Below are 57,671 nucleotides of genomic sequence, written 5' to 3'. Positions count from 1 at the left end.
TACGGCCCCGTGCACCGTAATAGTCAATGATCCTTGACTGTCGGTCAACGACCCTTGACCATTGTGGTGATGTTCCGATGTCCCCACGCACGATCGAGGATTCCCATGCGTTCTGCCCGCGCGCGTCTGACCGGTGCGGCTCTCGTTCCGCTGCTTCTGCTCACCACCGCCTGCCTCGGCGACGACAAGGACGAGGACGCGAAGGCCGGCAATGCGGCGCAGTCGTCTGCTCCGTCGGCTGCCCCCGGCGCGGCCGCGTCGGGCAGCGCGGCCCCCGGCGGCGCCGGTGCGTCGCAGGCTCCGGGGAAGGTGCTCGGTGCGGCCGAGCTCCAGGGACTCCTAGTGACGCAGAAGGAGCTGGGGCCGGGCTGGACCGTCAAGCCGTCGCAGAGCACGGGCTACGGCAGCATCGGGATGAAGGCCGTGCCCGCCGCGGCGAAGTGCCAGCCGCTGCTCGACGTGATGGCCGGGTCGGCCCTCAAGCCCGCCGCGTACGCCGCCGAGGTCCTGGAGTCCGCGGCCGACAAGCACAGTTGGGTCGACCTGACGATCGCCCGCTTCGAGAGTGCGGACGCGATCGCCGCGCAGGTCGACGCGGTGGCCAAGCTCGCGGCCGCGCAGGAATGCCTGGAGTTCGACGCCGTGAACACCAAGAACGAGACGACGTCCTACCGGTTCGTGTTCGCTGTTCCCCAGCCCAAGCTGGCCGACGGCTCGGCCTGGATCACCGTGTTCTGGAGCGACCCGAAGTCGATGAAGGACCCGACCGGCACGGCCAATTCCGCCGAGATCCAGCTCGTCCGGTCCGGTGCCGTGCTCGTCAAGATGGTGGGCCTCTCCGAGAGCCGCGCGTACAGCTCGGACGCCGTGCCCGACGCCCAGGTCAAGACCCAGGTCGACAAGGTCGTCAAGGCCGTCAAGGGCTGATCCGGGGCCCTCGGGGGTCCCCGGAGGAGTCGAGGACGGCCAAGCCGTACAGGGCAGTCGGCGAGCGGCGCGATGGTGCGCCGCACGCCGGCTGCCCTGGTCGTTTCCGGGGCCGCGCCGCCGGGAGCCGGGCCACCGGGGAACGCGTGCGGGGCGCGGATTGAGGGAAGACCATCGGGCGCGGGTTGTGCCGCACGATAACTTCGAGGTGGGGGCCGACAGCCCTCCGATACCCGCAGGCCGGTGGGGGTTTGCCAGGGTGGGGTCCGGTGTTCCGGGGGAGGTCGCGGGTGGTCACAGCGGTGGCCCGGCCGGGCGTCGCAAGCGGGCGCCAAGTGCTCGGGCGGGTCGTGCGGGGGACGCGGACCACACCAGGGCGGCTGGTGGTCGCGGGTGTCGTTCTCGTGGTGCTGGCGCTGCTGTCGGGGGTCTTCGCGTTTCTGGCGGTACGCGAGCGGTCGCAGGCCGCCGAGCGGGTCGCGGAGCGGAGCGAGCCGCTGGGGGCGCGGACCCAGGAGCTGTACCGGGCGCTGGCCGAGGCCGACGCCGCGGCCGCGGCGGGGCTGCTGTCGGGCGGCGTGGAGAAGGACAGCCTGCGGGACCGCTACGAGCAGTCGCTGGACGACGCGCAGCGGCTGCTGACCGCCGCGTCGTCGGCGGGGGCGACCGGGCGCATGGCCGAGCTCATCACGCAACTCTCGGTGCAGATCCCGTTGTACCGGGAGGACGTCTCGCGGGCGAAGTCGGCCTCGCGGCAAGGGTTTCCGCTGGGTGCGTCGTACTTGAGGGCGGCCTCGCGGCAGATGGAGCAGGTGATCCTCAAGGACGCGGCCGATCTGCACGGGCTCGCGGCCGCGAAGCTGCGCGCCGACCACCGGCAGGCGACGGCGGTGCCCGGCACTGCGGTGGTCGCCGGGTTGTGCGCGCTTGCGGCGCTCGGGGTGGCCCAAGTGCTGCTGGCGCGGCGGACCAAGAGGGTGTTCAACCCGGGGCTGCTGCTGGCCTCGGCCGCGGTGGCGGCGTCGCTGGTGTGGGTGAGTACGAGTCTGGCGTCCGCCCGCGACGACCTGGACCGCAGCCGCGACCAGGGCTGGCAGCCCGTGGACTCGTTGTCCGCGGCCCGGTTCTCGGTCCTGCAGGCGCGGGCCGCGGAGAGCCAGATCCTGGTGCAGCACGGCAGCGACGGCGGCCAGTACGAGGCCCGCCTGAACGCCGAGTTCAACGAGCTGGCGACCGCCGACGGCGCGGGCGGGCAGCTCGCTGCCGCGGCGCACGACGCGCGCAACGACCCGGCCACGCAGGCGCAGCTCGCCGAGGCACGCGCCGCGGTCGGCGACTGGCGTATCGCGCACGGGACCGTCATGGCGCTTTACGAGCAGACCGACTTCAAGAGCGCGGTCGCGGTCGTCATCGACGACAAGGGCTCCTCGCAACTCGCCTACAACCGCGCCGAGAACGCGCTCAAGCTGGCTATCGCGAAGGACCAGTCCGACTTCGACAAGGCGGTCCGGGAGGGCCGCGCCGCGATGGACGGGCTGGGCATCGGCGTCCTGGTGCTGGCCATCGTCGCCGCCGCGGGCGTGGTGGACGGCATACGCCGCAGGCTGGGGGAGTACCGGTGAACCCCCCGCGGACCCGAACCCGCCGCGGCCGCAGGAGCCGTGCTGCCCGCGCCGCGCGCGTCCCGCTCGCCGCGGTCGTCGCCGGGGCGCTGCTGGCGGCCGTCGGCTGCAGCGGAAGCGGCAGCGACGGGGGTACGGGACGCCCGGCCGGGGCACCCGGGGCCTCGGCCGCCGCTCAAGCAGGCGTACCGGCAGCCGGTCGGCAGGCCCCGGCACCCGCTGCCGTCGACCCCGCCCGCCCCGCCGCCGACACCTGCGGAAACGCCGAACTCAGCCTGAAGCCCCCGTCCGCCGTGCCCACGAAGGACTCCTGGCCGAAGGCCAGCTGGATGGAGGCCATCGTGCAGCGCGGCCACATCATCGTGGGCGTGGACCAGAGTTCGTACCCGTTCGGCTACCTCGACCCGGTCTCGAACTCCCTCAAGGGCTTCGACATCGACCTGCTGCGCCGCGTCGCCAAAGCGGTGTTCGGGCCCGACTCCGGCGACGAGCGCATCCGGTTCCGGGTGCTCAGGAACGCCGACCGGGTGCCCGCCGTCGAGCGCGGCGAGGTGGACATCGTCGCGATGACGATGACCGTCAACTGCGACCGGCGCGCCCGCGTCGACTTCTCCGACATCTACTTCCTGGCCGGGCAGCGCGCTCTCGTGCAGCTCGACCCCGACCTGCCCGAGCAGGCCAAGCAGGGGCTCCCCGGACTGGCCGGCTTCCGGGTGTGCGCGGTCAACGGCTCCACGTCGCTGGGCCGCATCAAGGACCCCAAGTACAACGCCAAGCCGGTCGAGGGCGAGACCTGGGCCGACTGCCTGGTCAAACTGCAGAAAGGCGAAACGGACGCCATCAGCACCGACGACACCATCCTGGCCGGACTCCAGGCCCAGGACCCCAAGTTCACCGCAGTGGTGGGCGAGCGGATCAGCCGCGAGCCGTACGGCATGGCCATCAGCAAGGAGCACCCCGAGTTCGTGCGGTTCGTCAACGCGGTGCTCGCCGAGACCCGCCGCGACGGCACCTGGCGCAAGCTCTACGACACGCACATCGGCACCGCGCTCGGCACCGGCGACGCGCAGCCGCCCGCGGTGACCGCATGGCGGGACGCGTCATGACCCTCCCCGGCGCGCCCTGGACGCGCGAGGACGCGGACCGTGCCATCGCCCGGCACGAGACCGCCCGGGACGGCATCTCCGCCGGACTCATGGCGCTGGAGGAGCACCCCGGCCGGCGCCTCCTCGAAGGCGCCGCACTGCAGGGCCGCACCCAGGAGCGCTGGGCGGCCTGCCGCACCGACATCGCCCGTCTGTGGGAGCTGTACGCGGCGTACGGGGTGGTCCTGGACGCCGCCCGCGCCCTGCGCGGCCGCCGGTCCCGCCCGACCCGCACCGAACTCGACGAGATCGCCGAACTGCTCACCGGCCTCTCGGTCGAGATGCCGGGCGAGGAGGTGCCGATCGGCAAGCGCAGCCTGCTCGATCCGGTGGCCTCCGTGCGCCGGGTTACCCCGGACACGCTGGTCGCCGAGATGAACAAGGTGTGGCACCGGGCCACCGAGCTGGTCGCCGCCGTCGACGACGTATGGACCGCGGTGCTGCCGCGCCTGGACCGCGTCGAGGCGGCCGCCGCGGACACCGCCGCGCTGGTCGACCGGCTCGGCGGCGCGGACGCCCTCGGCGTGGAGGCCCGCGTGGTCGCCGAGGTCCGCAGCCGGCTGGCCGACGCACGGGCCCAAGTCGCCGCGGACCCGCTGCGGTTCGCGGGCAGCGGACCGGCGCCGGCCCGGATCGGCTCGGTCGACCTGGCGGCGCTGGACCGCGACCTGGGCAGCGTGCACGACGGGCTGCGGCAGCTGCGGCTGCTCCAGGAGCGCTACGAGGAGCGCGCGCAGCGGGTGGCCGGCCTGGTCGACGTGCTCTCCGCCGACGAGGCCGAGGCCCAGCGCAAGCGCGCCCACGTGCTGACCCGCATCGTGCACGGCGTTCCGGACATCCCGCCGCTCGCCGGGCCGCTCCGGTCCCGCATCGGGCAGTTGTCCGAACTGCGCAGACGTGACGCCTGGCCGCAACTTTCCGCCCACCTCGGAGCGTTGGAGAGGGACACGGACTCGGCCGTGCACCGCCTGCGGGCGGCGCGCGCGGAGCTGGACGCGCTGCTGGGCCGACGCGATGAACTGCGCGGTCTGCTGCAGGCGTACCGTGCGATGGCGGGCGGCCGCGGAAGGGGCGAGGACGAGGCTTTGGAGAAGCTGCACCACCGTGCGTACGACGTACTGTGGCGCGCACCCTGCGACCTGGACGCCGCCTCCCGCGTGGTGGGCGAGTACCAGCAGGCAGTGACCGCACCAAGACCGGCGCACCACCGGGCAGTCGGCCCGGGCGACCGGGGCATGATCCATCACGACGGGGCCGAGGGGCCGAAGGGGGAAGGCGGGGACCATGGCGACCTGTAACCGGCCCGGCTGCGGCACCGGGACCATCGACGAGGACGGCTACTGCCTGGACTGCGGGCGCGCGCCGCTCAAGACCGCGGGCGGCGCCCCGCCGAAGGTGCCCGGCCAGGGCGGCCTGCCCGGTCAGCCCGGCGCCGGCAAGTCCGACCCGGGTCGCCCGGCCCACATGGGCGGCGGCTCGGTCCTGGCCAGCGGCCTCAGCGGCGGCTACGGACCGGGCGGCGCGCAGTCCAGCGCCCAGGCGGGTCCCGGGCGTTCGGGCAGTGCCCGCTCGGGGGTGACCTCGTCCGGCCGGACCGGGACCGGGCGTACCTCGGGCCGCTCCTCGCGGCGCGGCGCGGCCTCGTCCGGGCGCCGCCTCGGCGCGGGCATCGTGGAGATCCCCGCGGTTCCGGTGCGCGACCCGGCGACGATACTGATGAAGGACCCGGTCATCCCGGAGGAGAAGCGCTTCTGCCGGGACGAGAACTGCGGCCGTCCGGTCGGCCGCGGCCGCGACGGCAAGCCCGGCATCGCCAACGGCTTCTGCCCGTACGACCGCACGCCCTACTCGTTCGCGCCCAAGCTCGAACCGGGCGACATGGTCGGCCAGTACCGCGTGGTCGGCTGCCTCGCGCGCGGCGGCTTCGGCTGGGTCTATCTGGCCGTCGACACCGTGCTGCACGACAAGTGGGTGGTCCTCAAGGGCCTGCTGGGCAGCGGTGACATCGACGCGCGCGCCGCGGCGGTCGCCGAGCAGCGCATCCTCGCGCACACCCAGCACGCCAACATCGTCACCATCCACAACGTGGTGACCCACCAGGACCGCTACACCGGCGACGCCGAGACGTACATCGTCATGGAGTACGTCGGCGGCATGTCGCTCAAGGACCTCCTGGAGCGCCGCCGCACCGAGTCGGGCGACCGCCGCGCGGTGCTGCCGCTGGAGCAGGTGCTGGCCTACGCGATCGAGATCCTCCCGGCGTTCGGGCACCTGCACAACCGCGGCCTGGTCTACTGCGACTTCAAGCCGGACAACGTCATCCAGACCGACGACCAGCTCAAGCTCATCGACATGGGCGCGGTCCGCGAGCTCGACGACGAGGACGGCGCGATCTACGGCACCGTCGGCTACCAGGCCCCCGAGATCGAACGGGTGGGCCCCAGCCCCGAGTCCGACCTGTTCACCGTCGGGCGGACGATGGCGGTGCTCAGCTTCCCGTTCGCGAACTTCACGCGCGACTGGAAGCACAGCCTGCCGCCCGCCCACGAGGTGCCGCTGTTCCGCGAGTTCGAGTCGTACCACCGGCTCCTGCTGCGGGCCACGCACCCCGACCCCGAGCAGCGCTTCGCATCCGCCGCCGACATGGCCGAGCAGTGCCTGGGCGTGCTGCGCGAGGTCGTCGCGGCCCGCAGCCGCGAGCCCAAGCCGGCGCTGTCCGGCCTGTTCGGCCCCGAGACGCGCGTCGCGCACAGCGACGTCGCGGCCTGGGACGAGCCGGCCGCGCCGGGCGCGGTGGCCACCGCAGCCGGGCTGCCGGTGCCGCGCGTCGACCCGACCGACCCGGCGGCCGGCCTGCTCGCATCGCTGCCCACCAACGACCCCGACGAGCTCCTCGCCGCCCTCACCGCGGCCGACGTCGACTCGGTCGAGGCCACGCTGCGCCTGGCGTACGTGTGCATAGAGCGCGGACAGGTGGTGCGCGCCGAGGCGTTCCTGGACGACGTCGACCCGGACGACTGGCGGCTCCTCTGGTACCGCGGCCTGGCCGCGCTCGCCGAAGGCCGCTCCGCCGAGGCGCTGGTCGCCTTCGACACCGTGCGGTCCATGCTGCCCGGCGAGCGCGCACCGCGCCTCGCGCTCGGCGTGTGCCTGGAGCAGACCGGGCAGCCCGCCGCGGCGGCCCGCGAGTACGAAGGCGTGTGGGACACCGACCGGTCCTACGTCAGCGCCGCGTTCGGGCTCGGCCGCTGCCGCCTCGCGGCCGGCGACCGCCCCGGCGCGGTCGGCACCCTCGAATCGGTGCCGGACACCTCCAGCTACCACGTCGCCGCGCAGACCGCCGCGCTGCGCACCCGGGTCGGCAACCGGCGGCCGGACGAGCACCTGGAGCACGACCTGCTGCAGGCGTCCGCGCACCTGAGCGCGCTGCCGGTGGAGGGCGAGGCGTACGACCGGCTCGCCGCCGAACTCCTCGGCGCGGCATTGGAATGGGTTCGGGCGGGCAGTGCAGGAGCAACCGGCCAGGGCGGCACCGTGCTGGACAGCGCGCTGGAGGAGCGGCCGCTGCGGTTCGCCCTGGAGCGCACGTACCGCTCCCTGGCCCGGCACGTGGACGGTTCGGAAGAGCGGGTGGCCCTGGTGGACAAGGCAAACGAAGTTCGTCCCCGGACGTGGGTGTGATGGGCGTGGGAGTAGGCCGGACGACACCGCACGAGACGGATCCGGGCGCGGGCGCCCGGTCCGGCTCGCCGACCACGGTGGTGCACAGCTGCCCGAGCTGCGGGGTCGCGCCCCAGCCCGGGTACAACTTCTGCGAGGCGTGCGGCTACGACCTGCGCACCGCGCCGCCCCCGCCGGTCGCCGAACGCGCCCCGCGGCGCGGTGAGTTCGCCGCGGCCGTGTGCCGTTCGTGCCGGACCGCGTCGATCGGCGCGGACGGCTGGTGCGAGTCGTGCGGACGCGCCTACAACCCGCGCGACTCGGTCGTCGCCGACCTGCGCATCGCCGCCGGGGTCAGCGACCGGGGGCTGCGGCACCGGCGCAACGAGGACGCGATGGCCGTCGAGATCGTGGACGGCCCGCACGGGCCCAGCGTGGTCGCGGTCGTGTGCGACGGCGTCTCCTCCTCGCCGCGGCCCGACGACGCCTCCGCGACCGCCACCCGGTCCGCCGGGGCCGCGCTCGCCGCCGCGCTGCGCGGCGGTGCGGGCCCCGAGGCGGCCACCCGGGCGGCCGCGGCCGCGGCGGCAAGTGCCGTGGCGCGCCTTGCCGGACCGGGCGAGGCCGACGGCAACGCACCGGCCTGCACGTACGTCTCCGCGGTGGTCACCCCCGACACGGTCACCATCGGCTGGGTCGGCGACAGCCGGGCGTACTGGCTGTCCGTCGACGACCATCCGGTCGGCGACCAGGACACCACCATCCCGGCCCGCAGCGGCGCCGCGCACCCGGCTCCCGAGCCGGACCACGAGCCGGTCCGCATCGCGCTGCCCGGTTCCCCGCTGCCCGCCGCCCCCGAAGGCCTCGCGCCGGACGACACGATGCGGCTGCCCACCCCGTCCGCGCTGCTCACCGAGGACGACTCGTGGGCCGCGCGCATGGTGGCCTGCGGGCAGATGACCGAGGCCCAGGCGTACGCCGACAGCCGGGCGCACGCGATCGTGTCGTGGCTGGGCGCGGATGCGGGCGAGGTCCGCGCGCGCGTCATGACGCTGCGCCCGAACACGCCCGGTGCGGTGCTGCTGTGCAGCGACGGCCTGTGGAACTACGTGCAGGCCGCCCAGACCCTGTCCGCGTTCGCGCTGCCGTACGGCCTGGCCCAGCCGGTCCGCGCGGCGCGCGCGCTCACCGACTACGCGCTCCAGTCCGGGGGCGCCGACAACATCACCGTGGTCCTCGTCCCCTTCCCGCCCGCCGCCCACGCCGGGCCGGAACCCAAGGAGTAGCCGCAATGTCCGCCAACGCAAGCCCGTCCGGGGCGCCGGACTTCGCCGTCGAGGTCTTCCAGAACCAGTACCTGCCGATGGGCGGCCGCGAGGTCCACGCGATCGCCACGGTGACCGCGACCGGGGCCGCGGGCGTGTCCGCGGGTGCCGGGAGCGGGCAGGCCGCCGAGGTGATCCTGGTGGACACCTCCGGCTCGATGGACTTCCCGGCGTCCAAACTGGCCGCCGCCAAGCAGGCCACCAAGGCCGCGATCGACGCGATGCCCAACGGCACGCTCCTCGCGATCGTGTCCGGCACCGGCATGGCCACGATGGTCTACCCGCCCGAAGAGCGCATGGTCGTGCTCGACGAGCACAGCCGCCGCGAGGCCAAGCGCGCGGTCGACAAGCTGCGGGCGCGCGGCGGCACCGCGATAGGCCAGTGGCTGCGCGCCGCGAAGCGCCTGCTCGACCCGTACCCGCACGCCATCCGGCACGCCATCCTGCTCACCGACGGCAAGGACGAGAGCGAGACCGCCGCGGACCTGGCCGCCGCCATCGAGGCGTGCCAGGGCGTGTTCACCTGCGACTGCCGCGGTGTGGGCACCGACTGGGTGGTCGCCGAGCTGCGCCAGGTCGCCTCCGGTCTCCTGGGCAGCCTGGACATCGTGGCCGAACCGGCCAACCTGGTCGCGGACTTCACCGCGATGATCGAGAACGCGATGGGCAAGGCGGTGGCGGACGTCGCGCTGCGGGTGCGCACCCCGGGCAGCGCGCAGGTCAAGTTCGTCAAGCAGGTCCGCCCGACCATCGAGGAGCTGACCCACCGGCGCGCCGACGCCGGGCCGAACATCGGGGACTACCCGACCGGTTCGTGGGGCGCGGAGAGCCGCGACTACCACATCTGCCTGGAGGTCGAGCCGGGCGACCTGTACGACCCGGTGCGGGTCGGCCTGGTCAGCCTCGTGTCGCGCGGTGCGGACGGCACCGAGAACGAGCTGACCCGGATCGGCGTGTTCGCGGAGTGGACGGACAACGAGGACCTGTCCACCAAGATCAGCAAGGAAGTGGCGTTCTACACCGGCCGCGCCGAGATGGCCAACGCCATCCAGGAGGGCCTGGAGAAGCGCCGCGACGGCGAGGAGCACGAGGCGACCGCACTCCTGGGCCGGGCGCTGCGGCTGGCCAACGAGGCGGGCGACGACCACACCGCCAAACTCATCAAGAACGTCGTCGAGGAGGACCCCGTGACCGGCACGCTGAAGCTGCGCCGCAAGGTCTCGGATGCCGACGAGATGACGCTCGACACCGACTCGGTCAAGACGTCCCGGTTGCGGACCTCGTAGCCTGCGTGGTTGACATAGGACCGTCTTCGAACCGCCGGGCCCCGGCGCGCGTCGTCGTCCAGGAAGACAGGAGGCGCTGACATGGCGATATGCCCCCGCGGCCACCACTCGATCGCCGACGACTTCTGCGATGCGTGCGGGCGGCCCATGGGAGCCGCGGCCCCCGGGCCGGCGGCTCCGCCCGAGCTCTGCCCGGTGTGCCGGACGGCCCGCAACGGGGAGGCCCGGTACTGCGAGGCGTGCGGCCGCGCCTTCGACGCCCAGGACGGCGCCCAGGCGTCCGGGCTGGGCGGCTTCGCGAATGCGCCCACGCACGATCCGCGCGGCGGGTACTACCAGCCGGGGCCGCTCGGTGACCCGGGCGACTACGGGCAGCACTCGTCGTACGGGCAGACCACGCACGGCGGGCAGACGACGCACGGCGGGCAGTCGTACGGGCAGGACCCCGCGGTGCACTCGCAGCAGTCCCAGCGGTCGCAGCAGTCCCAGCAATCGCAGCCCTCGCAGCAGTCTCACTCGTCGCAGCAGTCGTACCAGCAGCATCAGCCGTCGCAGCAGCAGGCGTACGGGGGTTACCCGTCGTATGCCGAACCGCAGTACACCGAGCGCCCCTACGGCGAGGACTACGGCCTGGGCGGCCACACCGTGCTCGGCAACGAGCCGATCGAGCCGCCGCCTCCGCCCCCGCCTCCGGTGCAGCCGGTGTCCGTGCAGCAGCAGCGGTACATGTGGACCGTGGTGGTCACCGCCGACGCGGAGTACTTCCAGCGGGTCGTCTCGCAGGGCGGCCCGGACGCGCACGCGATGCGCTTCCCGCCGTACCACGAGTCGTGGGGCGTGCTGCTGCAGGGCGACCGCATGCGGGTCGGCCGCCGCCGGATCGGCGAATCGGGTTCCGGCGTACCGGAGATCGACCTGTCCGGCCCGCCCTCCGACCCGGGCATCTCGCACCTGCACGTGGTGCTGATGAGCCGGCCGGACGGCAGCTGGCAGCTGGTCGACCCCGGTTCGACGAACGGCACCACGATGAACGGCGGCAAGCAGGCCATCGAGGTCAACACGCCGGTGGACCTGATGGACGGCGACCGCGTCCACGTGGGCGCGTGGACCACGCTGGAGATCCGGCTGCGCGCGATGTAGCCGGACCGGAGTGCCCGGACATCGGGCCGATTTCGACGGCACGCACGGGCGGGCACCGCGGGGACACCTGCGGCGCCCGCCCGTGCGCATGCCCGCGCCCGGCCCCGCATCCGGCCCAGGCCTCATCCCGACCCGCGCCGCGGCCCTCGGCCGCCGGTTCCACGGCCGACGGAAATCCGTGCGTGCCCCGGCGCGCCGTCTCCCCTAGAGTGGTCTGGACCAATCGTCGGTCCTGCCCCTGGGGAGACCTATGCGCGCCGCCGTACGCGTGTCCGCGATCGCCGGTGCGGCCGTCCTGTGCGGACTCGCCGCGTTCGGCACCGCGGCGTGGCTCTCCGGTTCCGACAAACCCGAGCACAAGGAGCAGTCGCGCGTGTCCGCCACCACCGGCTTTGCCGGCCTCGTCCCCGCGCCCGTCCGCGCCCAAGCCGCCCCCGGCGTGACGTGGACCCTGACCCCCGACGCCCGCATCGCCACCGCCCCCGGCTCCGCCGCGGCGGCCCGGACCGGCGAGATCCTTGCCGCGCTGCTGCGCCCGGCCACCGGCTACCCGCTGCCCGTCGCCCCCTACGACCCGGCGGCCGCCCCGGCCGGCATCGCGCTGCTGCTCGACGCGGCCGGCGCCGAGGCCGGCGAACTCGGCGCCGAGGGCTACCGCCTGGACGTCACCGCGGCCGGCGTCACGGTCCGGGCCGCTCAGCCCGCGGGCCTCTCGCGCGGCATCCAGACGCTGCGCCAGTTGCTGCCCGCCGAGATCGAGTCGGCGCAGCGCGTCGACGCCGCCTGGACGGTGCCGGGCGGCAGCGTCACCGACCGCCCGCGCTACGAGTACCGCGGCATGTCGCTCGACCTGGCCCGGCACTACTTCACGCCGGCCGAGGCGCGGCGCTTCGTCGACCACCTCGCGCGCTACAAGTACAACGTCCTGCACCTCCACCTGACGGACGACCAGGGCTGGCGTATCGAGATCGACGGCCGCCCCGAGCTCACCGCGATCGGCGCGTCCACCCAGGTCGGCGGCGGCCCGGGCGGGTTCTGGACGCAGGACGACCTGCGCGCGGTGACCGCCTATGCCGCCGAGCGGCACATTACCGTGGTGCCCGAGATCGACATGCCCGGCCACACCAACGCGGCCATCGTCGCCTACCCCGAACTGGGCTGCGACGACCGCAAGTACGAGCCGTACACGGGCATCGAGGTCGGCTTCAGCTCGCTGTGCGTGGAGAGCGAGGCGACCTACGCCTTCCTCGACGAGGTCATCGGCCAGATCGCCGCGCTCACCCCCGGGCCCTACCTGCACATCGGCGGGGACGAGGCACTCACCCTCAGCGCGGAGCGCTACAAGGTCTTCATGGACCGGGCGCAGACCATCGTCGAGAAGCACGGCAAGCGCGTCATGGCCTGGCACCAACTCGCGGGCGCCGCACCGGTCCCCGGGGCCGTCCTCGAGTACTGGAACCAGGGCAAGGAGGATGCCGACATCGTCGCGGCCGCCGCCCGCGCCGGCGCCAAGGTCGTGCTCGCGCCCGCCGACCACACGTACCTCGACATGGCCTACGCGGCCGGCGAGCGCCTCGGCCTCAAGTGGGCCGGGACCGTCGACGTGAAGCAGTCGTACACCTGGGAGCCGGCCACCCACCTCCCGGGCCTGCCCGAGGAGTCGGTGCTCGGCGTCGAGGCCGCGCTGTGGGGCGAGACCCTGACCAGCGTCGCCGACGCCGAATACCTGGTCTTCCCGCGCCTGCTCTCGGTCGCCGAGACCGCCTGGTCGCCGCGCGAAGCCAAGGACTGGCCGTCCTTCGAGGCCCGCATCACCGAGCAGCACCCCCGCTGGGACCGCGCCGGCATCGGCTACGCCAAGCGCTGACCGGCCGCTCGCCTCAGGGGATCGGCGTTCCCGTCGCGGACAACAGCGTGTCGTGCATGAAGAGGACGTCCGCGGCGCTGCCGTCCGTGGGCGCCGCGATGACGGCGAAGTCAGCGGATGTGCGCTCGACATGGGACCACTTCAAGGACGGCCCCAGAAACCGGAGCACTTTGTCGCCCTGGTCGTAGGACACCCAGCGCTCCGGTGCGCGCGGGCTGTCGGTGACTTCGACCTTGTCGAATGTGCAGGGCACGAGCGCGGTTCCGTCCCCGAGCCTGAGCAGCGGCAGGCCCGGGTCGGTGGTCGGCCGGAAGGTCCGAGTCCAGGAGATCTCGCCCAGCGCCCGGGCCCGCTCGGCCTCCCGGGCCGTGATGCCGGTGGTCAGGTCCCCGGCCACGAAACGGTCGCGCGCCTGCGGCCCCTGGATCGAACGGGTGTGGTACGCCGCGTAGTCCGTGCAGGTCTTGGCGGCCGTGACCGCTGCCTGGCCGTCCACCGTGCGGACGAAATCGCCGTCGGCCACCGGCATGTTGGGCAGCTTGGAAGGCGGCTTCTGGTCCGGGTGGTAGGTCACCGTGGGGGAGGCGGTCGGCTTGGGCGTGTACGTGGGGTCGGTGGCCGACTGGCCCGCATCGCCGTTCTTGACGTTGATGGGCGTCTGGAAGACCGCCTTCCACGGCCCGCCCGCGGTCTGCTGCCGGAAGTACATGAGGTCGCGGCCGTGGCTCGTGGCTATCCAGCGCGAGTTGCGGGCCAGAACGGCGAAGTACCGCGGATAGCCCTCCCGGCGCGGGACGAGGAAGTACGGCGTGGACTGCTCGAACGGCAAAGGCTTGTCCCCGCCCAGGCGTTCCATGCGGTACGCGGCGGTCGACGCGGCCAGCAGCGGGCCGTCCTCGATCTCGGCGAGCTTGGCGTCGTCACGCGTCGCGTTCGCCGCGGCCCGGACCTCGCCGTAGTGCTTGAACACCGCAGCTGCTTCCGCCTGCGACAGGGGCGGCAGCGCGGCCGCCGATGGCGAACCGCCGCCACCGCTGCCGCCCGGCGCCGAACCGGTGGCTCCTGCGCCGGCGGCAGGCGTGGCACCCGCCCCGGACCCGTCCGACGGAGAACAACCCGCGGCGGCCAGGACGACGGCGAGTGCGGCAGCGGTGAACGCGGCACGCCCGCGTGTGCGGCGGCCAAGCGGATGGCGAACTGTCAAAGTCTGTACCCCGTTTCCCCCGAAGACGGGCACAGCATAGACAACTTACGGTGCAGTTGGCCGTGTCGACGGTGTCCACGACGCACGAGGGCCCGCCCGCCGATATCTCGGCAGGCGGGCCCTCGCGTCCGGCTCAGTGCTCGACGGCGCATGCTCCGTCAGCGCAACTGTCGTCCGCGGCAACGGACTTGTCCTCGATACCGAGTTCGCCGGCCACCTGCTGGAGCACCTGCAGGAACGTCTCGGTCTCCTGGGCGCCCTGCACCGCCCACTTGCCCTGGAAGACGAACGTCGGGACGGCGGTGACGCCGATCTCGCGGGCCTCGTCGATTTCCTGCTGCACCTCGGCCAGGCCCGCGCCGGAGGCGAGGAACTCGGCGGTGCGGTCCCGGTCCAGGCCCGCCTCGGCGGCCAGCGTTGTGAGCAGCTCGCGGTCGCCGATGTCGGCGCCCTCGCTGAAGTACGCCTTGAGCAGGCGGTCCTTGAGCGCGGCCTGGGTGTCGCGGCCGTACGCGTCGAGCGCGTGCCACAGCAGGCGGTGTCCGGTCAGGGTGTTCGCGGCCAGCGCGTTGTCGAAGTCGAAGGAGATCCCCTCGCCCGCCCCGACCTCGTTCAGCCGCGCGTGCATCACGGGGAGCTGCTCGCGGCCGAACTTCGCGGCCAGCCGGTCGGACAGCGGCCCGGCCTTCTCCGGCGTGGTCGGGTCCAGCTGGTACGGCCGGTAGACGACCTCGACGCGGTCGCCGCCCGGGAACTGCGCGAGCGCCTTCTCGAAGCGGCGCTTGCCCACGTAGCACCAGGGGCACGCGATATCGGAGTACACCTCGACCTGCAGCACTGCGGTCCCTTTCCGGGATGGAACAAGTACGGCCTAGCTCAACCGCCCGTTCGACGGGATTGTTCCGGCGGAAAGGAAGCCGCAGGTCAGAAGCGCGGAACGGCGAGGAACTCGGGTGACATCGGGACCGCGCCGTAACTGTCCGCGGTGCGGCTCTGGAAGCGCCAGCCGTCGCGGGTCTTGACGATCACGTCCTCGTAGACGCCGTAGCCGGTGAAGGACGTGCTCGGCTGCGCGTCGCTGCGGACCGTGCCGACCACGACCGGGGTGCGGGCCTTGACCGTGCCGTTGCCGGCGGCGACCAGGATGGACGGGCCGGGAAGGTGGATGCCGACCGACTTGCCGTCGCCGGGGCGGGACGCGAAGGCCTTCAGGGCGTCGCGGCCCTTGACGACGTGGCGCGGGGCGCCCGGGGCCGCCGAGGTCGGGAAGCTCAGTTGGCCGTCCGCGGTGAACAGGGCGGTCCAGGCGTCCGCGTGGCCGAGGTCGAAGTACTGGCCGTAGCGGGACATCAGGTCGAGGATCTCGGCGCGGTCCTGGACGCCGGGCGCGCGGCCGCGGCTCTCGTGGGCCTCGCTCGCGGTCATGGTGAGGAGCGACGCGGTGACGGCGACGGCGAGCATCGCGACGAGGGTGCGCAGCGGGCGGACTCTGCGGCGGGCGGTGGTCATGGGCGTCCCTTGGGTCCCGGCCGGGGCATGACGCGGCGGCCTGCTGATTAATCAGTTCAATTAATGCAGTGCATGAATACTGGTGATCGGCTGAGGACTCAAGGGCCGCGGCGTAGTTTCGGGGGAGCCCGGGGGAAGAAGTGCGGTCTCGGGCGCAGCCGGAAACCGACAGGAGTGCGTCATGACCGAGTCGTCCCGATCTCCGCGCGGGCATTGGATCTTCGCGGCCTTCTACCGGCGGCTCTGCGACGTCACGGACCGGGCGGGCTTCGCGAAGGTGCGCGCCTCGCTGCTCGCGGACGCGACCGGCGACGTGCTGGAGATAGGCGCCGGCACCGGCGGCAACCTGCCGCACTATGTGCACGCCGATCGGGTCTTCCTCGTCGAGCCGGACCCCGCGATGCGCAAGACCCTGGCGGCCAAGGTGGCCCGGGCCGCGGTGCCCGCCGAGATCGCGTCCGGGAGCGCCGAGCAGACCCCGTACGCCGACGACCGGTTCGACACCGTGGTGGCCACGCTCGTCTTCTGCACCGTGGACGACCTGGACCGGGCCGCCGCCGAGGCGAAGCGCGTCCTGAAGCCGGGCGGGACCCTGCTGTTCGTCGAGCACGTGGGCGCCGGCGAACCCAAGGCGCGGCGTACCCAGGAGCGCGTCGAACCGGCCTGGAAGCGCCTGTTCGGCGGCTGCCACCTCACCCGCGACCCGGTCGCCGCCCTGGAGCGGGCCGGATTCACCGGCATCACCGTGGACCCCCTCCCGGTCGGCCGCGCCTCGGGCCCGGCCCGCCCCATCATCCGCGGCAGCGCCCGCGCCTGACGCCCGCGGCGCAGGCCGGGGAACGCGCAGCGCCGGGGCCCCTTGTGGGGATCCCGGCGCTGGGGTGGGCGGCGGCGCGTCGTCGGTGCCGCTGCCGGCTCAGGCGGCGTTGAACTTCGCCACGGCGTCCGCGATCTGCTCCTCGGTCACCGGGAATCCGGGGAACCGGGCCAGGCGGTCCAGCGGGATCGCGCGGATCATCTGGCCGGAGTGCGGGTCGAACATCATCGCGGCGATGCCCTCGGTGCCGACCAGCGGCCGCAGCCAGTCGCCGGCCTCGGGGTGGGCCAGCCACTCCTCGGCGGACGAGTCCGCGCGCAGCGGCAGCACCACGGCGTCGCCGGTCAGCTCGACCGACGCCTCGGCGCGGATGTCGCGCGAGGACGAGCCGACGCGGATGTCGAACACGCCGCCCTCGACGACCCAGGTGCGGACTGCCTCGTGCCAGAACGCGAAGGCGCGGCGGCCCAGTTCGAGGGTGACGGTCTCGGACTGCCCGGGCTCCAGCGTCACCCGCGCGAAGGCGCGCAGCTCCTGCTCGGGGCGGTGCACCGTGGCCTCCGGGTCGGCGACGTAGACCTGCACGGTCTCGGTGCCGGCCCGGTCGCCGGTGTTGGCGACCGTCACGGTCACCGACACGCGCGGCTCGGCGCCGTCGGCCACCACCGAAGCGGTCAGGTCGCGGTACTCGAACGAGGTGTACGAGAGGCCGTGGCCGAACGGGTATGCCACCGGCAGCTCGCGCGCGTCGTACCAGCGGTAGCCGATGAGCAGGCCCTCGCCGTACCGGACCGTGCCGAACGAGCCCGGGAAGTTCCCGACCGCCGGGTTGTCCGCGAACTTGACCGGGATGGTCTCGGCCAGCCGGCCGGACGGGTTGGCGGTGCCGAGCAGCAGGTCGGCGATCGCCGTGCCGCCCGCCTGGCCGAGCAGCCACGCCTCGAGCAGCGCCTTCGCGCGGTCCTGCCACGGCGAGACCGTGACCACCGAGCCGTTGGCGAGCACCACGACCACGTTCGGGTTGGCGTCCGCGACCGCGTCGAGGAGCGCGACCTGCTGCGCGGGCAGGTTGATGTGGGTGCGGTCGTAGCCCTCGGATTCGTACGACGCGGGCAGGCCGAGGAACACCACGGCGACCTCGGCCGCGGCCGCGGCGGCCACCGCCTCGGCGGCCAGCGCCTCGTCCGCCTCCTCCGACTCGATGACGAAGCCGGGCGCGAAGACGACCTCGCGGCGGCCGTCGAGCGCGGCGTTCAGCGCGTCCAGCGCGCTGTCCAGCTGCGTTGGGTTGACCTGCGAGGAGCCGGCGCCCTGGTAGCGCGGGCTGCGCGCGAACTCGCCGATCACCGCGATGCGGCCGCCCGCGGCCGGGTCGAGCGGCAGGATGCCGCCCTCGTTCTTGAGCAGCACGACGCTTGCGGTCGCGGCCTCGACGGCCAGCTTGTGGTGCGCCGCACGGTCGTACGTCCGCGCCTCGGCCAGGGCCGGCTGCGCCTTGTCGACCAGGGTCAGCACGCGCGTCACGGCGAGGTCGATCTCGGCCTCGGTGATCTTCCCGGCGGCCACCGCGCCGAGGATGAGCGCGGTGCCCATGCCGCCCGACGACGGCATCTCCAGGTCGAGGCCGGCCGGCATCGACTCGGCCCGCCGCGCGGAGCCGCCCCAGTCGGACACGACCAGGCCCTCGAAGCCCCACTCGTCGCGGAGGATCTCGGTGAGCAGCTCGCGGCTCTCGGCCACGTAGGTGCCGTTGACCTTGTTGTACGACGACATCACGGTCCACGGCTGCGACTTGCGCACCACGGTCTCGAACGCCGGCAGGTAGATCTCGCGCATGGTGCGCTCGTCGATCTCGGCGGAGACCGTCATGCGCTCGGTCTCCTGGTTGTTGGCCGCGTAGTGCTTGACCGACGCGCCGATGCCCTGGCTCTGCAGGCCGTTGATCCAGGCCGCGCCCAGCTCGCCGGCCAGCGCCGGGTCCTCCGAGTAGTACTCGAAGTTGCGGCCGCACAGCGGCGAGCGCTTCATGTTGATGCCCGGGCCGAGCAGCACCGAGACGCGCTCGGCGGCGGCCTCCTTGCCGAGCGCCTCGCCGACCCGGGTGAGCAGGTCGACGTCCCAGCTGGAGCCCAGGCCCGCGGCGGGCGGGAAGCAGGTGGCCTCGACGCTGTCCAGCATGCCGAGGTGGTCGCCCTCCTCGGGCTGCTTGCGCACGCCGTGCGGGCCGTCGGACAGCATCACGGACGGTACGCCGAGGCGCTCGACCGGCTGCGTGTTCCAGAAGTCCAGGCCGTCGAGCAGCGCGGCCTTCTCCTCCAGGGTCAGCGCGGCGAGCAGCGCCGGGATGTCCAGCCGCGTGGCGTCGGTGGTCATGCGTCATCTCCCAAGTAACCGAGCAGGGAAGCAGCGGCCGCGCATGGCCGTCGCCGGCCTGTGGTCCGCCCTGTGCGGGCCACTATAAGCACGAATACCTACCGCATGGTAGGTATTCAGGGGTGTGAGATCCTCACCGCGGGCAGGGACGCATCGGACGGGGCCGGCAGGGCGGACAGGGCCGGCCGGGTCGGCAAGGGCCGGCGGGGAAGGGGAGGGCGCGATGGCCGGCGAGGCACGCCGCGGCTACGCAAAGGGCCGCGCGAAGCAGCGCGAGATCATCGGGCATGCCGTCGCACTGTTCGGCGAGGCCGGCTACCGCGGCGCCACGCTGCGTGAGCTCGCGGCCCGCTGCGGCCTGTCGCACCCCGGCCTGATCCACCACTTCCCGACCAAGGAGGCCCTCCTCCTCGCGGTCCTGGAAGCCCGCGACGAGGAGGACGCGCAGCGCGTCCAGGCCGACAACGTGGTCGGCGTCGACCGGCTGCGCCGCATGGTCGAGGTCGCCGAGCGCAACGCCGGCCGCCGCGTCATCGTCGAGATGTTCACCGCGCTGTCCGCCGAGGCCACGTCCGCCGACCACCCCGCGCACGCGTACTTCACCGAGCGCTACGAGATGGCTGTCGGCGCGGCCGCGATCGACTACGAACACGCCCGCGGCGAAGGCGCGTTGCGCCCCGAGGTCGAACCCGCCGCGGCGGCGCGGCAACTCATCGCCCTGATGGACGGCCTCCAGGTGCAGTGGCTCTACAACCCGGCCACCGACATGCCGGGCACCCTGCGCGCCCACGTCGCGGCGCAGCTGACCGTCCCCTTCTGATCCGCATTCCTGCTTTCGGCCGCGAACGCCTTCAAAGTGCGCGCGAGTTCGGGCACCCTGGCGCTCCGTACAGACGGTTGGCGCGCTCGGCGCGGTGGGCAGGAGGACGCGTGGGGACTTCGGACGACAGAGCCGAACCGGACTCGGGGCAGCCCCAGGGCGGACCGGCCCCTACCGATCAGGTCCGTACCGATCCGGCCCGTACCGACCAGGCTCCTCCCGGTGAAGCGCGTACCGGTACGCGCTGGACGCCCGGCAGGCGCGGCACTGCCGCCCTCGCCGCAGGCGTGGCGCTGGGCTTCATCGCCTTCCTGCTCGGAGACTTCGGCGACGACGACTGGGGGCGGACCCCGGACACGGCCGTCACCAGCTGCCCGGAGGGCGCCGTCGTGCGGGCCTCGAATCCCGGCATCGCCGCCGACCAGCCCATGCTGCCGCACCGGCCGGGCCGCATCTTCGCCTGCCTCCACGGCAACGGCAGCGCCGGCATCGATTGGCAGCCCGGCACGGTCAGGACACGCGTCATCAAGGGCAAGGCTGCGGACGACACCGCGCGGCTCATCAACGCGGCGCCGGCCGGGCCGTCGGCGGGCAAGTGCCCCCCGACGGACTACGAATGGCTCTTCTTCAAGAACGCCGCAGGCCACGAGGCCGTCGTCCTGATCAGCCTCTGCGGGGGCGCGTTCGACGGGACCCGCTACGTCAAAATACGCGTGACTCCGGGGGAGGACTACGGCGCCGACGGCGCCGACCCCGCGGCTACCCTGCCCCGCTGACCGGCACCGCCAGCCGCCCGCTGCGCTCGAGCGCGGCCACCGCCGCTGCGCACGCGAGTCCGGTGGCCGCCATGAACGCCCAGGGGAGCCAGAGGAGTCCGGCCCCGTCGGCGGCGTCCCACAGCGCCCCTGTCGCAACCGTGCCGAGTGCGATGCCCAGCCCGCAGACCGTGTTGTAGAGGCCGTAGTGGGTGGCCACCAAGCGGTCCCCGGACAGGCGTACGACGGTGTCCATCTCGAACGGATACGAGAGTGCCGCCCCCACCGCCAGCAGCGCCGTGGTCAGCAGCAGCGCCGTGAGACCTCCCGAGAAGAGCAGCGGCACGAACGCCAGCCCCATCAGCGCCGCCCCTCGCGCCACCGCCTGGCCGGGGCCCCAGCGCTCGCGCGCGTAGCCGGTCAAGCGGGTCTGGCCCAGCACCCCGGCCAGCGCCGAGACCGCGAACAGCCCGGTCGTGGCCGCGTCTCCGCGGTCGCCAAGCGCCCGCCCGGCCTGCAGCGGGAGCGCCAGGTAGACCTGGAAGGACAGCACGTACGTGCCCGTCATCGCGGCCGAGAACGCCAGGAAGCGGCGGTTGCCGAGGACGCTGCGCCAAGCCTCCAGCACCCGCACCGGGGCGCCCTCGGACGGCTGGTCCGGTGGCAGCAGCCGCACCTGAAGCAGCGTGAGCGCACCGAAGACCAGCGCCGCGCACGTCGCCACGGCCTCGAAGTCCGCGGCCAGCAAAGCCAGTCCGATCAGCGGACCGGCCAGCATTCCGGCCTGGTAGAACACGTTGAACAGCGCGAACGCCGCGACCCGCCGCTCCGGCCCGGCCGCGTGCGCGAGCGTCGCCCGCACCGCCGGATTGAACAGCGCCCCCGCGAACCCCGTCGCGGCGGACGCGGCGACCAGGGCCGGCAGCGAACCCGCCACCGCGAGCAGCGCGAACCCGCCGGTCCGCAGCGCGCATCCGGCGATGATCAGCGGCTTGCGCCCGAACCGGTCGGCGAGCGCGCCGCCGAGCAGGAACAGCCCCTGCTGGCTGAGGTTGCGCACCCCCAGCACGAACCCGACCGCCCATCCGGCCAGCCCGAGCGGGCCCGCGAGGTGCGCGGCGAGGTACGGCATCAGCATGTAGAAGCCCGCGTTGATGGTGAACTGATTGACCATCAAGAACCGGAGCGGGACGTCGAACGAGCGCCACGTGGCACGCGCCGACAGCGGATCCGACGGCGCCGCAGCCGGCTTCGGCGGTGCGGGCGGCGTCCGAGGGGCCGGCGACCCGGCAGCTCCGACGCTCATGCCGCCTCCTCGCTCCGCTCGGCGGCCGCATTCGCGAAACGCATCCCCCTATTGATTCGCTCGCTGCGCTCGCTCATGCCGCCACCACCGGCGCCGGGCGGCGGACCCAGCGCGACCAGCGCTCGGCCACGTCGCTGCGCGGATCGCGGACCGGGTCCGGCGCGTCCGGGCCGACTGCGTGTGCGTCGGTCGCCGCGCCCAGTCCCTGCTCGGCGCACCACGCGTCGTCGTACACCGTGCCGCAGTACCTGTGCATGCCGTCCGGGAACACCGCGGCCACCTTCGCCCCCGGCAGTTCGCCCGCGATCCGGCCCGCGACCAGCGCCACCGCACCCACGCTCCAGCCGCCGGACGCCCGGTAGTTCCGGGCCAGCGCCCGGCAGGCCCACACCGCCTCCGGCGGCGCCACCCAGTGCACTTCGTCGAACGCGTCGTGGTCGACGTTGCCCGGATGGATGCTGCTGCCGAGCCCGCGCATCAGCCGCGGCCCGGCCGGCTGCCCGAAGATCGTGGACCGCACCGAGTCCACCCCGACCAGCCGCAGCGCCGGATTCACCGCGCGCAGGCTGCGCGCCGTGCCCGCCGAGTGCCCGCCGGTGCCGACCGCGGCCACCAGCACGTCGATCCGGCCCAGCTGCGCGGTCAGTTCGAGGCCCAGACCGGTGTACGCATCGACGTTGTCCGGGTTGCCGTACTGGTCCGGACACCACGCTCCGGGCTCCGCGGCCAGGATCTCGGCGACGCGGTCGCGCCGGGCGCGCTGCCACCCGCCGACCGGATGCGGGTGTGCGACGATCTCCACCTCGGCGCCGTACGCCCGCAACTGCCCCAGCACGGGCGGCTCCAGACCCGGGTCGGTGACCAGCGTGACGGGGTGCCCGCGGGTCAGCCCGGCGAGCGCCAGGCCGAGGCCGAGCGTGCCGGACGTCGACTCCACGATCCGCGCGCCGGGCGCGAGCGTGTCGCGGGCGCACGCCCGCGCGACCATGTGCAGCGCCGTACGGTCCTTGATGCCGCCCGGGTTGGCGCCTTCGAGCTTGGCCCAGAACGTCCGGCCGACCGGGGCGAGCGGCGCACCGATCTGCAGGACCGGCGTGTTGCCGACCAGTCCCGCGGGAGTGCGCACCGGCGCGGGCGGCCGGGCGCCCGCGCTCATGAGCCGGGGCAGGCCGGGCTGGAACGGGGCAAGGGTGTGGTGGTGCATGGCGAGAACGCCCTTCGAGCAAGTGATCGGAAAGCTGCGGACATGCGGGGAACGGGAACACCCGTCGCGTCCGTCAGGTCCGGCTCACGCACACCAGGGAGAGCAACGACGCTTCCGGGGCCGGCGGTTCACTCGTTCCCGCGCTGCCCCACGGCGGTACGGCTGCAGGCGGCAGCGCAGCCCCGGGCCCCGGGACGGGCGAGGGGAGCCCGCAGGCGACCGGCGGCGGCACGACCACGGAGGGGGAAGAAGGAGCCGCGACCAGGACGCACCCTTCGGGCCCGTCGCAGGGCGCAGCCCCGGGCCCGGCGGGAACGGGTGCCGCGGGTGCGTGGGCAGACCCGGGTTCCGACGGAGCAGCGGGGTTGTTGGTGGCTGCCGCCTGGTCGCCACCCAATCTGGATGCGTGGAGGTCGAGGGTGGTCGAGTCACGCGGGTCGGTCGAGGCGAGCGGCGAGAACTCGGCCTCCGAGAAGGCCGCGCGCTTGCTCGCCGACGCGGAATCCGCCGAAGCCGCCACGGGCCCGGCGGCGTCGGCGGCCGACGCGGCCTGCGGGGGCCGGTTCACCGGCTGCGCCTGCTCGACCTGCTCGACCTGCCTGGCCTCGTCCGCCTGTCCTGACTGCTGCACGTGCGTCGCGAGGACCGGCGCGACCGGGCTCGGCACACCGCGCGTCGCGGTGCTCGCGTGTGCGGCGCACGCCAAACCGTGGGCAAGCGTCAGCAGCGCCACGACCGTGAGTGTCAGCACGAGCAGGGCGCGGCTTCCGTACGGCACTCGGACGAGTGCGATCGCCGCCACGCACCGATGGTAAGCGAGTGATTGCACAGAGTGGCGACCATTGCCCGATCGGGTGAACCGGCCTGTTGCCGCCCGGCCCCGCGATCTCGTGGCGTGAGCCGCCCGTACCGCAGCCCCGCGTAATCTGACGCTGTGCCAGACCCCGACGAACCCGCCGCCCCCGCCTCGACCGGCCCGACCGCCTCGGCCGGCCCCGCCGCCGCGTCCGCGGACCCCGCCCAGCCTGCCGGGCCCGGCGCGGCCGCTCGCCCGGGTGAAGCCGACGGCGTCGACTTCCTCTCGTTCGTCGACTTCGCGGTCCGCCGCGCGGCCGCTCGCACGCCCGGCCTCGACGCGGTGGCGCTGCGGATGATCCTGCTGCTCAACCGGGTGTCGAACGTCGTGACGTACGACCTGGAGTCCGCGGTGCACCGGCCGCAGGGCTGGACCTGGTCCGGCTTCCGGCTGCTCAACGTGCTGTGGCTGGCCGGCCCCACCGAGGGCAAGCGGATCGCCGAGATGTCCGGCATGAGCCGCGCGGCCATCTCCAGCCTGGCCAACACCCTGGAGAAGCAGGGCCTGGTCGCCCGCGAACCGGCCGCGCACGATGGCCGGGCGGTCACGCTGCGGCTGACCGAGCAGGGCGAGGCCGCGGTCGGCGCGGCGTACCGCGAGGAGAACGCCCGCGAGCGCCGCTGGGCCGACGGCCTGACCGAGGCCGAACGCGACCAGCTCATCGGCCTCCTCGGCAAGATCGCCGAACACGCCACGGGCGACTGGGTCCGCCGCCGCGACTAGGAATGCGCACCCACTGGATCCTGGCGCCTCGCGAGACGCGCCCGGCCCCGCTGCCCGCCGCACCGCCTCACAGTGCCGGGTCGAGCGGGTCGGGGCGGGGGGCGTGCGGGTCGGGGCGGAAGCGGAACCACGCCCAGAACGCGAGCGAGCCCGCGAAGAACACGCCGAACACGACGGCCGCGCGCATCAGCATCACGCGTGATCCGCCGTCGGTGGCCCCGGCGGGATCGGTCAGCGCCAGAACGAACAGGAACGCCGCCATCGCATAGGTGAAGGACCATGCCGTACGGCTCCACCCCCACAGCTGTCCACCGTCGAGCCCGCGCAGCGGGAGGAGCCCGAAGACCAGGCCCGTCACACCGGCCACGAACGTCTGGGTGAGGATGTCCTCGGTCAGCAGCAGACCGAAACCGGGGTGCGTCGAGCCGTCGGCCGCGGCACGTACCGGGATCCGGATCGCCCAGGCCGCGCCGGCGAGCAGCGTGAGCACGCCCGCGCCGATGGCGACGGCGCGGCCTTGCTGAGCGATGGTCAGATTCCGTGCGTAGACGGCCGTGAAGCTCAGGATGAGGCCGAACACGTAGCCGGGTGTCAGGCCGGCGAGCCGGGACACCGCGGCGACGACCGCGGCGGCGCCCAGCGCACCCCAGATGACCGACGGCACCGACGGGAGCCGGCTGACCCGCCCCCGGTACGCCTCTGCGCTGCCCCCGTAGGCGACGGCCCCCAGGGGGACGGCGATGGAAAGGGCGAGTCCCAGGGTGAGGGTGGCCCGGTCGAAGCCGGTCCACGGCTCGGCGGCGAGGGCGAACAGCGAGGACAGTACGGCGAATACGACGAACGCGAGGCGCGGGTGGCGGGGGAGGTGCCGGCGGCGGCCGCCCGGATGGACGAAGCGGTATATCCGGTCGCGGTTCCCCTCGACGGTGCGGTTGAACAGTTCCGCTCCCATGCCGATGATCGGCAGCGCCAGGACAGCCGAAGCCGCTGCGGCCGCGACGGGCTCGGGGTCGTCGAACAGGTCGCCCGGCTGGGGCAGTGCGAGGGCCGATGCCGAGCGGCCGGATGCCGGTGCGGCTGTGCCGTCCGGGCCTGGTGCGGTGTTCGGGGCGCCGGTGGCGGAGGCCGCGCCGGTGAGGGTGAACTCGGTGCGTGCGGTGCCGTCGAAGCGCTCCGCCGTGCAGCCGGCGGTCAGCGGCGCGGCTCCGGTCAGGTCCGCGGGGAGCACGAGGTCGCCGGCGAATCCGCCGTCCGGTGCGACCGGGACCCGGCCGATCTCGCGGCCGCCGTGCCGGAGCGACAGTTCCGCGGGACGCCCGGGCAGGGCGTCCGCGCAACCGGTGAAGTAGCGGCCCGCGACGCGGATCCGGTCGCCGGGCGCGGCCCGGGCGGGAGTGACGGTGAGTTCGGCCGGCGACACGGTGAACGTGGTGGTGAGCTCGCCGGGGGAGACCTCGGACGAGCCCGTCGCCCGGTCGCATCCCACGCTGATGGTCCGCGGGCCGCGCATGCCGTCCACGGGGACGGTGATCACCATGGCCCGTTCGACGCCGTCCGGCAGGCCCTCGCCGGGCATCACGATGTCGTCGGCGCCGAAGTCGGCGCCGTCCCAGCGCAGATCGTCACTCCTGCGCAGCGACGCCATGCTGCCGTCGGAGGCGCACTCCGCCGTGACCCAGACGATTGCGGTGGAGCCCGGCGGGCCGGATGCCGGGAGCACGGTCGCGGCGTTCGGGGGCAACGGGCGGTCGGGGGTGGGGACCGGTGCCCGGTCGGTCGGCGAAACCGGTCCGGAGGCCCGCGGGTCGACCTCGGATTCCAGGGGCGCGGTCACGGGGCCGGACCTCGCGCCGTGGCAGAACACCCGGACCTCATTGGCCCACGTCTCGGCGACCTTGTGGTGCAGGGTGAACGCGTGGCCGTTCGCGTCGTTCACCGGGAGCGCCGCCGCGATCAACTCGGTGGTCGGGCCCATATTCCCGCCTCCGGGGTCGAAGGCGAGATGGACGTCGACGGTTCCGCTCGCGCATCCGCGCATGCCGGTGCCGCGGATTTCCAGAACGTCGCCGGCGGCGGGGGACTGCGGGGACACCGATACGCGGGCCGAGGGGTTCAAAATGGACCCGTCGGCCGCGGCGGAGGGCGCCGCGACCGCGGCGAGGACCCCTGCCGCGCCGAGCAGGCACGCCGCGAGCAGCCGTCGGGCCGGTGGACTGTTCGTCGGTGCCATGTGCCGTCCCCGAGTCGGTCGTGTGTCGCGTAGGGCTGCTGTCGATGGAGCTGCGCCGCTCCATGGTGCGGGGGCCGCGAATTCTCCGCCTCGGCGCATTCGCAACATCGAACATTGATCGGATAATTGGGCGCGGCACGCGTCGGCGACATGGCGGGCACGGGAGATGGCTCATGGGGGATGGATCGGGCGGTGCCGACGGCCCGCGCAGCGAGCCGCGGCGTCGGGGCAGACCGCCCAAACAGATCGAAGGGGAGGGGCCGCGGCAGGAGTTCGCCCGTGCGTTGACCGCCTTGCTGGACAGCCGGGGCTTGACGCGCACCGCTCTGGCGCGGCAGCTGAGCTACCGGAGCAGCACGGTTTCGGAGGTGTTCGGCGGGACGAAAATGCCGTCGCGCGCACTGATGTCGGCGATCGCCGTGCACCTGGGGCAGGACCCCGATGCCTGGCTTTCCCGCTGGGCCGCGGTCCTGGACTCCGAGGGATCCTTGCGGGACACCGCATTCGCCGCCGCATTGCCGGGCGTGCCAGGCGTCCCGGGCATGCCCCGGCCGGATCGGGCCGGCCCCCGGTTGCTCGAGCGCGACGCTGAGGTCCGGCAGGTGCAGGCCCTGATACGCGGAGCCGAGACCGGGCGCAGCGGCGTACTGGTCGTCAAAGGCGAACCGGGCATCGGCAAATCCGCCCTGTTGGCCTCCGTGCGGCCGTCCGCGAACATGGTGCGCCTGAGCGTGCGCTGTGCCGAGAACGAAGCGGAATTGGCATTCTCGGCTCTCAGCGCGCTCCTCCGGCCGGTCGTCCATCTCATCCCCGTCCTGCCCGGCCCGCAGCAGCGCGCGCTGCAGATCGCCCTCGCGCTGCGCGACCCGGACCCCGGCGAGCCCTCGCCCAGGCAAATGGCCATCGGCATGGGCATATTGGGGCTGCTCGCGGCCGCAGCGCCGGTCGTCGCGGTGGTGGACGACGCGCACTGGATGGACGAGGCGTCCGCCGCGGCGCTCTCGTTCGCCGCCCGCCGGATCGGCACCGAGGGGGCCGCGGTGCTGGTCGGCGTGCGGTCGCACGAGGCGTGTGCCATGGACCTGCACGGTCATCCGCACGTGGAGTTGACCGGGCTGTCGGCCGGTCCGGCCCGGGAACTGGTCGACCGGGTCCGCCCCGACCGCAATTTCGACGCCACCGCGTGGGCAAGGCTGATGCGGTGGACTGGAGGCAACCCGCTTGCCCTGATCGAATTCTCCCGCTCGGATACGCCGGCGGAGGCGTTGCGCGCGGGCAGCTCTCCGGCGGCCTTGCCCGGGATTCTGGACCGGGCGTACCGGAAGCGTCTGGCGCCGCTCCCCGAGGGCACCCGTCGGGCCTTGCTGGTCTGTGCCGCCAGCTATACCGGCGACATTTCCGAGATCACCGCGGCTGTCGGACCGTCGGCGCAGGCGCATCTGGAGGTCGCCGAGAACGCAGAGCTCATCACCGTCGCGGGCCGGAAGGTGGAATTCGTGCACCCGCTGGTCCGATCGGCCGCCTACCACGACTCCACGCCCTCGGATCGCCGCAACGTCCATATGCTGCTGGCCCGTTCGGCCACGCCGGAAATCGACCCGGACCATCGGGCGTGGCATCGGGCGGAGGCCGCGTTCGGGCCCGACGAGCAGGTGGCGCTCGCGCTCGACGCCGTGGCGGAGCGGGCCCGGCGCCGCGGGGCCCTGGAAGCCGTCCGGCAGGCCTGCCGCCGGGCCGCCGAGCTGACGCCGCAGCCGGAGGACAGAGCCAGGCGGCTCCTGGCCGCGGCGGTCGGTGCCCGGCTCGCCGGGCTCCCGGACGAAGCGCTGCCGTTGCTGTCGCAGGCGCTCGACCTCACCCGCGATCCGCAGCGGGTCGGCGAGATCCAGCAGGTGCACCAGCAGATCCGGCAGATCCGGTCGGAGCCGCGCAGCGTGGTGGCGGAGTTGGCCGGCGCGGCCGCGACCCTGCGCGACGAGGCGCCGCGGGCGGCCGCCGAGCTTCTGGCCACCGCGACCTCGGCGGCGGCCATGGGCGGCCAGGTCGGGCAAGCCGTCGCGATGGCGGAGGAAGGCTACGGCCTCGCGCACGCTGCCACGGGCTCGGGGACGCCCGCGACGATCGTGATGTACGCGTACGCCCTGCTGGCTTCAGGGCGCACCGCGGAAGCCTCGGATCTCCTGTCCCGACGGAACGAGGAACTGCTCGCCGCCGACCCGCTCGCGCACGGGCCGGAGGTCTTCGGCTACGCATGCCTGGCACTGACCTTCCTCGACGAGTACGCCGCCGCGGATCGCCTCGCGACCCTGGCCTTGGCGCGGATCGCCTCGGTCGGCGCCGCGGAGCAGCTGTCCGTCCTGGCCAGCGGCATTGCGGAACTGCGGTTGCGGCAGGGCCGGTGGCGGGCAGCGTACGCAAGTGCGGCACGGTCGGCGGCGCTTGCCGATGCGCTGGGGCAGTCGGCGATCACCGGCTACGCGCTCGCCACTTTGACCCGTATCGAAGCGGCCCGAGGGAGTCGGCGGCGGTGCGAGGAGTACGCGGCGCGAGCCGCGTCGATTCTGGAGCCGGGCGGCTTCCACACCGTCGCCTCCTTCAACCGCCTGGGGCTCGCGCAGTCGGCGCTGGCCCACGGCCGGTATGCGATGGCGGCTGCACAGTTGGAGTCCGTCGGCCGGCGCGTCCACGGATCCGGTATGCGGACGGCGGCGGTGATTCCCTGGCACGGCGACTTCGTGGAGGCCTTGGCGGGCGCGAACCGCCGTGCGGACGCGGCGCGGGCCTGCGATGCGTTCGCGGAACTGGCGGACCCCGCGTCGCCGCCGACCGTGCGCGCCGCGCTGGCACGCTGCCGGGGCCTGCTCGCCGAGGAGTCCCGGGCCGCGCACGACCACTTCTCCGCGGCGCTGCACCTCCAGGTGCAGATCGCGGACCCCTATGGCCTCGCGCGGACCCACTTGGCGGCCGGGGAGCGGTTCCTCCGGGACCGCAAGCGCGCCGACGCCGACCGGCACCTGTCCGCCGCTCGCCGGCTTTTCCGGCAGACAGGTGCCGAGCCGTGGGCCCGCCGCGCCGAGCGCAGGCTCGGCCTTGCCGACACGGGGTCTGCCGACGCCGAGCGGTACGGCACCCTGACCGCGCAGGAGGCGCAGGCGGCTGCGCTCTTTGCCGAAGGGGCCTGCGAGGAGGAGACCGCCGAAGCGCTGTTCGTCTCGGTGCGGACCGCCGAATCCCGCCTCGACGCGGCAGCCGCGAAGCTGGCCCTCCCGTCGCGACGCGATCTCGGCCGCGCCCTGAGGTGATCGAACGGGGTGTGCGGAAAAAGTTTCCGGGAATCTTCGGCGGACATGTCGAAATCCGCGAGCGTGCTTCTACCTACCCGTGAGAGCGCCCGGACGGGCGCCCGCGGATGAAGGAGAGAACCGTGAAGTACATCCTGCTGATGCAGTTCGCCCAGTCGACCGCCGACTTCCCGGCGATCACCACGTGGCAGCCGGAGGAGATCCAGGCGCACATCGGCTTCATGATGGACACGAACCGGAAGCTGGCCGAGTCCGGGGAGCTCGTCGAGGCGAACGGGCTGGCCATGCCGGACACCGCGCGGATCGTGCGCGCGGGGGCGGGCGGCGGTCCTGCGGTGGTGACCGAGGGGCCGTTCGCCGAGACCAAGGAATTCCTGGCAGGGTGGTGGATCGTCGACGTGGAGGACGAGGCGCGTGCGGTCGAGCTGGCCGCGCAGGTGTCCGCGGCCCCTGGCCCCGGTGGTGCCCCGCTCAACATGCCGATCGAGGTGCGGCAGGTCATGTCCGCGCCGACCGAGGACGTGTGACGCCCGTACGCCGGTGAGGAGTTCGTTCTGAGCCACCCGGACCACCCGGACCGCCCCGGCGGTGACCGCTCCGGTGCCCCCGGTGCCCTCGACGACCTGCTGCGCGAACTCGCGCCGCAGGTCGTCGGCGTGCTCACCCGCCGGTACGGGGACTTCGACGCCGCCGAGGACGCCGTCCAGGAAGCCCTGCTCGCGGCCGCGACGCAGTGGCCCGCGGAGGGGCTCCCGCACAACCCCCGCGGCTGGCTGATCCAGGTGGCGTACCGGCGCATGATCGAGCAGGTGCGCGCCGAGCAGGCCCGGCGCAGGCGCGAGGGGCTGGCCGCGCTGCGCGAGCCGGACGACCGGCAGACCGCGCCCGCGGCCGACGCGGACGACCCCGCAGCGCGCGACGACACGTTGATCCTGCTGTTCCTGTGCTGCCATCCGGCCCTGTCGCGGGCCTCCGCGATCGCGCTCACGCTGCGCTCGGTGGGCGGCCTGAGCACCGCGGAGATCGCCGATGCGTTCATGGTGCCCGAGGCCACGATGGGCCAGCGGATCAGCCGCGCCAAGCAGCGCATCAAGGCCGCCGGGACGCGGTTCCGGATGCCCGAGCCGCACGAGCGCGCCGAGCGGCTGCAGGCCGTGCTGCACGTGCTCTATCTGATCTTCAACGAGGGGTACGCGGTCAGCGCGGGCGAGGAGCTGCAGCGCGTCGAGCTGTCCCGCGAGGCGATCCGGCTGGCCCGGGCGCTGTACGAGCGGCTGCCGGACGACGGCGAAGCCGGCGGCCTGCTGGCCCTGATGCTCCTCACCCACGCCCGCAGCGCGGCTCGCACCGGCCCGGCCGGCGAGCTGGTCCCGCTGGCCGAGCAGGACCGCACGCGCTGGGACCACAAGGCGATCGCCGAGGGCGTCGAGCTGATCACCGCGGCGATGCCCAAGGGCCCGGTCGGGCCGTACCGCATCCAGGCCGCGGTGGCCGCGCTGCACGACGAGGCGCGCACGGTCGAGGAGACCGACTGGCCGCAGATCCTCGCGCTCTACCGGGTCCTCGAGGGCCTGTCGGACAACCCGCTGTACGCGCTGAACCGGGCGGTGGCCGAGGCCATGGTGCACGGCCCCGAGGCAGGTCTCGCGGTGGTCGAAGCGCTGGTCGCGGACGGCCGCCTCGCCGGGCACCACCGGCTGTACGTCACCCGCGCCCACCTGCGCGAGATGGCCGGCGACCGGGCGGGTGCCGCCGAGGACTTCCGGACCGCCGCGGTCCGCACCGCGAGCCGCCCGGAGCACCACTACCTGGCCATACGCGCCGGCCGGCTGACGGATTCCTGACCCTGGCCGCCCCGGTCCGCCGGTGCTAGAGTCCGATTAGTAAAAGGTTTTACCGAGTGATCGGGTTGGGCCCTCCCGAGGCCGGGAACGGGAACCAGCGTCGAAGGGCGGTCTCCGCCCGCTCGGCAGTGCGGAAGTCGTCAGCGTGGACGACAAGCCACAGACAAAGGTGTGAGTCATGGCCTACTACCGGCGCCTCGGGTCGGTGCCGCACAAGCGGCACACCCAACACCGCACCCCGGACGGGGGCCTCTACTACGAAGAGCTGATGGGCGAGGAAGGCTTCTCCTCGGATTCCTCGCTCCTCTACCACCGGCACATCCCCTCCGCGATCGTGGGCGCCGAGGCGTGGGAGCTGCCGGACCAGGCGACCACCGCCAACCACCCGCTCAAGCCGCGGCACCTCAAGCTCCACGAGCTTTTCCCCGGCCAGGAGTGGAAGGCCGCCGACGCCGTCACCGGGCGCCGCCTGGTGCTCGGCAACGCCGACGTGCGCATCTCGTACGTCGCAGCCGGCGCGCCCAGCGAGCTGTACCGCAACGCCATAGGCGACGAGTGCGTCTACGTCGAGTCCGGCGAAGGTGTCGTCGAGACCGTCTTCGGCGCGCTGACTGTCGGCCAGGGCGACTACGTGATCCTGCCGCGCGCCACCACGCACCGCTGGGTGCCGACCGGCGATGCCCCGCTGCGCGCGTACTGCATCGAGGCCAACAGCCACATCGCGCCGGCCAAGCGCTACCTCTCCAAGTACGGCCAGCTCCTGGAGCACGCCCCGTTCTGCGAGCGCGACCTGCGCGGCCCGGACGAGGTGCTGACAGCCGAGGGCGAGGACGTCGACGTGCTGGTCAAGCACCGCGGCTCGCAGGGCGGCCCGGTCGGCACGCGCTACACGTACCCGAACCACCCCTTCGACGTGGTCGGCTGGGACGGGTGCCTGTACCCGTACGTCTTCAACATCGCCGACTTCGAACCCATCACCGGGCGCATCCACCAGCCGCCGCCCGCCCACCAGGTCTTCGAGGGTGCGAACTTCGTGATCTGCAACTTCGTGCCGCGCAAAGTGGACTATCACCCGCTGTCGATCCCGGTCCCGTACTACCACTCGAACGTGGACTCCGACGAGGTCATGTTCTACTGCGGAGGCAACTACGAGGCCCGCAAAGGCTCCGGCATCGGCCAGGGCTCGATCTCGCTGCACCCGGGCGGGCACGCGCACGGCCCGCAGCCCGGTGCGTACGAGCGCAGCATCGGTATCGACTTCTTCGACGAACTCGCGGTGATGGTCGACACGTTCCGCCCGCTCGAAATGGGCGAGGGCGGCCTCGCCGCGGAGGACTCCGGGTACGCCTGGACCTGGTCGGGACGGGGGCCGGCCCGATGAGCGCACCCGAGCCCGGGGTCATCCCGCCGCTGTTCGCCGGCCTCGTCGACGACGCGGCCGTCTTCCCGCCCGGCAACCTCCCGCTGCCCGAGGCCGTCGCGGCCCACCGGCGGCACCGCGCCGCCTGGTACGCCGACCTGGTCGGACCGTTCCTGGTCGGCAGCGGCAAGATCGCCGAACTGACGGAACTTGCCGACCCCGCCGACCCGCTGCGGGTGGCCGTGGTCGTCGCGGGCGGCGCGGAAGCCGTCGGCCCGGCGCTCACCGCCGTGCTGGCCGCCCCCGGCCTGGTGCTCGCCGGTGCGGAGACCGCCGGGGACACCGCCGCGGTCATCGCCGCGTACCACGAGTTCCTGCCCGAGGACCTCTCCGGCGCCGTCGAGGTCGCCTACGACGACGACCTCGAAGCCAACCTGGAACTCATCGCCGCCACCCGGCACCGCGCCAAGTTCCGCACCGGCGGCGTGGTCGCCGAGGCCTTCCCGAGCCCCGAGGCGCTCGGCCGCTTCCTGTGGCTGTGCGCTGCCCGCTCGCTGCCGTTCAAGCTCACCGCCGGGCTGCACAACGCGATGCACCACACCGACCCGGAGACCGGGTTCGTGCACCACGGCTTCCTCAACGTCGCCGAGGCCACCCTCGCGGCCCGCCGCCAGGGCCCGTACCTGTGGGAAGGCGGCCGCGAGATCGGCGAGTTCGCGGCGATCCTCGCGGACGAGTCCGGCCGGCTCGCGGACCGGATCGGCCGGGCCGCCGCCCCCGAGGCCCCGTACACCCGCGAGCTGTTCACCGGATTCGGCAGCTGCAGCATCGACGAACCCCTCGACGACCTCGTCGCCCTCGGCCTGGTCGCCCGCCCCGCCGCCCCCGCCCGTACCAAGGAGCAGCATCCGTGACCACCACCTGGCTCCCGGTCGCCGCCGACTCGCCCTTCGGCATCCGCAACCTGCCGTACGGCGTCTTCACCACCACCGAGGACCCCACCCCGCGCATCGGCGTGGCGATCGGCGACTTCGTGCTCGACGCGGGCGCCGTCGCGCAGGCCACCGGCTCCGACCACACCGGCCTGCTGGACGCCGCGAACCTCAACCCGCTCATGGCCGCGGGCCGCGCCGTGTGGACCACGGTCCGCGCCGAGATCACCGCCTGGCTCACCGACGAGGCCTACCGGCGCGACGTCGAGGCGAACCTGGTGCCCCGTCAGGACGCCGCCCTGCACCTGCCGTTCGAGGTCGGCGACTACGTCGACTTCTACGCATCCGAGCACCACGCGAGCAACCTCGGGCAGATCTTCCGCCCGGACAGCGAGCCGCTCACCCCCAACTGGAAGCACATGCCGATCGGCTACCACGGCCGCTCCGGCACCATCGTCGTCTCCGGCACCGAGATCGTCCGCCCCTCCGGGCAGCGCAAGGCCCCCGCCGACGCCGCCCCCGCGTACGGCCCGTGCCTGCGCCTGGACATCGAGGCCGAGGTCGGCTTCGTGGTCGGCAAGGGCAGTGAGCTGGGCAGCCCGGTCGCCCGCGCCGACTTCCGCGAGCACGTCTTCGGCGTCTGCCTGGTCAACGACTGGTCGGCCCGCGACATCCAGGCCTGGGAGTACGTGCCGCTCGGCCCGTTCCTCGGCAAGTCGTTCGCGACCTCCGTCTCGCCCTGGGTGGTCCCGCTCGACGCCCTCGCGCACGCCTGGGTCGAACCGCCCGCGCGCGACGTCGAGCCGCTGCCCTACCTCGACGACCGCGGCAGCACCCCGGATGGCCTCGACATCGCCATCGAGGTCGCCCTCAACGGCCACGTCGTCTCCCGGCCGCCGTTCCGCACCATGTACTGGACCGCCGCGCAGCAGCTCGCGCACATGACGGTCAACGGCGCCTCGCTGCGCACCGGCGACTTCTACGCCTCCGGCACGGTCAGCGGCCCGGAGCGCGAGGAGCGCGGCGCGTTCATCGAGCTCACCTGGAACGGCCGCGACCCGGTGAAGCTGCCGGACGGCTCGACCCGGTCCTACCTGGAGGACGGCGACGAGGTCGCCATCACCGCGACCGCCCCCGGCCCGGACGGCACGCGCATCGGCTTCGGCGAGGTCGCCGGCCGCATCACCCCCACCCGCGGCTGACCCGACCCGAGAGGATTCCCATGGACAAGGTGGTCGCCACGGCGGCCGGCGCGGTCGCGGACATATCCGACGGCGCGTCGATCGCGGTGGGCGGATTCGGACTCTGCGGCATCCCGTCCGTCCTCATCCAGGCGTTGTACGAACAGGGCGCGAGCGGCCTGTCGGTCGTCTCCAACAACTGCGGCGTCGACGGCCTCGGCCTCGGCGTGCTGCTCGGCGCGGGCCGCATCGCCCGCGCCACCGGCTCGTACGTCGGCGAGAACAAGGAGTTCGCCCGGCAGTACCTGGCCGGCGAGATCGAGCTCGAACTCACCCCGCAGGGCACGCTCGCCGAGCGCCTGCGGGCCGGCGGCTGCGGCATCCCCGCCTTCTACACCCCGGCCGGCGTCGGCACCCAGGTCGCCGAGGGCGGCCTGCCGTGGCGCTACGACGCGGACGGCGGCGTCGCGGTGGCCTCGCCGCCCAAGGAGGTGCGGGTCTTCGACGGCGTCGAGTACGTCCTCGAAGCGGGCATCACCACCGACTACGCGCTGATCCGCGCGGCCCGCGGCGACCGGCACGGCAACCTGGTCTTCGACCGCTCGGCCCGCAACTTCAACCCGCTCGCCGCGATGGCCGGCCGCATCACCATCGCCGAGGTCGAGGAGATCGTCCGCCCCGGCGAGCTGGACCCGGACGAGATCCACCTGCCCGGCGTGTTCGTGCAGCGGGTTGTCCCGCTGACCTGGGAGCAGGCCGCGGAGAAGCACATCGAGAAGCGCACCGTGCGCGCGGCGGAGGCGGGACGCTGATGGCCTGGACACGCGACGAGATGGCGGCCCGCGCGGCCGCCGAACTCACCGACGGCGCCTACGTGAACCTCGGGATCGGGCTGCCCACGCTGGTGCCCAACCACATCCCGCGCGGCGTCGAGGTGGTCATGCAGTCCGAGAACGGGCTGCTCGGCGTCGGCCCGTACCCGTACGTGTACGACGTCGACCCGGACCTGATCAACGCCGGCAAGGAGACCGTCACGCTCCTGCCGGGCGCCAGCTGCTTCGACTCGGCGCTGTCGTTCGGCATGATCCGCGGCGGGCACATCGACGCCGCGATCCTGGGCGCCATGCAGGTCTCCGCGTCCGGCGACCTCGCCAACTGGACCATCCCCGGCAAGATGATCAAGGGGATGGGCGGCGCCATGGACCTCGTGCACGGCGCCCGCCGGGTCATCGTGCTGATGGACCACGTCGCCAAGGACGGCAGCCACAAGATCGTCGAGACCTGCACGCTGCCGCTCACCGGCAAGGCCTGCGTGCAGCGCATCATCACCGACCTCGGCGTCCTGGACGTCACCGAGGACGGCCTGCGGCTGGTCGAACTCGCCCCGGGCGTCGAGGAGTCCGAGATGCGCGACAAGACCGGGCCGAAGATCCTCGACCCGCTCTGACCGCCCCCGCGCGCCGGACATGGCTCGGGCGAACCTGCCGCGGGGCGGGTCCGGCACCATCGGACCCGCCCCGCGGCGCATCCCGTCCCGTAGGCTCGCTGCCCATGGCCGACGGCATACCCGCCCACCTGGGCACCCTCGGGCGCGCCGAGCAACTGCTGTGGGACGCCTACCCGCACGGCGGCACGGTCGACGTGTCCGCACTGCCGGACCCCGAACGCACCCTGCGCGGCGCCGTCGTCGCCGCCCTGCTCCTCGGCGCCCGCGAACCCGACCCGGGCCGAGTGCCCGCGGTACGCCTCACCGGCGCCGCCGTCACCGGCCCGCTGGACGTCGGCGGCGGCAGCGTCGACTGCGAACTCGCCCTCACCGGATGCACCCTGACGGACACTCCGGTCTTCTCCGAGGCCACCCTCCGCAGCATCGCCCTGCGCGACTGCCGCCTGCCCGGCCTGCGCGCCGAACTCGCCCGCTTCGAAGGCGGCCTGCTGATCAACCGCAGCACCGTGGCCGGCCAGATCCGCCTCACCCGCTCGACCATCACCGGCGAAGTCCACCTGGACGGCTCCCAGGTGACCGGCGGCCCCGGCAAAGTCGCGCTGTTCGCGGGCGGACTCGTCGTGGAGAGCGCGTTCTTCGCCATGGGCGGCACGGTCTTCGACGGCGGCGTGCGCATCCCCGGCGCCCGCCTCGACGGCGGCGCGTTCCTGCAGGGGGCCGTCCTGCGCAATCCCGGCGGCGAGGCCCTGCACGCCGACAACCTCGCCACCCACATACTCGACTGCACCGGCCTGACCGCCGAGGGCATGCTCCGCCTGAAGAACATCACCATCTCCGGGGAACTCATCCTGGACGACGTGCACTTGTCCAACCCCGGCGCGGTCGCCGTGCACCTGGGCCGCGCCGAGGTCGGCTACCTCACCTTCCGCCCCGGCAGCCCTGTCGCCGGACGGGTCAACATCACCTACGGCCAATACGGCGTCATCCTCGACGACCCCGCATCCTGGCCTGCCGACCTGGGCCTGGACGGCACCGTCTACAACGCGGTGCAGATGGCCGCCCGCCCGCTCGCGGTGGTCGACCGGCTCGACTGGCTGAGCCGGGACTCCAGCGGCTACCGGCCCCAGCCGTACGAGCAACTCGCCGCCTACTACCGGACCATCGGCCACGACGACCTCGCCCGCCGCGTCCTCCTGGAAAAGGAACGCCGGCACCGCCGCACCCTCACCCCGCTGCGCCGAGCCCTCAGCTGCTTCCTCGACTGGACGGTCGGCTACGGCTACCACCCGGCCCGCGCCCTGCTGTGGCTGCTCACCCTCGCCGTGGTGGGCGCCGTGGTCTTCTCGCTGGACCGGCCCGCCCCCACCGGGAGTTCCGCGGGCACCTTCAACGCCGTCGTCTACACCCTCGACCTGCTGCTGCCGCTCAGCGTCTTCGACCAGCGCAGCCAATGGACGCCCATGGGCGCCTCGGCCTGGGTCGGCTACACGCTGCGCGCCGCGGGCTGGCTGCTCACCACCGCGGTGATCGCCGGCCTGACGCGCGTCCTCAACCGCCGCTGACCTTCCGGCGCCGGCCTTCCGGCGCTGACCTTGCGACCGCGTCAAGGCAGCGAGTCCAGGTCCAAGGCGTCGGGGACGTGGATGGACCCGAGGTTCTGGCGGCGCCACTCGCCCGGCGTCACCTGGTACTCGCTGCGGAAGCGCCGCCCGAAATGGGTCGGGTCGGTGAAGCCCCAGCGCCGCGCGATGTTGGCGACGGTACGGCCCGAGGCCGCCGGGTCGGCCAGCTCGGCGCGGGCCCGGCGCAGGCGTTCCGCGATGATCCACTGCCGCAGGCTGAAGTCCGCCTGGGCGCACACCTTGTAGAGGTACCGCACCGAGATGTTGTGCGCCGCCGCGATGCTCTCCGGGGACAGGCCCGGCTCGCCGAGATGCGCGCGCACGTACGCGCGGACCCGGGTCAGGAGCGTCTCGGCCAGCACGCGGCGGGCCTGCCGGCCGTCCGCCCGGCCTGCCGACACGAGCAGCGCGCGGGCCAGGTCGGTGGTGGCCGCGCCCACGTCCGGCGCGGACGGGTCCGCGGCCAGCACCTCGGCGTCCGCGGCGAGGCGGCGGACGTGGTCGATCATCAGGCCGTACAGCGGACTATGCGTCATCCCGGACATCGCGCGCTGCACGACCTCGACGGAAAGGCCGAGCTGGTCGATCGGGACGTGCAGGGTCTCGCAGCCGCCGTCGCCGGACCAGGAGAAGTCGTACGCACCGCTGATGTCGGCCAGGATCATTCCGCCCTGCGGCACCTGCTGTTCGGCGTGGTACTGGGCATGCCGGACCGTGGCGCGCGTCTGCACGGAGAGCGCGATGGACGGGCCGATGCCCTGGCGCGCCTGCTTGGGCGTGCGCAGCAGCCGGAACCCGGTGGCCTGGGCGCGCACCAGTCGGGTGTCGCCGAAGAACCACTGCTCCATGAGCATCCGGATGCCGCGCTCGGGTGCCTCGTGTATGACGTACGACGGGGCAGTGGCCTCGATCATGGCCGTGTGCACGGCGTCGACGCGCTCGCCGGCGGGCATCGCCGCCGTGTCGATGAGGACCGCCATCGTCCCAACCTCCCGAGTGACCGAGTGCACAGTGAGCCGAGAATTGTGCGTGCACAGCCCAGTAGACCCCGAATCGCGATCCTAGAGTCGAAACTCGCCTGCAGGCACCGGGTGGCGGATCCGGTGCGCCCGCCAGGCGGGGCGCCCGGTCTGCGCCCGCAAGGATGCGTACGAAGCCTTCCCGCCGGAGCCGGACCGCCCCTGGGCCGGTTCCTCGCCCGGGAAAGGCTCCATACGCGCGTGTGGGCCGCGATTCGCCCCCGGGTCGCGGCCCGCATCCTTTCCACCCGGATGGCGTGATGCTTCCGGGTGGTACTCCGCCGAAGGCCGCCGGCCCGGTCGATGGCGGTCGACCGGGCCGGCGGCGTCCGTGGTGCCCGCGACACTCGTGCGGGTCCGTCAGGAGGCGGCGGCGCCACCCGAGTTGGGCTGCGTCAGGTCGTAGACGGTGACGCCGTCCACGGTCTGCGCGGTGAAGTTGGCCTGCACCCACGCGCTGATCTGCGACGAGACGTCGCTGCCGCCGTTGCTGCCCGGGCCGCCGGTGCCGGTGACCGCGAACGAGTACGTGCCGTTGCCGTCCGGGCCCATCCGGACCGGTCCGCCGCCCCGGCCTTCGCCGACGAAGTAGTGGATCTTCCCGTCCGCGACGTACTTCTTGAACTGCTCGAGCGAGGGCGCCGGGTCGCTGCCGTTGAACCCGCCAATGGCCATGACCGGCTTGCCGGTGGCCAGCTGGTAGCCGGCCGCGACGTTCGAGCCGACCCCGGCCGCCACCCACGTGTAGTCGGACGCGTCCTTCTTGAGCAGCGCGGTCAGCTCCTTGCCGGGCTTGCTGCCGTCCAGCAGGCCGCCCGCCTCGTTGTTCGGCATGCCGCGCGTGCCGTCGGGGCCGAAGGTGACCGCACCGCCGGGACCGCCGGGAGCGCCGCCCGGGACCGGCGAGCCGCCGTTCTGGCCCGGGGCCGGACCCCCGCCGCGGTTGCCGCCCGGACCGCCGGGTGCTCCGCCGTTCTGGCCCTGCCCGTCGGGCACCTGACCCGGCGGCAGCATCTGCATGCCCTGCGGGCTGCCGTACGGACCGGGCCCGAAGAGCTTCAGCCCGCCCGGCCCGCGGCCCGAGGCCGGCCCGGCGCCCGGGATCGCGCCCGTGTGCGGCGTGTTCATGGTCTCCACCGCATAGGCCGCGGGGCCGGCGAGGATCGCGGTCAGCGTCAGACCGGCCGCAGTGCCCGCCACGAGGCGTGCGGAGAACCGGGTGGTGGCCAGGATCGCGGCCGCGGCGAGGACGCCGGAGACCACGACCACCCAGCGCAGCCACGGGTTCCAGTCGGGCGTGCGGTCGAGCAGCACGTACGCCCAGTACGCCGACCCCGCCACCGTCGCGGCCAGCACCAGCGCGGCCTTCCAGGACTTCCGCTTCTCCCACAGCAGCACGCCGCCCATGCCGACCAGCGCACCGACCGCCGGGGCCAGCGCCACGCTGTAGTACTCGTGGAAGATGCCCTTCATGAAGCTGAACACCAGGGCCGTGCCGATCAGCCAGCCGCCCCACAGCACGAACGCGGCACGCTGACCGTCCGACATCTTCCGGCGCCGGGTGACCCACAGGCCGGCGAGCAGCAGCGCGAGTGCGGCGGGCATGAGCCACGAGATCTGGCCGCCGTTCGACGGATCGAAGAGCCGGTCCCAGCCGGTCTCGCCCCACCCGCCGCCGCGCATGGTCGGCATCTCCATACCGGACGGCATGTACCCGGCGGTCCGTGCGCCGCCGCCCCCGACGCTGCCCGTCTCGTCGCCGTTGAGGCGGCCCAGGCCGTTGTAGCCGAGGGTGAGTTCGAGGATCGAGTTGTTCTGCGAACCGCCGATGTACGGGCGCGACGACGCCGGCCACAGCTCCACGGTCAGGATCCACCAGCCCGCCGACACGACCACCGCGGCACCTGCAGCGAGCAGCTGCCAGATGCGCCGCCACCAGCCGGTCGGTGCGAACAGCAGGTACGTCAGCGCGAACGCGGGCAGCACCAGGAAGGCCTGGAGCTGCTTCGCGAGGAACCCGAAGCCGAGGAACACCCCGGCCCAGACGAGCCACTTCGTGGACGCGGTCTCCTGCGCCCGCAGCACCGCGTAAGCGGCCGCCACCATGAGCAGCACCAGCAGCGCGTCCGGGTTGTTGAACCGGAACATCAGCGCCGCCACCGGAGTGAGCGCCATGACGGCACCCGCCACCAGGCCGGCCGCCGGGCTGAACCGGCGCCGCACGGTCAGGTAGAGCAGGCCGACCGCGGCCACGCCCTCCAGCGCCTGCGGGACCAGCATGCTCCAGGAGTTCATGCCGAACATGCGGGCGGACAGCCCCATGACCCACAGCGAGGCGGGCGGCTTGTCGACGGTGATGAAGTTCGCCGCGTCCGAGGAGCCGAAGAACCAGGCCTTCCAACTCTCGCTGCCGGCCTGGACGGCGGCCGCGTAGAAGGTGTTCGCCCAGCCGGACTCGCCGAGGCTGTAGATGTACAGGAAGCCGGTCGCGGCGAGCAGCGCCAGCAGCGCCGGGCGCACCCAGCGCTGGTCCGCCTCCCGGCCGCGCACCAGGCGCAGCGCCCAGGCCTTGATGATCTGCGGCTCGGACCGGCCGGGCACGGCGGCGGCTTGCTCGGGATGGATCGTGGTCATCGGGTGGCCTCGGAAGTGGTGTCGGGGACAGGGGAGTCGGAGCCGGGAGCAGGGGAAGCGGAGTCGGAGCCTTGGTCGGTCGCTGCGTCCGCATCCGCGTCGGATGCGGATCGCGTGCCGCGGAACACCCACACCCGCAGGAGCAGGAACCGCACGAGCGTGGCCAGCGCGTTCGCCGCGACCAGCGCGGTCAGTTCGACGGCGCGCGAGGCCCCGGGGGCGGCCACGTGCAGCGCGCCGAGCGCGAGACTGGTGACCGCGAGGCCGAGCACGAACGCCAGGCCGCCCTGGGCCTGGTGCCGCAGCGCACCCGAGCGCCCGCGTACCCCGAAGGTGAAGCGGCGGTTGGCCGCGGTGTTGCCGACCGCGGTGACCAGCAGCGCCAGCGCGTTCGCGAGCAGCGCGGGCATCGCGGTGCGCAGCAGTGCGTACAGCCCGACGAAGGCCAGCGTGCTGAGCACCCCGACCAGCGCGAACCGCGGAATCTGGCGGCGCATCCCGGTGGGCAGCCGGGCGTCGCGCGTACGCTCCGACATCGGCGCCCGGAAGGTGCCCGCGGTGATCCGCCGCGCGACCCGGGCCATGCCGCGCAGGTCGTCCACCGCGGTGCGCAGCACGTCGACGCGGCTGTCCGGGTCGTCCACCCAGTCCACCGGCACCTCGTGGATGCGCAGCCCGGACCGCTGCGCGAGCAGCAGGAGTTCGGTGTCGAAGAACCACGCCTCGTCCTCGACATGCGGCAGCAGCGCCTGCGCGACCTCGGTACGGGCCGCCTTGAAGCCGCACTGCGCATCGGAGAACCGCGCGGCCAGCGTGGCGCGGAGCAGCAGGTTGTAGGACCGGGACACGAACTCCCGCTTGGGACCGCGCACCACGGCCGACCCGCGGGACAGCCGCGAGCCGATCGCCACATCGCTGTGCCCGCTCAGCAGCGGGGCGACCAGCGGCAGGAACGCGTCGAGATCGGTGGACAGGTCGACGTCCATGTACGCGACGACATCCGCGTCGCTGGCCGCCCACACCTTCCGCAGCGCCCGGCCGCGTCCCTTGAGGTCCAGGTGCACGGCCCGCACATGCGGGAGTTCGTCGGCAAGGTAGGAGGCCACGTGCCAGGTGCCGTCCGTGCTCGCGTTGTCCGCGACGGTGATCCGGAAGGCGTAGGGGAATTCCGCGATGAGGTAGCCGTGCAGCCGCCGGACGCTCTGCTCCAGCACGTGCTGCTCGTTGTAGACCGGCACCACCACATCCACCAGCCGCTGCCGGCGGCCGTTCGGATGCGCTGGTACGCCGGGACGGGGAGAGCTCGGCGGCGTGCTCGGCGGCTCAGGCGCGTCGGCACTGGTGTCGAGTGCGGTCGAGTGGGTCATGCAGCAAAGTTCGGGCCGCGTACTGGGAGCCTTCTGAGCCGATCCTTAACACCGCATGAGAAAGCACGGCCACTTTCCCGACCCGCAGGGCGAAAGCCCCGATAAGCCCCCCTCGAGCACGTCGGCGCTGTTGCGCAGCCGAGCGGCGGCCGCCGCGAAACGTCAGAACGCGATGCCGGCCTTGAGGCAGGCCCTGCGGTACTCGAGGCCGACAGCCCGGAACTCCTCCAGCACCGCACGGCTCGGCAGCTCCGTGCGCCAAATGCCGTCCCGTGGGATCTCCCGCGGACGGGGCTTGGCCCAGTACCAGGCCATCCGGGCGCCTTCCTGCTGCTCGGGGGTGCCGGTACGGACGTAGCCAATCAGCGCGTCGTGCACGGTCCGGTATCCGAGGGCCGCCACCAGAGGGTCGACGAGGCGGCGGACGCCGTCGGGACAGGTGTCGTGGACCGCCGCGAGCAGGAGCAGGTCCGCGTGCTCGCGTACGCCGTCCAGGTCGGCGAGCAGCACATCGGCCAGGAAGGTGCGTTTCACGTTGCAGCGGACGAGCGGGTGCTCGGGTTCGAAGCCGGGCGGCTCGGGCGGGTACGTCCAGTTGGGGGCGAAGAGCGCGAGGACCTCGTCGAGCAGTTCGCCGGAACGCATCCAGCGGCCGGGGGCAGTCGCATCAACCGACATGGCGTGGGTCCTCCCGGGCAAGGCCTTCAGCCCGCTCATCGACAAGGCAACTGCATTATGCAGGCGGGCATTTACCCTGCCCTGGCGGGCGAACATCCGGCAACCGGGCTGTAACACGTCCGGTGACGGGGCGTCAACGGGGAGTGCCGTGTGGATCGTGGGGGCTTGGTTTCCTAGGGTGGCGGGGACGTCGAGGGGAGCGTGCTCCATGACACCTCGTACGACTTCGGTGCCTATGCCGATGACGGGGGCGCCGGCCGGCCCCAGCGGGCCTGCCGGGGCGGTCGCGGCGGCCGGGGCGGTTGCGGTGGGCAAGCCGCGTACGCCCACGCCGCGGCGGTTGCGGCTTTTCGCGGTGCTGCTGGTGCCGCTGGCCGCGCTGCTGGCCGCGGCGACCTGGATCCGGGTGGACCAGGCGGGCCGGGAGGCCGATGTGCTGCGGGACCGGCGGCTGCCGGCGGTCGTCGCGCTGGAACAAGTGGCCGCGGCGCTGACCGAGGCGGACCGGGCCGCCGGGCGCGAACTGGTTTCCGGGGCTTTCCCGTTGACCGGTCCGGGCACCGACTACCAGGACGCTGTCAAGACGGCGGGCCAGGCCCTTGCCGATGCCCGCGACAACCTCGGCCCGGGCTCCGCGGCGCGGTTGAGGGCCGTGGACGGGCTCATCGTCGAGTACACCGGGCTGGTCGGCGTCGCCCAGTCCGGCCGCGAAGGGCCTTTGGCGGTCGCGGGGATCGTATACGCGTCCGACCTGCTGCACGCGCCCGATGCCGGAATCCTGGTGCGGCTGGCGGAGTTGCGCGACGCCGAGCTGGCCGAGATGCACAAGACCCGGGACGGCTACTGGACTTCGCAGGCCGCGATCCTGCCGTTCGCGGCGTGTGCGGTGGGGGCCTTCGTGCTGCTCTTGTGGGCGTCCCTGTATATACGCCGCCGATTCCGGCGGCACTTGAACATCCCGCTCCTCGTCGCGCTGGCCGCGGTTCTCGTGTTGTCGGGCTGGAACGGCGCGAACGCCGCCCGTACCGCGGAACGCATGGACTCCGGCGCGGGCGGCGGCACCACCCGGGTCACGGAGCTGTGGCAGGCCCGTACCGCGGTCCAACGCGTCGTGGGCGCCGAGACGTTGGCACTGGCGACCCGGGGCGTGGGGGCCGACCATCGCGCCGCGGCCGACGCCGCACTCGCGCGCATCGCCGGTCCCGCGGTCCCGGACCCCGAGACCCGCCGCGACGCCACGGCCATGGCCGCCGTCGTCGCTGAACTGCGGGCCCGCGGCTACGGACCCGAACCCGGACCGGGCGCCGACCTGACCCCCAGAGACCCCGAGACGGTACGCCGCCTCGCGGGCGGCGCACCCGACTCCCTGGCCGGCCTGGCCGCGCACGCCGACGAGGAACTCGGCAGCTCGGCCGCCACCGCCCGCCGCACCGCCGACCGGGACCTCGGCCAGGCCGCCGCGGACCAAGGCCTGGCGGTGGGCGGCCCGGTGCTGTGCGCGGTCGTCCTGGGCGCCGGGCTGTGGGGGCTGTGGCGCAGGTACGACGAGTACCGGACTGGAGGTTGACCGTGGGCCCGGCAGCTGACCGCCCCCATACCCGTACGCGTCCCCGTATCGGTACGCGTCGCCGTATCCGTGCGCGTCCCTTCATGCGTACGTGTCCGCGCCCCCGCGCCCGTGTGCGCCCAGGTGCCCGGCGCCGGCTCGCGCTCGCCGGTGCCGCGCTCCTCCTGCTCGCCACCACCGCCACGACGGCCGCCTGCACCCCGGACGGCGGCGGCCGTTCCGTCACCGTGCTCGGGACGTGGACGGGCGCCGAGGCGGCCGCTTTCGAGGACGTAGTGGCGCCCTTCGAACGCCGTACCGGCATCGACGTCCGCTACGAAGGCACCCGCGACGTCGACGCCGTCCTCGCCGCCCGCGTCGAGGACGGCACACCGCCCGACCTGGCCGCCCTCTCGTCCCCGGGCGACCTGATCCGCTACGCCCGCAACGGCCGGCTGGTGGCCCTCGACGGCATCCCCGGCCTCGCCGAGAGCGACAAGGCGTACGCCGCCGACTGGGTCACCTTGGGGCGCGTCGACGACGTCCGCGTCGCCGTGGTCGTCAAGGCGGCCCTCAAGAGCCTGGTCTGGTACGACCCCAAGACGCTGGCCGCGCACAACCTGCGGCCGCCCCGGACGTGGCAGGAACTCACCGCTAGCGCAGCCAAGTTGGCCGAGCAGGGCGTGGCCCCGTGGTGCCTCGGCCTGGCGTCGAGCTCGGCGTCCGGCTGGCCGGGTACGGACTGGATCGAGGACATCGTCCTGGCGCGCTCCGGCCCTGAGGTCTACGACCGCTGGACGGACGGCAGGCTCCCGTGGACCGCACCGGAGATCCGCGCCGCGTGGCAGACGTGGGGCGAACTCCTCGGGATCGGGCGTGCGGGCGGGGGAGACGGGCCCGGGACGGGTGCAGGCGCCGGAGCAGGTTCGGGAGCGGGCACGGGTTCGGGCACCGGTTCAGGGAACGCCGCCATGTCCGCGCTCCTCACCCGCTACGACCAGGCCGGCGCCGGGCTGGTCGCCGACCCTCCCCGCTGCGGCCTCGAACACCAGGCGTCCTTCGCGGCCGCCTGGTACGAAGGCGCCCCTAACAAGCCGCTGCCGGGCGTGGACTTCTCGTTCGCGCCCTTCCCGGTCTTCACCGACTCCCAGGGTGCCGCGCGCCCCGGGCCCGAGGTCCGCGAGGTCGCGGGCGACGTCATGGCGATGTTCGACGACACCGACGAGGCACGGGAGTTGATCGCCTACCTGGCCGGCACCGAGGCCCAGACCCTGTGGGTCCGCGAAGGCGCGATGAGCCCGAACCGCGGGGTCCCGGTCGACGCGTACCCGTCCCACCCGGTCGCCCAGGCCCTCGGCCGCGCGCTCGCCGAAGCCGAGGCCATCCGCTTCGACGCCTCCGACCGCATGCCCGCCCCGATGCGCGGCGCGTTCCACCGCGCGGTCCTGGCGTACATCGCGGACCCGTCCGACCTGGACGCGATCCTCGCCGACCTCGACCAGGCCCGCATCGCCGCCTATCCGTGAGTGCCGCTTGCCCGTGAGTGCCGCTTGCCCGTGAGTGCCGCGTGCGCCGCGCGGCGCGTCGAGGTGGTTCCGGCAGACCCAGGTTCCGGCCGACCCAGGTCCGGGCGGGCACTGGGTGGACCGCCGAGACCGGCGCAAGATCGTGGATGTCCCGAGGAGACGGGACCGCGGACCGGCCGCAAAGGCCTCCGCGACCACGACGCACCGAGGAGCATCCCGCCATGGGAACCACGAACAACCAGCCCCTGCTCGGCCGTACCGCCGTCGTCACCGGCGCGTCGAGCGGCATCGGCGAAGCCACCGCGAAGCAGCTCGCCGCGCAGGGCGCCCGCGTCGCCCTGCTGGCCCGGCGCGCGGACCGGCTCGCCGCGACGGCCGCCGCGATCGAGGAAGCCGGCGGCACGGCGCTCGCCGTCGCAGTCGACGTCACCGACGATGCGTCGGTACGGGCGGCCGTGGCCAAGGTCGAAGCCGCGTACGGCGCGGCCGACCTGATCGTCAACAACGCGGGCGTGATGCTGCCCGCACCCGTCACCGAGCGCCGGTTCGGGGACTGGCAGCGGCAGATCGACCTGAACGTCACCGGCGTGCTGCGCATCATCGACAGGTTCCTGCCCGGGCTGGAGAAGGCCGCCGCGGACGGCCGGACCGCCGACCTGATCACCATCTCGTCGGTGGCCGCGGACGAGAAGTTCCCCAACTTCGCGGTGTACTGCGCGACCAAGGCCGCGGTCAGCCACCTGTCCGCCAACATGCGGCTCGAACTCGGCGGCCAGGGCATCCGCGTCGCGGCGATCCACCCCGGCATCGTGCTCAGCGAACTGCAGGAGCACGTCCAGGACCCGGGCGCGACGGCCTGGCTGGAGGAGACGATCGCGTCCATCGAGGTCCTGGTCGCGGACGATATCGCCGAGATCGTCGCCTTCGGCGCGGGCCGTCCGCGGCACGTGAACCTCTCGGAGATCACCGTGTACCCCACCGCCCAGGTCTGACCTGCGGACGTGGTGGCACAGTGGGGTGATGACCAGCCCCGAAGCCACCCCGGCCGACCCCTCGCAGCAGCGCCGCGAAGCCCTGCGCGACTTCCTCCGGGACCGGCGGGGGCGGCTCACGCCCGAGGACGTGGGCATGCCCCCCGCCGGCCGGCGGCGTACCCCGGGGCTGCGGCGCGAGGAAGTCGCGGTGCTGGCGGGGGTCGGGGTGTCCTGGTACACGTGGCTGGAGCAGGGGCGGGACATCACGGTCTCGACCGAGGTGCTCGACGCCATCGCGAGCGCGCTGCGGCTGGACGGGCCGGAGCGTACCCATCTGTATCTGCTCGCCGGCCTCAACCCGCCGCCCGCCGGCAGCGCGTCTCCGGCGGAAGTCACACCTGAGATCAGGCAGTTGCTGGACGCGTGGGCCCCGCGTCCCGCCGTGCTCCGCGACCGTTCGTGGAACGTCTTGGCCTACAACGACGCCGCGCGCACGGTCTTCGGCTTCGACGGCACGGCACGCAACTGCCTTGTCACGTACTTCACCAATCCGCGGTACCTCGCCATGCAGGACGTGTGGGCGGCCGGCGCCCCGGCGGTGGTGGCGGCGTACCGCGCCGACGCAGGGCACGCGCCCGGCGACCCGTCCTTCGCCCGTGTAGTGGACGAACTCAGCGCCGCGAGCCCGGCATTCGCCGACCTCTGGGCCTCGCACGACGTCGGCGCCCCGGCCCAGGCCGTGAACGCGCTGCGGCACCCGGAGGCCGGCGAGCTGTTCTTCGACGCGACGACCCTGACCGTCGCCGACCACCCGTACTGGCACGTGGTGCTCTACAACCCGCGGCCCGGCACCGAGACCGAGGCCCGGCTCGCAGGGCTCCGCCACCTGCGGCTCGCTGCGCCTGCCTGAGGCGCCACCTACGGCGTGCTGCGTGAGGCGGCTGCCTGCGGCCGGCCGCCCCGGCCTGAGGCTCATCCTGGTGGTGCCACACCCACGATAGACGCGCACTGTATGGCCGCGGCCCGCCGCCGCACGCTTGATCCATGACGCACACCACCTCCCGCTTCGGCGGCAAGATCGTCCTCGTCACCGGCGGCACCAGCGGCATGGGCCTGGCCACCGCCGCCCGGCTCCTCGACGAGGGCGCCCACGTGATCATCACCGGCCGCGACAAGGCCCGCCTGGACCGCACCGTCGAGGAACTGTCCGTTACCTATCCGGCCGACCGCATCCTCGGCATCCCCGCCGACGCCACCGACTCCACCGCCCTGGCCGCGCTCTTCACCGCCATCCGCACCCGCCACGGCCGGCTGGACGCCGTCTTCGCCAACGCGGGCATCGGTGCCTTCCAGTCCATCGGCGACGTCACCGAGGCCGAGTTCGCCCGCGTCGTGGACGGCAACCTCAAGGCCACGTTCTTCACCGTCCAGCAAGCCCTCCCGCTGCTCGCCGACGGGGGAGCAGTCCTGCTCAACGCCTCCTTCGCGGTCCACCACGGCGTCCCCGGCACCGCGCTCTACACCGCCACCAAGGCCGCCGTGCTGTCCATGGCCCCGGCCCTCGCCGCCGAACTCGCCCCGCGCCGCATCCGCGTCAACTCGATCAGCCCGGGCTACACCGACACCCCGGCGTACCGGGCCGAAGCCTCCGAGGACGCCCAGGCTGGGGTGGGCGCGGTGGTCGCCGCAGGCCGCGTCGGCACTCCGTCCGACATCGCCGCCGCGGTCGCCTTCCTGCTCTCCGACGACGCGTCGTACATCAACGGCCAGGACATAGCCGTCGACGGCGGCCTGACCACGGCCACCCCGGCGCAGCTCCTGTGAGCCGCCTGCTCACGCCGCCGGTGCGTCCCGGGGCTCCAGGATGACCACAGCGGTCTCGCCCGGCCGGCGCGTGGCGTACCCGTCGAGGTTCTTGTCGACCTCCTGCCACCGCGCCCAAAGCCGCTCGCGCTCCTCGCCGACCGCGGCACGGCCGCGGACCAGCCGGCGGCCGTCCGGGACGACGACCACCACGTCCGGCTCCGCCTGGAGGTTGAGCCACCACGCCGGCTCTGCGGCACCCCAGCCGTTCATCGCCAGGGTGACCAGGTCGGGGCCGTCCTCCAGGTAGCCGAGGATCACACTCCGCGGCTGCCCCGACCGGCGGCCGGTCGTCGTGAGCTGCATCGTCCCCCAGCTCTTCTTCCCGGGGCGCCACAACCCGACCCGGCCGCGGAAGATCCGGTAGGCGGCCCGATGCCCCTTCCAGAACATCCGAATGAACCAACGCGGCGGCAAACGCGGCGACTTCGCACTCTCGGGCTCCTGCGTCATGCGCACAAGCATGCCCGTCGGACAGGTGGCGCCGCGCGGAGACGGTCGACGTCGATGTCTTCCGGATTGCCCAGGACCTCGCCGACAAACGGCTCGGTGTTCAGCGCGGAGGCAGGCCAGCCCCCGGGGAGGCAGTTTCCGTGACTGTCGCGGCTCGCGGCTGCACTGGAGTGGCTTCGAGCGGCGCGAGATGTCAGGTGCGATGGCTTTCCCCAAGCCTCGCCGCCCCGTGATCCGCGATGATGTGACGACCCATCAAGGCATGGACTATTACGGGATGTTCGGGGGGAGCATGGCAGCTCAGGAACCACTCGCGGAGTTCGCACGGGAGCTTCGGCGTCTCCGTGCCGACGCTGCCGATCTGCCGACAGGTGAACTTGCCCGCCGCGCCGGCGTGGATCAGGTGATCGTCACTGCTGCCCTCACCGGGGCACTCCTGCCTCCGTGGCCGGTCGTACTCGCGCTGGTGGAGGCGTGCGGCGGGACTGCGGCGGGTTGGGAAGACGCGTGGCGCTCCGCGGCGCAGGCGCAGGTAGCCGGCGCCGAGACCGTGGTGCGCCCAGTCGATGCAGATGACGCACAAGGCGTTGCGTCGTCCCCCGCATCCGCGCCGCCGCCCACCGACCACCGGCAGGGACCACCTCCGCGCCCGACCGCGCTTCCACGCGTCGGCGGGCGCGTCGACGTGTCGGACTGGCGGGCCGTGGCGGACCGTGCCGCGCTGCGGCCTCTGACGCAGGACGACCCGCGCACGGTCGGCGGATACGTGCTGCGGGCTCGCCTGGGTGCTGGCGGGATGGGCCGCGTCTACTTGTCCACGACTCCGGGCGGACGTCCTGTCGCGCTGAAGGTCATACGCGACGAGTTCGCCGAGGACCCCGAGTTCCGTCGCCGTTTCCGACAGGAAGTCGACGCAGCGCAACGTGTTCACGGCGCCTACACCGCACCGGTTTTGGACGCTGATCCGGAGGGACCGCGTCCTTGGCTGGCCACCACGTACGTCGCCGGCCCGTCCCTGAACGAAGCGGTCCACCGACACGGGGCGCTTCCGGCGGACACCGTGCTGGTGCTCACCGCGGGCATTGCCGAAGCACTGCAGTCCATCCACAAGGCCGGGGTTGTCCATCGTGACCTGAAACCGTCGAACGTACTCCTTGCCGCCGACGGCCCGCGCGTCATCGACTTCGGCATCGCCCGAGCCGCCGCGGCCACCTCCCTGACCGGGTCCAACGTCGTCATCGGGACGCCCGCGTACATGGCCCCCGAACAGGCGCTGGGCCGCACCGCAGGGCCCGCGACCGACGTCTTCGCGCTCGGTGCCCTGGCGGTGTACGCGGCGACGGGAACAGGCCCATTCGGCGACGGCAGCGACACGTCCATCCTGTACCGCGTGGTACACGAGGAGCCCGATCTCGCAGCCGTACCCGAACCGCTGCGCCAGGTCATCGTGCAACTGCTGGCCAAGGAACCGGGGGAGCGGCCCGACCCGGAACATGTGATCGAGCTTTGCCGGAACGCCTCGGCGGACTCCCGACTGAGCATCGCCGAAGGCTGGCTTCCCGACACCCTCACTGCGGAGATCGACAATCGCAAGAACGAGCGCATGCCCCCCGTTCCATCGGACCCGCGCAAGCGCCGGCGCCTGGCCCTTGCAGGGGCCTTCACGACCCTGGCTCTCCTTGCCGTCGGAGGCGTCACCTACGGACTGGCGAAGGACGGCGGCAAGGGGAACGGCGGTGCGGCCCAGGGCACTGGCGGACCCCTCTCGGCGAGCGTGGGCCCGACGCACCTGGGGCTGCCTACCTCCTCGCCGTCACCATCCGCCTCGGCCGCGACCGCCGCTCCCCAGACCTCGCGGCCCGCACCCCCCGCTCCCCAGCCGATCGTCTACGACCGCATCGACCTGCCCGAAGGCCGGGGGCTCGATCTTTCCGACGACCCACTACGGCCGAAGACCGACAGGTTCGCCGATATCGTCTACAAGCCCGAGTCGTACAGACCGGACGCGGACGGATTCGTCAACCTCGAAACAGGTTGGGACAGCTACCTCGTGCTGCTGGACGGCAACACACCTGGCTCACTGGACGAGTGCAGAACCAACACCCAGGAGGCCTCCTCGATTCCCCGGGCCCGACTGGTCAAGAACGCTCAGGTATGCATGATCACGAAGCCCGGGCACATCGGGCTGATCGAAATCCTCGGCTACGCACCAGCGGACTCGCCCAGTCAGTACGTGTCCATCAAACTCACCGTCTGGCTGAACGCCCAACCGCTCACCACTCCCCGCCCCTGACCTGCAGGCCGCGTGGCTGCTGACGCCTCGGCTGATGGCATGTGGCTTGTGCTCGACGGAGGGCGAGGGGCGCTTCGAGCCTGGTGAGATGGCATCCGGACACTGGGCAAGACGCAGACCTTGCCCGGCTGCTCAAGCCCGGGACACGGACTGCGGGAAGTCGAACACGCCGTCCGGGTCGTACTTCTGCGCCACGCACTTCAGCCGGGGCAGGTTGGCGCCGTAGTACGCGTGTCCCCAGTCGGGCAGCGAATCGTCGATGTAGTTCACGTACGCGCCGCGGGCGCCGAGCGCGGCCAGGCCGTCGCGGACGGCGTCCACCGAGGCCTTCGCCTGAGGGGCTCCGGAAGCGGAAGTGGACGCGAATATCTGGGCGCTGGCGAGGGACGAGCGGTGCGGATAGGCGGTGGCGTCCGGCGCGAGATCGGCGACCGCGCCGCCGAGCGAGTCCAGTAGCAGGTCGACGCCGGACCGGTCCCGCATCAGCTCGACCACGGCCGCGGCGTCCAACGGGTCCGGCCCGAGGACGCGGGATACGGCGACGAACGAGTCGCGCGGCAACCGCCCGCCCTCCCACGTCGGATGGCACTGCGCGATGGTGTCCCGCGCGCAGCCGCCCATCCACTTCATGGCGTCCAAGGCACCCAGGACCTGGACCGTGGACGTCGGCTTGGCCCCGGCGGCGGCGATGAGCCGGTCCAGCAGCGGGCCCGCACCGCCGGGCTCGCCGGCCCAGCAGCCCACCACCCGGCAACCCGGCGTACTGCCGCCGGATATCTGGCAGCTCGCCCAGAGTTCGCGCGGCGCCGCGGGGAACCACTCCTGCCACGCCCCGAGCACCGACACCGCCGAACCGGCCGGGAACGCCAGCGAGAACACCGTCAGATCCGACGCAGCCGCGGTGCGGAACTCGAACTCCGTGACGACAGCGGTGTTTCCGCCTCCGCCGCCGCGCAAAGCCCAGTACAGATCCGGCTCGCAGTCCGGCGTGGCCGACACCGCCCGGGAATCGGCGGTCACCACGCGGGCTGCGGCCATCCGGTCGCAGGTCAGTCCGTACGCGCGGGCGAGGACGCCGATCCCGCCGCCGAGGGTGAGCCCGCCGATGCCCACGGTCGGGCAGGTGCCGCCGGGCAGGATCCGGCCGGCCCGGGCGAGCCCGGCGTACACCTCGATCAGCCGGGCCCCGGCGCCGACCCGCGCGGTGCCGTCCGGCAGCACCTCGACGCCCGCCATCTCCCGCAGGTCGATCACCAGACCGGCGTCCGGGACGCTGTAGCCGAGGTAGCTGTGCCCGCCGCTGCGTGCCGCGATGAGCAGGCCGTGCGCACGGACCACCGCCAGACAGGCCTGGACCTCGTACGCGGAGGCGCTGCGCGCGATCGCGGCCGGCTTTTGGTCGTCGTACAGCTCGTTGAAGCCGAGGCGTTCGACCGGGTAATCCGGATCCCCGGGAAGCACCAGGCGCGCACCGAGCAGCCGCCGCAGCACCCGCCAATCCGGCGGCATCTTCGCACCACCGGCCATACGGGTCGGCCAGGCATTCATCCCACGCCTGCCGGCCGTCGTGGCCCCTTGGGCCCCCGATATACCCGCAAGAGCAGCCCAGCCGACAGCGGCCGATGCACCCAGAAAGGCCCTGCGATGAATCGGCATGCGCACATCTCCGTCACGATGGCCACCGCCCACTCGTCCGCCCCGGGGCGCCTCCGTCGAACGCTAAGCACCGGAAGCCACCGCCGCGCGCCGGACTGCGCCGTCCGGGGGAGTCCGACCTCGGCAACCCACGGCGCACCGACGCTCACGAACGCAGGCAGTGGCGTACGTACTCGGGGTGCCGCTCGCCGACTTCGATGGTGTTCTCGTCGAGGGCATTGGCAATATCGAAGCGACCGCTAGGGAACGCGAACTCGACGGCGACGGTCCCGGCGGCGACATCCCGGACATCCGACGGCTGCCACACCAGCAGTGCGGCTTCCTGGAGCTCCTGACCGACGAAGGGCTCCAGGCGTTCATGTCTGTCCGACCATGCGGGAGTCGACTCGAACCACTCCCACCCGGAAATCTCGGCGCCGATGTCGACGGTATTCCAGCCGATCGACAGCTCGTCGAACTTGGTGTGGCAGATCTCCACCCGCACACCTTCGAAATCGAGGACCACAGGGCAGTCCGCGTACCAGTCGCCGTCCTCCACGAACCGCACCACTGCGAAACCGCTCAACCGCCGCCCGGCCAGCGCCGCCAGCCGCGTGCCGTGCTCCGCCCGAACGGCTTCGAGCCCCACCAGAAACATCGGCTCGAAGCCGGAGATACCCATGAACACGCCGGGACCGCCTTCGCATCGGAGAGCGCCGGCCCCAGACTCACGTGATTCCCGTCCGAGCGCACCCCGATTACACCGCGAAGGCCGACTCGGAGGCCTGCCGCGCCCCTGGACCGCGACGCCTACCGCTCACGCATCCCCCGTCGAGGGTTTACTTGGTAGCGGCGCGGATTTCGTCCAAGGCGGTGCGGTAGGGCATATGTTCACGTGCTTCGCCCAGTGCGGCGTGTTCGGCGCAAAACCACTCCGCGCCTACGCCGCTGCCTTCGACTCCCGGCTCGCTGTGATAGTCGGCGAAGTACACGTACGTGAAGTGGTCGATCGGGCGGTCGCCTTCGACGTCGCGCAATGTCTTATGGCAGACGAAACACCAGGGGGGCATCATGCGGTGGTTCTCCTTCGGGTTCGGGGAGGGCTGACGGTCCTGACGGACTGTCGCGAAATCGGGTCTTGTGTCGATTGCGTCCGCAGAGCTTTGAAGGTGGTCGGTGCGAGTCCGGCAACGCCCTACTGCGCCAGTTGCGTCAGATCGTCGACGCTGGGGGCGGTACGCGCGGAACCAAGGGGGATGCGGCCGGTGCGTGGCTCCTCCGGCATGTCGGTCCAGGCGCGCAAGGCTTCGAGGGCGGTCAGCCCTTCGGCCTTGCTGCGGCGGAGGCGGGCGGACCAGGCGACAGCCGTGTTCCATCCGTCGTCTCCGGCGGCATCCGCGGGGACGAAGCCCGCTGCCTCTTCCGTGATCGACACCCACAGGTAGCCCAGGGTCTGCCCGTCGGCCACCGCCGGCGCGTACCGGATCGCGGTGTCGCACGCGAATGCGTACGCGTCCGGTGCCCATAGCGTCCGGAACCGGGGGGTTTCGGAGAGCGGTCCACGCGGGCCCGGTCTCTCGGCCCGGTCGTCTGCACTGGGCGGCACGCCTTCTCCGTTCGTCGCTCAACCGGAACTTCCCGTCACCTTGGTGGAGTTCTCCCGGTGGAGACAAGCCAGGGAGGCGAGAGCGCAGCCAATCCGCGCCCTCCGGCTTTTCGGCAGGGTTCCCGGCTCGCAACTCTGGTGGCTGCGACATGAGGCACCACACGCGCCGCGTCCGACGCCGATCAGGCGCCGCAGGCCACAACGCGCGGGTCTGCAGCCATCCAGCGTTTCGGCACGAGGGCCCGGGTTTCCCGGCGGCGGTATGCGGCGTATGGATCCGCGGTCACAGCATGTCCAGCGTCATGGCCGCCAACCGTCCGGCGCTCAACGTCTGATCTGTGGCCCGCGGCCACCACCTGCGCAACAGGTTCGACGTCGGCAGTGCTCCCTGCCTTGACTCGACCTGCTCAAACGCTTCTGTACCGTGCTTCCACCGCACGCGCGTACCTCTGGGCTTGGTCTCGACCCAGATGCCTCGCACCCGATTCACGGAACAGTCGCGCGATCTCATCGTTCAGCAGGAGGTCCGGGCATATCTCCGTCAGGTTGTCCAAGGTGCCCCGCATGAACAGGCCGACAGCCTGGGCGAGATCGGCGAACGAGCACTCCGACTTGCGACTGTCGTGGCCGCACGACACGGTAACGGCGTCCCCTGACCGCTCCAGACCTACTCGCCAGCTGCTGCCCGGAGAATCGACCGCGGCCGCGCCCTCCATGGCCAGCATCTTCACGGCGAACTCCAATGACATTGCAAGATCCAAGACAGGCACCGCGACCCGGCTGAGGTCGAGTACTCCCACACGGAATACGACGTCCGCGGGGAAATATCGCTCACGGATCCTCCACGCCTCCTCGGCGATGATTGACCTCGACGTATCCGCATTTTGCAACGAGCGGTACGTTTCCCCCAGCGGGTCGAACCGGCAAGAGAGATTAACCGGGTGCATGAAGCCAGTCATGATCTCCAGGCTACAGAGGGGGTGCTCACCTCACCGCCGGATTTTCTGACTGCGCTACGGGGCTGCCCACCGTTGACGAACGAATGGGAGTGAACACCTCCGTGCGGGCGCACCCCGATCACGCCGAGAAGGCGGCCGGGCCGCTCAGAGTTCGTACGGCCACAGGCTTACGCAGTTGCGCGGGGCGCGGATCTCGACCCAGGATCCGTGCGCTTCCGGGGGTGGTGCGGGAACGGCGAGGTCGAACAGGATCTGGCTGTCGTGCAGGGTGAGGACGGCTGCACCGTCCTCGGTTACGTACAGCCGGCCACGGAAGACGATGTCCTCGCCTTCCTCGCGGACTTCGGGGGTGGACGAGGGGGAAGGCCAAGCGTTCCGCAGCCAAGCGATGTCGTCGTCGACGGTCCATTCGACGTAGTGCTGCTGCCCGGCGGTGGTCGGCGGGCCGCGCCAGACCACGACCGCAGACCCGACGTCGGTGCGGACGCGCACGGCTGCACCTGCTTCTTGCTGCCCCAGCACCGCGTCGATGTGAACTTGCATCCGGTCATCATCCCTGCGGTGATCGCGTCTCGCGATCATGTTTGTGGCGCGGCCGGTCCGAAGGCCGGCCGCGCCACCCGCACCCCGACGCCTACTGCTCACGCGCCGCCGGCGAGCG

General features: G+C 72.8%; 47 protein-coding genes. 28 read left to right on the top strand and 19 right to left on the bottom strand.

Features of this window, described 5'->3' with window-relative positions:
* The first annotated feature begins 105 nt into the window (after nt 1-105).
* The 9 genes from LZ495_RS02910 (at nt 106) to LZ495_RS02865 (ending at nt 12,972) form a co-directional block, all read left to right on the top strand.
* Entirely contained in the window at nt 106-927 is an 822-nt protein-coding gene (locus LZ495_RS02910) for a hypothetical protein (RefSeq protein ID WP_235050227.1), read from the top strand.
* A gap of 290 nt (nt 928-1,217) precedes the next feature.
* Nucleotides 1,218-2,549: a GlnX family signal transduction membrane protein gene (locus LZ495_RS02905; protein ID WP_235050226.1), complete on the top strand. Its 1,332-nt coding sequence runs from the start codon at nt 1,218-1,220 to the stop codon at nt 2,547-2,549.
* Entirely contained in the window at nt 2,546-3,655 is a 1,110-nt protein-coding gene (locus LZ495_RS02900) for a glutamate ABC transporter substrate-binding protein (protein ID WP_235050225.1), read from the top strand. The genes LZ495_RS02905 and LZ495_RS02900 overlap by 4 nt, the downstream gene beginning before the upstream one ends.
* Nucleotides 3,637-4,992, top strand: a complete 1,356-nt coding sequence (locus LZ495_RS02895) for a hypothetical protein (RefSeq protein ID WP_235050224.1) — start codon at nt 3,637-3,639, stop codon at nt 4,990-4,992. The genes LZ495_RS02900 and LZ495_RS02895 overlap by 19 nt, the downstream gene beginning before the upstream one ends.
* Nucleotides 4,979-7,375, top strand: a complete 2,397-nt coding sequence (locus LZ495_RS02890) for a serine/threonine-protein kinase (RefSeq protein WP_235050223.1) — start codon at nt 4,979-4,981, stop codon at nt 7,373-7,375. The genes LZ495_RS02895 and LZ495_RS02890 overlap by 14 nt, the downstream gene beginning before the upstream one ends.
* A complete protein-coding gene (locus tag LZ495_RS02885) occupies nt 7,375-8,640 on the top strand; it encodes a PP2C family protein-serine/threonine phosphatase (RefSeq protein ID WP_235050222.1) in 1,266 nt (421 codons plus the stop codon). Before LZ495_RS02890 ends, LZ495_RS02885 begins: the two co-directional genes overlap by 1 nt.
* A gap of 5 nt (nt 8,641-8,645) precedes the next feature.
* Nucleotides 8,646-9,965 carry a VWA domain-containing protein gene (locus LZ495_RS02880; RefSeq protein ID WP_235050221.1) on the top strand — a complete coding sequence of 440 codons (1,320 nt, stop codon included), beginning with the start codon at nt 8,646-8,648 and terminating at the stop codon, nt 9,963-9,965.
* An 81-nt stretch (nt 9,966-10,046) separates the two neighbouring features.
* Nucleotides 10,047-11,105 carry a double zinc ribbon and FHA domain-containing protein gene (locus LZ495_RS02875; protein WP_235050220.1) on the top strand — a complete coding sequence of 353 codons (1,059 nt, stop codon included), beginning with the start codon at nt 10,047-10,049 and terminating at the stop codon, nt 11,103-11,105.
* A gap of 250 nt (nt 11,106-11,355) precedes the next feature.
* The gene (locus tag LZ495_RS02865; protein WP_268822190.1) at nt 11,356-12,972 is read left to right on the top strand and encodes a beta-N-acetylhexosaminidase; all 1,617 of its coding nucleotides are present in this window, start codon (nt 11,356-11,358) and stop codon (nt 12,970-12,972) included.
* Nucleotides 12,973-12,985: 13 nt separating this feature from the next.
* On the opposite strand, the gene LZ495_RS02860 is transcribed toward LZ495_RS02865, so the two are convergent.
* From LZ495_RS02860 to LZ495_RS02850, 3 genes are all read right to left on the bottom strand, one after another.
* Nucleotides 12,986-14,176 (bottom strand): DUF8094 domain-containing protein, encoded by a 1,191-nt coding sequence (locus tag LZ495_RS02860; protein WP_235050219.1) that lies wholly within the window; start codon nt 14,174-14,176, stop codon nt 12,986-12,988.
* 133 nt (nt 14,177-14,309) lie between these two features.
* Entirely contained in the window at nt 14,310-15,014 is a 705-nt protein-coding gene (locus tag LZ495_RS02855; RefSeq protein WP_235050218.1) for a DsbA family oxidoreductase, read from the bottom strand.
* Between the two features lie 86 nt (nt 15,015-15,100).
* A complete protein-coding gene (locus LZ495_RS02850; protein WP_235050217.1) occupies nt 15,101-15,685 on the bottom strand; it encodes a nuclear transport factor 2 family protein in 585 nt (194 codons plus the stop codon).
* A gap of 181 nt (nt 15,686-15,866) precedes the next feature.
* Here LZ495_RS02850 and LZ495_RS02845 point away from each other — a divergent pair, with 181 nt between their 5' ends.
* Entirely contained in the window at nt 15,867-16,502 is a 636-nt protein-coding gene (locus tag LZ495_RS02845) for a class I SAM-dependent methyltransferase (protein WP_235050216.1), read from the top strand.
* 99 nt (nt 16,503-16,601) lie between these two features.
* On the opposite strand, the gene LZ495_RS02840 is transcribed toward LZ495_RS02845, so the two are convergent.
* Entirely contained in the window at nt 16,602-18,875 is a 2,274-nt protein-coding gene (locus LZ495_RS02840) for a glycoside hydrolase family 3 C-terminal domain-containing protein (protein ID WP_235050215.1), read from the bottom strand.
* 223 nt (nt 18,876-19,098) lie between these two features.
* Here LZ495_RS02840 and LZ495_RS02835 point away from each other — a divergent pair, with 223 nt between their 5' ends.
* Nucleotides 19,099-19,695, top strand: a complete 597-nt coding sequence (locus LZ495_RS02835) for a TetR/AcrR family transcriptional regulator (protein WP_235050214.1) — start codon at nt 19,099-19,101, stop codon at nt 19,693-19,695.
* 110 nt (nt 19,696-19,805) lie between these two features.
* Nucleotides 19,806-20,471 (top strand): hypothetical protein, encoded by a 666-nt coding sequence (locus LZ495_RS02830; protein ID WP_235050213.1) that lies wholly within the window; start codon nt 19,806-19,808, stop codon nt 20,469-20,471.
* Here the strand turns inward: LZ495_RS02830 and LZ495_RS02825 are convergent.
* The 3 genes from LZ495_RS02825 to LZ495_RS02815 all read right to left on the bottom strand — a co-directional run bounded on the left by LZ495_RS02825 (nt 20,455) and on the right by LZ495_RS02815 (nt 23,762).
* Nucleotides 20,455-21,624, bottom strand: a complete 1,170-nt coding sequence (locus tag LZ495_RS02825; protein ID WP_235050472.1) for an MFS transporter — start codon at nt 21,622-21,624, stop codon at nt 20,455-20,457. The genes LZ495_RS02830 and LZ495_RS02825 overlap by 17 nt on opposite strands.
* A gap of 205 nt (nt 21,625-21,829) precedes the next feature.
* The gene (locus LZ495_RS02820; protein WP_372498507.1) at nt 21,830-22,960 is read right to left on the bottom strand and encodes a PLP-dependent cysteine synthase family protein; all 1,131 of its coding nucleotides are present in this window, start codon (nt 22,958-22,960) and stop codon (nt 21,830-21,832) included.
* A 73-nt stretch (nt 22,961-23,033) separates the two neighbouring features.
* Complete coding sequence (locus LZ495_RS02815; RefSeq protein WP_235050212.1) at nt 23,034-23,762, bottom strand: hypothetical protein; 729 nt, start codon at nt 23,760-23,762, stop codon at nt 23,034-23,036.
* A 132-nt stretch (nt 23,763-23,894) separates the two neighbouring features.
* Between LZ495_RS02815 and LZ495_RS02810 the strand changes: the two genes are divergently transcribed.
* Nucleotides 23,895-24,539, top strand: coding sequence for a MarR family winged helix-turn-helix transcriptional regulator (locus tag LZ495_RS02810; RefSeq protein WP_235050211.1), 645 nt, complete (start codon nt 23,895-23,897; stop codon nt 24,537-24,539).
* A gap of 67 nt (nt 24,540-24,606) precedes the next feature.
* On the opposite strand, the gene LZ495_RS02805 is transcribed toward LZ495_RS02810, so the two are convergent.
* Entirely contained in the window at nt 24,607-26,769 is a 2,163-nt protein-coding gene (locus LZ495_RS02805) for an FGLLP motif-containing membrane protein (RefSeq protein WP_235050210.1), read from the bottom strand.
* A 311-nt stretch (nt 26,770-27,080) separates the two neighbouring features.
* On the opposite strand from LZ495_RS02805, the gene LZ495_RS02800 reads away from it, so the two are divergent.
* From LZ495_RS02800 to LZ495_RS02760, 9 genes are all read left to right on the top strand, one after another.
* Nucleotides 27,081-30,071, top strand: coding sequence for an AAA family ATPase (locus LZ495_RS02800; protein WP_235050209.1), 2,991 nt, complete (start codon nt 27,081-27,083; stop codon nt 30,069-30,071).
* A gap of 122 nt (nt 30,072-30,193) precedes the next feature.
* Complete coding sequence (locus LZ495_RS02795; protein ID WP_235050208.1) at nt 30,194-30,598, top strand: YciI family protein; 405 nt, start codon at nt 30,194-30,196, stop codon at nt 30,596-30,598.
* 96 nt (nt 30,599-30,694) lie between these two features.
* Entirely contained in the window at nt 30,695-31,915 is a 1,221-nt protein-coding gene (locus tag LZ495_RS02790; RefSeq protein WP_268822307.1) for an RNA polymerase sigma factor, read from the top strand.
* Between the two features lie 178 nt (nt 31,916-32,093).
* Nucleotides 32,094-33,296, top strand: coding sequence for a homogentisate 1,2-dioxygenase (locus tag LZ495_RS02785; protein ID WP_235050206.1), 1,203 nt, complete (start codon nt 32,094-32,096; stop codon nt 33,294-33,296).
* On the top strand, nt 33,293-34,189 hold the full coding sequence (locus LZ495_RS02780) for a hypothetical protein (protein WP_235050205.1): 897 nt from the start codon (nt 33,293-33,295) through the stop codon (nt 34,187-34,189). Before LZ495_RS02785 ends, LZ495_RS02780 begins: the two co-directional genes overlap by 4 nt.
* The gene (gene fahA, locus LZ495_RS02775; protein ID WP_235050204.1) at nt 34,186-35,409 is read left to right on the top strand and encodes a fumarylacetoacetase; all 1,224 of its coding nucleotides are present in this window, start codon (nt 34,186-34,188) and stop codon (nt 35,407-35,409) included. The genes LZ495_RS02780 and fahA overlap by 4 nt, the downstream gene beginning before the upstream one ends.
* Nucleotides 35,410-35,429: 20 nt before the next feature.
* The gene (locus tag LZ495_RS02770) at nt 35,430-36,200 is read left to right on the top strand and encodes a CoA transferase subunit A (protein WP_235050203.1); all 771 of its coding nucleotides are present in this window, start codon (nt 35,430-35,432) and stop codon (nt 36,198-36,200) included.
* A complete protein-coding gene (locus LZ495_RS02765; protein ID WP_235050202.1) occupies nt 36,200-36,835 on the top strand; it encodes a CoA transferase subunit B in 636 nt (211 codons plus the stop codon). Before LZ495_RS02770 ends, LZ495_RS02765 begins: the two co-directional genes overlap by 1 nt.
* A 104-nt stretch (nt 36,836-36,939) precedes the next feature.
* Nucleotides 36,940-38,397, top strand: coding sequence for an oxidoreductase (locus LZ495_RS02760; RefSeq protein ID WP_235050201.1), 1,458 nt, complete (start codon nt 36,940-36,942; stop codon nt 38,395-38,397).
* Between the two features lie 41 nt (nt 38,398-38,438).
* Here the strand turns inward: LZ495_RS02760 and LZ495_RS02755 are convergent, their stop codons facing one another.
* The 4 genes from LZ495_RS02755 to LZ495_RS02740 form a co-directional block, all read right to left on the bottom strand.
* Nucleotides 38,439-39,437, bottom strand: coding sequence for a helix-turn-helix domain-containing protein (locus tag LZ495_RS02755; RefSeq protein WP_235050200.1), 999 nt, complete (start codon nt 39,435-39,437; stop codon nt 38,439-38,441).
* A gap of 399 nt (nt 39,438-39,836) precedes the next feature.
* Nucleotides 39,837-42,110 (bottom strand): ArnT family glycosyltransferase, encoded by a 2,274-nt coding sequence (locus LZ495_RS02750; RefSeq protein WP_235050199.1) that lies wholly within the window; start codon nt 42,108-42,110, stop codon nt 39,837-39,839.
* Entirely contained in the window at nt 42,107-43,477 is a 1,371-nt protein-coding gene (locus tag LZ495_RS02745; protein ID WP_235050198.1) for a bifunctional glycosyltransferase family 2/GtrA family protein, read from the bottom strand. The genes LZ495_RS02750 and LZ495_RS02745 overlap by 4 nt, the downstream gene beginning before the upstream one ends.
* 162 nt (nt 43,478-43,639) lie before the next feature.
* Nucleotides 43,640-44,155: a hypothetical protein gene (locus LZ495_RS02740; protein ID WP_235050197.1), complete on the bottom strand. Its 516-nt coding sequence runs from the start codon at nt 44,153-44,155 to the stop codon at nt 43,640-43,642.
* Nucleotides 44,156-44,363: 208 nt separating this feature from the next.
* On the opposite strand from LZ495_RS02740, the gene LZ495_RS02735 reads away from it, so the two are divergent.
* From LZ495_RS02735 to LZ495_RS02715, 5 genes are all read left to right on the top strand, one after another.
* Complete coding sequence (locus tag LZ495_RS02735; protein ID WP_235050196.1) at nt 44,364-45,722, top strand: GlnX family signal transduction membrane protein; 1,359 nt, start codon at nt 44,364-44,366, stop codon at nt 45,720-45,722.
* A 113-nt stretch (nt 45,723-45,835) separates the two neighbouring features.
* Nucleotides 45,836-47,227, top strand: coding sequence for an ABC transporter substrate-binding protein (locus LZ495_RS02730; protein WP_235050195.1), 1,392 nt, complete (start codon nt 45,836-45,838; stop codon nt 47,225-47,227).
* A gap of 221 nt (nt 47,228-47,448) precedes the next feature.
* Nucleotides 47,449-48,219, top strand: coding sequence for an SDR family oxidoreductase (locus tag LZ495_RS02725; RefSeq protein WP_235050194.1), 771 nt, complete (start codon nt 47,449-47,451; stop codon nt 48,217-48,219).
* A gap of 28 nt (nt 48,220-48,247) precedes the next feature.
* Nucleotides 48,248-49,111, top strand: a complete 864-nt coding sequence (locus tag LZ495_RS02720) for a helix-turn-helix transcriptional regulator (RefSeq protein ID WP_235050193.1) — start codon at nt 48,248-48,250, stop codon at nt 49,109-49,111.
* A gap of 134 nt (nt 49,112-49,245) precedes the next feature.
* Nucleotides 49,246-50,025, top strand: a complete 780-nt coding sequence (locus LZ495_RS02715) for an SDR family NAD(P)-dependent oxidoreductase (RefSeq protein WP_235050192.1) — start codon at nt 49,246-49,248, stop codon at nt 50,023-50,025.
* A 9-nt stretch (nt 50,026-50,034) separates the two neighbouring features.
* Here LZ495_RS02715 and LZ495_RS02710 read toward each other — a convergent pair whose 3' ends face one another.
* Nucleotides 50,035-50,517, bottom strand: coding sequence for a nitroreductase/quinone reductase family protein (locus tag LZ495_RS02710; protein WP_235050191.1), 483 nt, complete (start codon nt 50,515-50,517; stop codon nt 50,035-50,037).
* 229 nt (nt 50,518-50,746) lie between these two features.
* Here LZ495_RS02710 and LZ495_RS02705 point away from each other — a divergent pair, with 229 nt between their 5' ends.
* The gene (locus tag LZ495_RS02705) at nt 50,747-52,810 is read left to right on the top strand and encodes a protein kinase domain-containing protein (RefSeq protein ID WP_372498506.1); all 2,064 of its coding nucleotides are present in this window, start codon (nt 50,747-50,749) and stop codon (nt 52,808-52,810) included.
* 132 nt (nt 52,811-52,942) lie between these two features.
* Here the strand turns inward: LZ495_RS02705 and LZ495_RS02700 are convergent, their stop codons facing one another.
* From LZ495_RS02700 to LZ495_RS02675, 6 genes are all read right to left on the bottom strand, one after another.
* The gene (locus tag LZ495_RS02700; protein WP_235050190.1) at nt 52,943-54,358 is read right to left on the bottom strand and encodes an FAD-binding oxidoreductase; all 1,416 of its coding nucleotides are present in this window, start codon (nt 54,356-54,358) and stop codon (nt 52,943-52,945) included.
* Nucleotides 54,359-54,611: 253 nt separating this feature from the next.
* The gene (locus LZ495_RS02695) at nt 54,612-55,127 is read right to left on the bottom strand and encodes a hypothetical protein (protein ID WP_235050470.1); all 516 of its coding nucleotides are present in this window, start codon (nt 55,125-55,127) and stop codon (nt 54,612-54,614) included.
* 157 nt (nt 55,128-55,284) lie between these two features.
* The gene (locus tag LZ495_RS02690; protein ID WP_235050189.1) at nt 55,285-55,518 is read right to left on the bottom strand and encodes a hypothetical protein; all 234 of its coding nucleotides are present in this window, start codon (nt 55,516-55,518) and stop codon (nt 55,285-55,287) included.
* Between the two features lie 122 nt (nt 55,519-55,640).
* On the bottom strand, nt 55,641-55,913 hold the full coding sequence (locus LZ495_RS02685; protein ID WP_235050188.1) for a hypothetical protein: 273 nt from the start codon (nt 55,911-55,913) through the stop codon (nt 55,641-55,643).
* Nucleotides 55,914-56,458: 545 nt separating this feature from the next.
* On the bottom strand, nt 56,459-57,010 hold the full coding sequence (locus LZ495_RS02680; protein WP_235050187.1) for a hypothetical protein: 552 nt from the start codon (nt 57,008-57,010) through the stop codon (nt 56,459-56,461).
* Between the two features lie 144 nt (nt 57,011-57,154).
* Complete coding sequence (locus LZ495_RS02675) at nt 57,155-57,553, bottom strand: hypothetical protein (RefSeq protein ID WP_235050186.1); 399 nt, start codon at nt 57,551-57,553, stop codon at nt 57,155-57,157.
* Between the last annotated feature and the right edge of the window lie 118 nt (nt 57,554-57,671).

This window comes from Yinghuangia soli, assembly GCF_021502675.1.
GTDB lineage: Bacteria > Actinomycetota > Actinomycetes > Streptomycetales > Streptomycetaceae > Yinghuangia > Yinghuangia soli.
This window is presented reverse-complemented; position numbering and strand designations above follow the sequence as displayed.

Coding starts and splice junctions, on each gene's coding strand:
- LZ495_RS02710 (WP_235050191.1), bottom strand. CDS start 50,517: ATGACGCAGGAGCCCGAGAGTGCGAAGTCGCCGCGTTTGCCGCCGCGT.
- LZ495_RS02745 (WP_235050198.1), bottom strand. CDS start 43,477: ATGACCCACTCGACCGCACTCGACACCAGTGCCGACGCGCCTGAGCCG.
- LZ495_RS02695 (WP_235050470.1), bottom strand. CDS start 55,127: ATGGGTATCTCCGGCTTCGAGCCGATGTTTCTGGTGGGGCTCGAAGCC.
- LZ495_RS02845 (WP_235050216.1), top strand. CDS start 15,867: ATGACCGAGTCGTCCCGATCTCCGCGCGGGCATTGGATCTTCGCGGCC.
- LZ495_RS02885 (WP_235050222.1), top strand. CDS start 7,375: ATGGGCGTGGGAGTAGGCCGGACGACACCGCACGAGACGGATCCGGGC.
- LZ495_RS02725 (WP_235050194.1), top strand. CDS start 47,449: ATGGGAACCACGAACAACCAGCCCCTGCTCGGCCGTACCGCCGTCGTC.
- LZ495_RS02840 (WP_235050215.1), bottom strand. CDS start 18,875: ATGACCACCGACGCCACGCGGCTGGACATCCCGGCGCTGCTCGCCGCG.
- LZ495_RS02825 (WP_235050472.1), bottom strand. CDS start 21,624: ATGGTCAATCAGTTCACCATCAACGCGGGCTTCTACATGCTGATGCCG.
- LZ495_RS02780 (WP_235050205.1), top strand. CDS start 33,293: ATGAGCGCACCCGAGCCCGGGGTCATCCCGCCGCTGTTCGCCGGCCTC.
- LZ495_RS02735 (WP_235050196.1), top strand. CDS start 44,364: ATGACACCTCGTACGACTTCGGTGCCTATGCCGATGACGGGGGCGCCG.
- LZ495_RS02875 (WP_235050220.1), top strand. CDS start 10,047: ATGGCGATATGCCCCCGCGGCCACCACTCGATCGCCGACGACTTCTGC.
- LZ495_RS02835 (WP_235050214.1), top strand. CDS start 19,099: ATGGCCGGCGAGGCACGCCGCGGCTACGCAAAGGGCCGCGCGAAGCAG.
- LZ495_RS02895 (WP_235050224.1), top strand. CDS start 3,637: ATGGCGGGACGCGTCATGACCCTCCCCGGCGCGCCCTGGACGCGCGAG.
- LZ495_RS02750 (WP_235050199.1), bottom strand. CDS start 42,110: ATGACCACGATCCATCCCGAGCAAGCCGCCGCCGTGCCCGGCCGGTCC.
- LZ495_RS02805 (WP_235050210.1), bottom strand. CDS start 26,769: ATGGCACCGACGAACAGTCCACCGGCCCGACGGCTGCTCGCGGCGTGC.
- LZ495_RS02690 (WP_235050189.1), bottom strand. CDS start 55,518: ATGATGCCCCCCTGGTGTTTCGTCTGCCATAAGACATTGCGCGACGTC.
- LZ495_RS02720 (WP_235050193.1), top strand. CDS start 48,248: ATGACCAGCCCCGAAGCCACCCCGGCCGACCCCTCGCAGCAGCGCCGC.
- LZ495_RS02850 (WP_235050217.1), bottom strand. CDS start 15,685: ATGACCACCGCCCGCCGCAGAGTCCGCCCGCTGCGCACCCTCGTCGCG.
- LZ495_RS02865 (WP_268822190.1), top strand. CDS start 11,356: ATGCGCGCCGCCGTACGCGTGTCCGCGATCGCCGGTGCGGCCGTCCTG.
- LZ495_RS02680 (WP_235050187.1), bottom strand. CDS start 57,010: ATGACTGGCTTCATGCACCCGGTTAATCTCTCTTGCCGGTTCGACCCG.
- LZ495_RS02675 (WP_235050186.1), bottom strand. CDS start 57,553: ATGCAAGTTCACATCGACGCGGTGCTGGGGCAGCAAGAAGCAGGTGCA.
- LZ495_RS02765 (WP_235050202.1), top strand. CDS start 36,200: ATGGCCTGGACACGCGACGAGATGGCGGCCCGCGCGGCCGCCGAACTC.
- LZ495_RS02760 (WP_235050201.1), top strand. CDS start 36,940: ATGGCCGACGGCATACCCGCCCACCTGGGCACCCTCGGGCGCGCCGAG.
- LZ495_RS02740 (WP_235050197.1), bottom strand. CDS start 44,155: ATGTCGGTTGATGCGACTGCCCCCGGCCGCTGGATGCGTTCCGGCGAA.
- LZ495_RS02785 (WP_235050206.1), top strand. CDS start 32,094: ATGGCCTACTACCGGCGCCTCGGGTCGGTGCCGCACAAGCGGCACACC.
- LZ495_RS02770 (WP_235050203.1), top strand. CDS start 35,430: ATGGACAAGGTGGTCGCCACGGCGGCCGGCGCGGTCGCGGACATATCC.
- LZ495_RS02890 (WP_235050223.1), top strand. CDS start 4,979: ATGGCGACCTGTAACCGGCCCGGCTGCGGCACCGGGACCATCGACGAG.
- LZ495_RS02880 (WP_235050221.1), top strand. CDS start 8,646: ATGTCCGCCAACGCAAGCCCGTCCGGGGCGCCGGACTTCGCCGTCGAG.
- LZ495_RS02910 (WP_235050227.1), top strand. CDS start 106: ATGCGTTCTGCCCGCGCGCGTCTGACCGGTGCGGCTCTCGTTCCGCTG.
- LZ495_RS02820 (WP_372498507.1), bottom strand. CDS start 22,960: ATGCACCACCACACCCTTGCCCCGTTCCAGCCCGGCCTGCCCCGGCTC.
- LZ495_RS02755 (WP_235050200.1), bottom strand. CDS start 39,437: ATGGCGGTCCTCATCGACACGGCGGCGATGCCCGCCGGCGAGCGCGTC.
- LZ495_RS02715 (WP_235050192.1), top strand. CDS start 49,246: ATGACGCACACCACCTCCCGCTTCGGCGGCAAGATCGTCCTCGTCACC.
- LZ495_RS02700 (WP_235050190.1), bottom strand. CDS start 54,358: ATGAATGCCTGGCCGACCCGTATGGCCGGTGGTGCGAAGATGCCGCCG.